The 57,142-nt window shown below is 44.2% G+C and carries 62 protein-coding genes, 1 tRNA gene and 1 riboswitch (1 of these 64 cut by a window edge); of the genes, 51 read left to right on the top strand and 12 right to left on the bottom strand.

Annotated features, from left to right (window positions below):
- The 8 genes from DW251_RS18400 to DW251_RS14100 form a co-directional block, all read left to right on the top strand.
- Nucleotides 1-1,792, top strand: a 1,792-nt coding sequence (locus DW251_RS18400) for a doubled motif LPXTG anchor domain-containing protein (RefSeq protein WP_243034978.1), incomplete at its 5' end; no start/stop codon positions are given.
- A gap of 665 nt (nt 1,793-2,457) precedes the next feature.
- A complete protein-coding gene (gene purE / locus DW251_RS14070; protein WP_118301528.1) occupies nt 2,458-2,970 on the top strand; it encodes a 5-(carboxyamino)imidazole ribonucleotide mutase in 513 nt (170 codons plus the stop codon).
- A gap of 88 nt (nt 2,971-3,058) precedes the next feature.
- Nucleotides 3,059-4,090, top strand: a complete 1,032-nt coding sequence (purM, locus tag DW251_RS14075; protein WP_118301558.1) for a phosphoribosylformylglycinamidine cyclo-ligase — start codon at nt 3,059-3,061, stop codon at nt 4,088-4,090.
- Nucleotides 4,084-4,677, top strand: coding sequence for a phosphoribosylglycinamide formyltransferase (purN, locus tag DW251_RS14080; RefSeq protein WP_118301529.1), 594 nt, complete (start codon nt 4,084-4,086; stop codon nt 4,675-4,677). Before purM ends, purN begins: the two co-directional genes overlap by 7 nt.
- Before the next feature lie 10 nt (nt 4,678-4,687).
- Entirely contained in the window at nt 4,688-5,962 is a 1,275-nt protein-coding gene (gene purD, locus DW251_RS14085; RefSeq protein WP_118301530.1) for a phosphoribosylamine--glycine ligase, read from the top strand.
- 262 nt (nt 5,963-6,224) lie between these two features.
- A complete protein-coding gene (locus tag DW251_RS14090; RefSeq protein WP_118301531.1) occupies nt 6,225-7,001 on the top strand; it encodes an inositol monophosphatase family protein in 777 nt (258 codons plus the stop codon).
- A 34-nt stretch (nt 7,002-7,035) separates the two neighbouring features.
- Nucleotides 7,036-8,733 carry an AAA family ATPase gene (locus DW251_RS14095; protein ID WP_118301532.1) on the top strand — a complete coding sequence of 566 codons (1,698 nt, stop codon included), beginning with the start codon at nt 7,036-7,038 and terminating at the stop codon, nt 8,731-8,733.
- 207 nt (nt 8,734-8,940) lie between these two features.
- A complete protein-coding gene (locus DW251_RS14100) occupies nt 8,941-9,909 on the top strand; it encodes an SIS domain-containing protein (RefSeq protein WP_021869777.1) in 969 nt (322 codons plus the stop codon).
- Between the two features lie 203 nt (nt 9,910-10,112).
- On the opposite strand, the gene DW251_RS14105 is transcribed toward DW251_RS14100, so the two are convergent.
- The 6 genes from DW251_RS14105 to DW251_RS14130 form a co-directional block, all read right to left on the bottom strand.
- The gene (locus DW251_RS14105) at nt 10,113-10,922 is read right to left on the bottom strand and encodes a histidinol-phosphatase HisJ family protein (protein ID WP_243034979.1); all 810 of its coding nucleotides are present in this window, start codon (nt 10,920-10,922) and stop codon (nt 10,113-10,115) included.
- 97 nt (nt 10,923-11,019) lie between these two features.
- A complete protein-coding gene (locus DW251_RS14110) occupies nt 11,020-11,808 on the bottom strand; it encodes a carbohydrate ABC transporter permease (protein ID WP_243034980.1) in 789 nt (262 codons plus the stop codon).
- On the bottom strand, nt 11,798-12,508 hold the full coding sequence (locus DW251_RS14115) for a GntR family transcriptional regulator (protein WP_118301535.1): 711 nt from the start codon (nt 12,506-12,508) through the stop codon (nt 11,798-11,800). The genes DW251_RS14110 and DW251_RS14115 overlap by 11 nt, the downstream gene beginning before the upstream one ends.
- A 102-nt stretch (nt 12,509-12,610) precedes the next feature.
- On the bottom strand, nt 12,611-13,480 hold the full coding sequence (locus tag DW251_RS14120) for a PfkB family carbohydrate kinase (protein ID WP_118301536.1): 870 nt from the start codon (nt 13,478-13,480) through the stop codon (nt 12,611-12,613).
- Nucleotides 13,481-13,654: 174 nt separating this feature from the next.
- Complete coding sequence (locus tag DW251_RS14125) at nt 13,655-14,488, bottom strand: sugar phosphate isomerase/epimerase family protein (protein ID WP_021869783.1); 834 nt, start codon at nt 14,486-14,488, stop codon at nt 13,655-13,657.
- Nucleotides 14,489-14,567: 79 nt separating this feature from the next.
- Nucleotides 14,568-15,494 carry a DMT family transporter gene (locus DW251_RS14130; protein ID WP_118301537.1) on the bottom strand — a complete coding sequence of 309 codons (927 nt, stop codon included), beginning with the start codon at nt 15,492-15,494 and terminating at the stop codon, nt 14,568-14,570.
- A gap of 275 nt (nt 15,495-15,769) precedes the next feature.
- Here DW251_RS14130 and DW251_RS14135 point away from each other — a divergent pair, with 275 nt between their 5' ends.
- The 3 genes from DW251_RS14135 to DW251_RS14145 all read left to right on the top strand — a co-directional run bounded on the left by DW251_RS14135 (nt 15,770) and on the right by DW251_RS14145 (nt 18,270).
- Nucleotides 15,770-16,681, top strand: coding sequence for a LysR family transcriptional regulator (locus tag DW251_RS14135; protein ID WP_118301538.1), 912 nt, complete (start codon nt 15,770-15,772; stop codon nt 16,679-16,681).
- Nucleotides 16,682-16,797: 116 nt separating this feature from the next.
- Nucleotides 16,798-17,418: a DUF4317 family protein gene (locus DW251_RS14140; RefSeq protein WP_118301539.1), complete on the top strand. Its 621-nt coding sequence runs from the start codon at nt 16,798-16,800 to the stop codon at nt 17,416-17,418.
- A 54-nt stretch (nt 17,419-17,472) separates the two neighbouring features.
- A complete protein-coding gene (locus DW251_RS14145) occupies nt 17,473-18,270 on the top strand; it encodes an aspartate dehydrogenase domain-containing protein (protein ID WP_118301540.1) in 798 nt (265 codons plus the stop codon).
- A gap of 73 nt (nt 18,271-18,343) precedes the next feature.
- Here DW251_RS14145 and DW251_RS14150 read toward each other — a convergent pair whose 3' ends face one another.
- On the bottom strand, nt 18,344-19,354 hold the full coding sequence (locus DW251_RS14150; RefSeq protein WP_021869788.1) for a GGGtGRT protein: 1,011 nt from the start codon (nt 19,352-19,354) through the stop codon (nt 18,344-18,346).
- Nucleotides 19,355-19,381: 27 nt separating this feature from the next.
- Nucleotides 19,382-20,074 (bottom strand): hypothetical protein, encoded by a 693-nt coding sequence (locus DW251_RS14155; RefSeq protein ID WP_021869789.1) that lies wholly within the window; start codon nt 20,072-20,074, stop codon nt 19,382-19,384.
- 770 nt (nt 20,075-20,844) lie between these two features.
- Here DW251_RS14155 and DW251_RS14160 point away from each other — a divergent pair.
- The 3 genes from DW251_RS14160 to hslO all read left to right on the top strand — a co-directional run bounded on the left by DW251_RS14160 (nt 20,845) and on the right by hslO (nt 23,188).
- The gene (locus tag DW251_RS14160; protein WP_021869790.1) at nt 20,845-21,354 is read left to right on the top strand and encodes an SEC-C metal-binding domain-containing protein; all 510 of its coding nucleotides are present in this window, start codon (nt 20,845-20,847) and stop codon (nt 21,352-21,354) included.
- Nucleotides 21,355-21,462: 108 nt separating this feature from the next.
- The gene (locus tag DW251_RS14165; protein ID WP_118301541.1) at nt 21,463-22,212 is read left to right on the top strand and encodes a class I SAM-dependent methyltransferase; all 750 of its coding nucleotides are present in this window, start codon (nt 21,463-21,465) and stop codon (nt 22,210-22,212) included.
- Between the two features lie 94 nt (nt 22,213-22,306).
- Nucleotides 22,307-23,188, top strand: coding sequence for an Hsp33 family molecular chaperone HslO (gene hslO / locus DW251_RS14170; RefSeq protein WP_118301542.1), 882 nt, complete (start codon nt 22,307-22,309; stop codon nt 23,186-23,188).
- 126 nt (nt 23,189-23,314) lie between these two features.
- Here the strand turns inward: hslO and DW251_RS14175 are convergent, their stop codons facing one another.
- Nucleotides 23,315-23,512 carry a cold shock domain-containing protein gene (locus tag DW251_RS14175; RefSeq protein ID WP_021869793.1) on the bottom strand — a complete coding sequence of 66 codons (198 nt, stop codon included), beginning with the start codon at nt 23,510-23,512 and terminating at the stop codon, nt 23,315-23,317.
- Between the two features lie 208 nt (nt 23,513-23,720).
- Here DW251_RS14175 and DW251_RS14180 point away from each other — a divergent pair, with 208 nt between their 5' ends.
- Nucleotides 23,721-24,296, top strand: a complete 576-nt coding sequence (locus DW251_RS14180) for a DUF5662 family protein (protein WP_347474669.1) — start codon at nt 23,721-23,723, stop codon at nt 24,294-24,296.
- Between the two features lie 56 nt (nt 24,297-24,352).
- Here the strand turns inward: DW251_RS14180 and DW251_RS14185 are convergent, their stop codons facing one another.
- Together DW251_RS14185 and DW251_RS14190 are read right to left on the bottom strand one after the other, a co-directional pair.
- Nucleotides 24,353-24,781: a C-GCAxxG-C-C family protein gene (locus DW251_RS14185; RefSeq protein WP_021869795.1), complete on the bottom strand. Its 429-nt coding sequence runs from the start codon at nt 24,779-24,781 to the stop codon at nt 24,353-24,355.
- 21 nt (nt 24,782-24,802) lie between these two features.
- Nucleotides 24,803-25,585, bottom strand: coding sequence for a YwaF family protein (locus tag DW251_RS14190; protein ID WP_021869796.1), 783 nt, complete (start codon nt 25,583-25,585; stop codon nt 24,803-24,805).
- Nucleotides 25,586-25,743: 158 nt separating this feature from the next.
- Between DW251_RS14190 and DW251_RS14195 the strand changes: the two genes are divergently transcribed.
- The 35 genes from DW251_RS14195 to smpB all read left to right on the top strand — a co-directional run bounded on the left by DW251_RS14195 (nt 25,744) and on the right by smpB (nt 55,912).
- Nucleotides 25,744-26,172, top strand: coding sequence for a DMT family transporter (locus tag DW251_RS14195; RefSeq protein ID WP_021869797.1), 429 nt, complete (start codon nt 25,744-25,746; stop codon nt 26,170-26,172).
- Between the two features lie 113 nt (nt 26,173-26,285).
- Nucleotides 26,286-26,981, top strand: coding sequence for a helix-hairpin-helix domain-containing protein (locus tag DW251_RS14200; RefSeq protein ID WP_243034981.1), 696 nt, complete (start codon nt 26,286-26,288; stop codon nt 26,979-26,981).
- Nucleotides 26,982-27,059: 78 nt separating this feature from the next.
- Nucleotides 27,060-27,764 carry a response regulator transcription factor gene (locus tag DW251_RS14205; protein ID WP_021869799.1) on the top strand — a complete coding sequence of 235 codons (705 nt, stop codon included), beginning with the start codon at nt 27,060-27,062 and terminating at the stop codon, nt 27,762-27,764.
- Between the two features lie 26 nt (nt 27,765-27,790).
- On the top strand, nt 27,791-28,270 hold the full coding sequence (gene rlmH / locus DW251_RS14210) for a 23S rRNA (pseudouridine(1915)-N(3))-methyltransferase RlmH (RefSeq protein ID WP_021869800.1): 480 nt from the start codon (nt 27,791-27,793) through the stop codon (nt 28,268-28,270).
- A 204-nt stretch (nt 28,271-28,474) separates the two neighbouring features.
- A complete protein-coding gene (gene spoIIIAA, locus DW251_RS14215) occupies nt 28,475-29,497 on the top strand; it encodes a stage III sporulation protein AA (protein ID WP_118301543.1) in 1,023 nt (340 codons plus the stop codon).
- Between the two features lie 17 nt (nt 29,498-29,514).
- Entirely contained in the window at nt 29,515-30,045 is a 531-nt protein-coding gene (locus DW251_RS14220) for a stage III sporulation protein AB (RefSeq protein WP_118301544.1), read from the top strand.
- 15 nt (nt 30,046-30,060) lie between these two features.
- Entirely contained in the window at nt 30,061-30,255 is a 195-nt protein-coding gene (gene spoIIIAC / locus DW251_RS14225; RefSeq protein ID WP_118301545.1) for a stage III sporulation protein AC, read from the top strand.
- Nucleotides 30,256-30,268: 13 nt separating this feature from the next.
- A complete protein-coding gene (locus DW251_RS14230) occupies nt 30,269-30,655 on the top strand; it encodes a SpoIIIAC/SpoIIIAD family protein (protein WP_118301546.1) in 387 nt (128 codons plus the stop codon).
- 12 nt (nt 30,656-30,667) lie between these two features.
- Nucleotides 30,668-31,849 (top strand): stage III sporulation protein AE, encoded by a 1,182-nt coding sequence (locus DW251_RS14235; RefSeq protein WP_021869804.1) that lies wholly within the window; start codon nt 30,668-30,670, stop codon nt 31,847-31,849.
- A 56-nt stretch (nt 31,850-31,905) separates the two neighbouring features.
- The gene (locus DW251_RS14240; protein WP_118301547.1) at nt 31,906-32,631 is read left to right on the top strand and encodes a stage III sporulation protein AF; all 726 of its coding nucleotides are present in this window, start codon (nt 31,906-31,908) and stop codon (nt 32,629-32,631) included.
- Nucleotides 32,594-33,163, top strand: coding sequence for a stage III sporulation protein AG (locus tag DW251_RS14245; protein WP_347474670.1), 570 nt, complete (start codon nt 32,594-32,596; stop codon nt 33,161-33,163). Before DW251_RS14240 ends, DW251_RS14245 begins: the two co-directional genes overlap by 38 nt.
- 15 nt (nt 33,164-33,178) lie before the next feature.
- Nucleotides 33,179-33,982 (top strand): SpoIIIAH-like family protein, encoded by an 804-nt coding sequence (locus tag DW251_RS14250; protein ID WP_021869807.1) that lies wholly within the window; start codon nt 33,179-33,181, stop codon nt 33,980-33,982.
- 82 nt (nt 33,983-34,064) lie between these two features.
- Nucleotides 34,065-34,445 (top strand): Asp23/Gls24 family envelope stress response protein, encoded by a 381-nt coding sequence (locus tag DW251_RS14255; RefSeq protein ID WP_021869808.1) that lies wholly within the window; start codon nt 34,065-34,067, stop codon nt 34,443-34,445.
- Nucleotides 34,446-34,591: 146 nt separating this feature from the next.
- Nucleotides 34,592-35,083: a transcription antitermination factor NusB gene (gene nusB, locus DW251_RS14260; protein ID WP_021869809.1), complete on the top strand. Its 492-nt coding sequence runs from the start codon at nt 34,592-34,594 to the stop codon at nt 35,081-35,083.
- Nucleotides 35,084-36,367 (top strand): exodeoxyribonuclease VII large subunit, encoded by a 1,284-nt coding sequence (gene xseA, locus DW251_RS14265; RefSeq protein ID WP_118301549.1) that lies wholly within the window; start codon nt 35,084-35,086, stop codon nt 36,365-36,367. It begins immediately after the preceding gene.
- A 2-nt stretch (nt 36,368-36,369) separates the two neighbouring features.
- Nucleotides 36,370-36,603, top strand: coding sequence for an exodeoxyribonuclease VII small subunit (gene xseB, locus DW251_RS14270; RefSeq protein ID WP_021869811.1), 234 nt, complete (start codon nt 36,370-36,372; stop codon nt 36,601-36,603).
- The gene (locus DW251_RS14275; RefSeq protein ID WP_021869812.1) at nt 36,596-37,507 is read left to right on the top strand and encodes a polyprenyl synthetase family protein; all 912 of its coding nucleotides are present in this window, start codon (nt 36,596-36,598) and stop codon (nt 37,505-37,507) included. The genes xseB and DW251_RS14275 overlap by 8 nt, the downstream gene beginning before the upstream one ends.
- 13 nt (nt 37,508-37,520) lie before the next feature.
- Nucleotides 37,521-39,383 carry a 1-deoxy-D-xylulose-5-phosphate synthase gene (gene dxs / locus DW251_RS14280; RefSeq protein ID WP_118301550.1) on the top strand — a complete coding sequence of 621 codons (1,863 nt, stop codon included), beginning with the start codon at nt 37,521-37,523 and terminating at the stop codon, nt 39,381-39,383.
- A 39-nt stretch (nt 39,384-39,422) separates the two neighbouring features.
- Nucleotides 39,423-40,247: a TlyA family RNA methyltransferase gene (locus DW251_RS14285; protein ID WP_021869814.1), complete on the top strand. Its 825-nt coding sequence runs from the start codon at nt 39,423-39,425 to the stop codon at nt 40,245-40,247.
- Nucleotides 40,248-40,267: 20 nt separating this feature from the next.
- The gene (locus DW251_RS14290; protein WP_021869815.1) at nt 40,268-41,107 is read left to right on the top strand and encodes an NAD(+)/NADH kinase; all 840 of its coding nucleotides are present in this window, start codon (nt 40,268-40,270) and stop codon (nt 41,105-41,107) included.
- 30 nt (nt 41,108-41,137) lie between these two features.
- Complete coding sequence (gene argR, locus DW251_RS14295) at nt 41,138-41,590, top strand: arginine repressor (RefSeq protein WP_021869816.1); 453 nt, start codon at nt 41,138-41,140, stop codon at nt 41,588-41,590.
- A gap of 52 nt (nt 41,591-41,642) precedes the next feature.
- The gene (gene recN / locus DW251_RS14300) at nt 41,643-43,301 is read left to right on the top strand and encodes a DNA repair protein RecN (protein ID WP_118301551.1); all 1,659 of its coding nucleotides are present in this window, start codon (nt 41,643-41,645) and stop codon (nt 43,299-43,301) included.
- A 178-nt stretch (nt 43,302-43,479) separates the two neighbouring features.
- Nucleotides 43,480-44,757 (top strand): SpoIVB peptidase, encoded by a 1,278-nt coding sequence (spoIVB, locus tag DW251_RS14305; RefSeq protein ID WP_021869818.1) that lies wholly within the window; start codon nt 43,480-43,482, stop codon nt 44,755-44,757.
- 266 nt (nt 44,758-45,023) lie between these two features.
- Nucleotides 45,024-45,854, top strand: a complete 831-nt coding sequence (spo0A, locus tag DW251_RS14310; RefSeq protein ID WP_021869819.1) for a sporulation transcription factor Spo0A — start codon at nt 45,024-45,026, stop codon at nt 45,852-45,854.
- A gap of 142 nt (nt 45,855-45,996) precedes the next feature.
- Nucleotides 45,997-47,439, top strand: coding sequence for a glycogen synthase GlgA (gene glgA, locus DW251_RS14315; protein ID WP_118301552.1), 1,443 nt, complete (start codon nt 45,997-45,999; stop codon nt 47,437-47,439).
- A 31-nt stretch (nt 47,440-47,470) separates the two neighbouring features.
- On the top strand, nt 47,471-48,001 hold the full coding sequence (locus DW251_RS14320) for an HD domain-containing protein (protein WP_243034983.1): 531 nt from the start codon (nt 47,471-47,473) through the stop codon (nt 47,999-48,001).
- A 3-nt stretch (nt 48,002-48,004) separates the two neighbouring features.
- Nucleotides 48,005-48,463 (top strand): divergent PAP2 family protein, encoded by a 459-nt coding sequence (locus DW251_RS14325; RefSeq protein ID WP_347474671.1) that lies wholly within the window; start codon nt 48,005-48,007, stop codon nt 48,461-48,463.
- A 43-nt stretch (nt 48,464-48,506) separates the two neighbouring features.
- Nucleotides 48,507-49,073 carry a putative ABC transporter permease gene (locus DW251_RS14330; protein WP_021869823.1) on the top strand — a complete coding sequence of 189 codons (567 nt, stop codon included), beginning with the start codon at nt 48,507-48,509 and terminating at the stop codon, nt 49,071-49,073.
- Between the two features lies 1 nt (nt 49,074).
- Entirely contained in the window at nt 49,075-49,707 is a 633-nt protein-coding gene (locus DW251_RS14335; RefSeq protein WP_021869824.1) for a Maf family protein, read from the top strand.
- Nucleotides 49,700-50,485 carry an HAD family hydrolase gene (locus tag DW251_RS14340; RefSeq protein WP_118301553.1) on the top strand — a complete coding sequence of 262 codons (786 nt, stop codon included), beginning with the start codon at nt 49,700-49,702 and terminating at the stop codon, nt 50,483-50,485. Before DW251_RS14335 ends, DW251_RS14340 begins: the two co-directional genes overlap by 8 nt.
- Nucleotides 50,486-50,502: 17 nt before the next feature.
- Entirely contained in the window at nt 50,503-51,477 is a 975-nt protein-coding gene (locus DW251_RS14345; protein ID WP_021869826.1) for a hypothetical protein, read from the top strand.
- Between the two features lie 22 nt (nt 51,478-51,499).
- A complete protein-coding gene (locus tag DW251_RS14350; RefSeq protein WP_021869827.1) occupies nt 51,500-52,465 on the top strand; it encodes a hypothetical protein in 966 nt (321 codons plus the stop codon).
- Between the two features lie 179 nt (nt 52,466-52,644).
- Nucleotides 52,645-52,896, top strand: coding sequence for a preprotein translocase subunit SecG (gene secG, locus DW251_RS14355; protein ID WP_021869828.1), 252 nt, complete (start codon nt 52,645-52,647; stop codon nt 52,894-52,896).
- A 276-nt stretch (nt 52,897-53,172) separates the two neighbouring features.
- A complete protein-coding gene (rnr, locus tag DW251_RS14360) occupies nt 53,173-55,356 on the top strand; it encodes a ribonuclease R (protein WP_347474672.1) in 2,184 nt (727 codons plus the stop codon).
- 88 nt (nt 55,357-55,444) lie between these two features.
- Nucleotides 55,445-55,912, top strand: a complete 468-nt coding sequence (gene smpB / locus DW251_RS14365; RefSeq protein ID WP_118301562.1) for an SsrA-binding protein SmpB — start codon at nt 55,445-55,447, stop codon at nt 55,910-55,912.
- Between the two features lie 215 nt (nt 55,913-56,127).
- Here the strand turns inward: smpB and DW251_RS14370 are convergent.
- Nucleotides 56,128-56,199: transfer RNA gene (locus DW251_RS14370), tRNA-Glu, on the bottom strand.
- A 517-nt stretch (nt 56,200-56,716) separates the two neighbouring features.
- A riboswitch (cyclic di-GMP riboswitch) is annotated at nt 56,717-56,792 on the bottom strand.
- A gap of 132 nt (nt 56,793-56,924) precedes the next feature.
- On the opposite strand from DW251_RS14370, the gene DW251_RS14375 reads away from it, so the two are divergent.
- On the top strand, nt 56,925-57,142 hold the 5' end (the start) of the coding sequence (locus DW251_RS14375; protein WP_021869831.1) for an EAL domain-containing protein. 1,348 nt of this gene lie beyond the right edge of the window; only the first 218 of its 1,566 coding nucleotides appear in the window; the start codon lies at nt 56,925-56,927; the stop codon falls past the right edge of the window.

Below are 57,142 nucleotides of genomic sequence, written 5' to 3' on the forward strand. Positions count from 1 at the left end.
TGTAAGAGCTGATGACCTTACAGTAGGAACAGACAATGAACAGAACATTGTAACTGTATATTACAGCAAAGATACTAATCATGATGATATCCCGGATAAGTATCAGATCACATTCACCTATGTATCAGCATCTGCTGATAAGGGAACTGTGACAGGAACAACCAGTGAAGTGGCTACTACTTATGAAATCACCAGAGATAGCGTGACTGGCGAGATTATAGTAGGAAATGGCCCGACAGCACAGCATCCGACCCAGCCATCTACAGTAACAGCAAAAGCTGGTTATAAGTTTGACAAGTGGACAGATGAAGATCAGAAATCTTTCGATGATGATGCAGCACTAAAAGCAGCGTCTTACCTTGAAGATCAGACTTTCACAGCATACTTTAAAGCAACAGAGCAGACTTATAGGGTGAAATACCTGGATGAAGATACAAAGGAAGAAATCCAAGCAATGTCAGATCCAAAGGATGCACACTTTGGGGATGAGATCAAAGGTTATACAGAGAAAATTGAAATCAGTGGATATACCTTTGTAAGAGCTGATGACCTTACAGTAGGAACAGACAATGAACAGAACATTGTAAATGTATATTACAGCGAAGATACTAATGAGGATGATATCCCGGATAAGTATCAGATCACATTCACCTATGTATCAGCAGATGATGATAAAGGAACTGTGACAGGAACAACAAGTGAGATTGCTACTGTTTATGAAATCTTCAGAGACAGTGAAACTGGTGAGATCACAGAACTTGGCCCACAGACACCTCAGCATCCAACCCAGCCATCTACTGTAACACCAAAAGACGGTTACAGATTTGAAAAATGGCAGCAGGATGATCTGACATTCTTCAATAGTGATGATGAGCTGAGAAATTCTGAATACCTGGAAGATCAAACATTCATTGCACACTTTATTGTAAGAAGAGATCTTCATTATGAGATCCATTACTTCTATGAAGATGCCAATGGCGTTGTAACAGAAGATACAGCAGCAGCGATTGTAAGTGATATCGGTGTATTCGGAGAAAAGATCCTTACGACTACAGTGCCAAAAGAATCTGAATTTAACGGAAAGAATTACGTTCTGGAACGCATTGAAGGCGCAGATAAGCAGATCGGTCTTGATCCTAAGGAAAATATGGTAAATGTATATTACAGTATGGACGAGATCGGAGAAATTGATCCAGATGAGCCAGACAACATTCCAGATAAGTATCAGGTTACTTTCCAGTATATTTCTGAAAATCCATCTTATGGAACAGTAAGCGGTAAGGTAAAAGAAGTTGTTACCAGACCTAAGAATGCAGATGGTACCTACAACATGACTGCACCGGTTCATCCGAAGGCAGAAGTAACAGTTGCAGGAATCGGAAATTATAAGTTTAACCGCTGGTCTGATGGAAATACGAACTATAGCGCAGCAAGTGAGATCGCAAAAGCCGGATTTATTGCAGATACCACATTTACCGCATATTTCAGCTACAGTGGCGGAAATAGTGGCGGCGGTTCATCAGGTGGAGGCGGTGGCGGAAGCCACAGATCAACTATCTCTAATACAAGCGGAGGTCCTGGTGTTACTACAACGATCACCCCGGGAGACGTACCAATGGCAGAATTACCAGAGTCACCGGCACCAATCGTCATTGATGATGGTGAGATCCCAATGGCAGCACTTCCAAAGACTGGCCAGACCACTGTAAAAGCAGCACTGACCATGATGTTCTCAGGAATCTTCCTTGCATTAACTGCAATCGGAAGGAAAAAGAAAGAACAGGATGTATAGAAAGAATATCTGAAATAAAGAAAATATTCCCAAACTCATAAACATACCCTGTTAGCGGAAAGCTCCGGTCGGAAACGGCCGGGGCTTTCTGCGTATATAACATACTAAGAAAAAGCGGGAACACAAAGGGAAATAGGCCTGAAGGATAAAATGGGAGGGGCATAAATGTATTGCAATCCACTGTGTCATGTGCTAAAATGAACATGAGCAAGGTATCTGGAATAATTCTAAAATATTATTAATTCAAATCTAAGCTGGTTTCACCAGTATCTGAAAGACTCTTTGCTTAAACCCAAATTAATTTAAGCAGGGAGAGCGGATCATAAGCAGTATCTTCCTGCGACATTACACGAAGGAAGGACAAATACCCTTATGTTCTCCGGTATCTTCCTTGCACTGGCAGCTATGAGCAAGAAGCATAAAGAAGAGGAATCCTAAGTAACAAGGATCATGAGAGTTTCAAGCAACAAAATAAGTCTTAAGTGACTGATAAGAGCCGCACACTGGCAAAAAAAGCAGTGTGCGGCTTTTTTTGATTTGCTTTTTTGCGTTTTTACTATTGACTGCGGGTTTATTTCTTAGTATTATAATTATTAGAAAAGATAAATATACAAAACATATATATTAGTAAATCTAATATATATTATTCAAAAGGAGAATGAAAGATGGCTAAGGTAGGAATTGTAATGGGCAGCGACTCAGATATGCCGGTTATGGCGAAAGCGGCAGAGATCCTGGACAAGTTTGGAATCGATTATGAGATGACAATTATTTCCGCCCACAGAGAACCGGATCTGTTTTTTAAGTGGGCAAAGGCTGCAGAGGAAAAAGGTTTTAAAGTGATCATTGCAGGTGCTGGAAAAGCAGCTCACCTTCCAGGAATGTGTGCAGCTATCTTTCCACTCCCTGTAATCGGTATCCCGATGAAGACTTCTGATCTGGGCGGTGTAGACTCTCTGTATTCCATCGTACAGATGCCAAGCGGTATCCCGGTTGCAACCGTTGCAATTAACGGCGGTGCCAATGCAGGTATCCTTGCAGCAAAGATCCTTGCAACATCTGATGAGGAACTGTTAGGAAAGTTAAAAGCATATTCTGAGAATTTAAAAGAAGACGTAGAGAAAAAGGCTGAGAAGCTGGAAAAGATCGGATACAAAGAGTATATGGCACAGAAATAACATTACAGGAATAATATAAAAAAAATAACATTAGAAAAGTAACATTACAGAAGGTATGGACAGGACAAATTCGGAGGATAAGAAGATGATGGATTACAAGAAAGCCGGAGTTGATATTGAGGCAGGTTATAAATCAGTTGAATTAATGAAAGAGCATGTAAAAAAGACCATGCGCGCAGAAGTATTAGGCGGACTTGGCGGTTTCTCCGGCGCCTTTTCTTTAGCAAAGATCAAGGAAATGGCAGAGCCGGTATTATTATCCGGTACAGACGGCTGCGGAACCAAGGTAAAACTGGCTATTATCATGGACAAGCATGATACCATTGGTATTGACGCAGTGGCTATGTGTGTCAATGATATTGCCTGCGCAGGCGGCGAGCCATTATTCTTCCTGGACTATATTGCCTGCGGAAAGAATTATCCGGAAAAGATCGCTGATATCGTTAAGGGCGTGGCAGAAGGCTGTTTACAGTCTGAGGCAGCTCTCATCGGCGGTGAGACAGCAGAGCATCCGGGACTGATGCCGGAAGAGGATTATGACCTGGCTGGTTTTGCAGTAGGTGTCTGCGACAAGAAAGAAATGATCACAGGTGAGAAACTGGAAGCAGGAGATGTGCTGATCGGTATGGCTTCTACCGGCGTACATTCCAATGGCTTCTCTCTGGTACGTAAGGTATTTGAGAAGGAAATGAATAAAGAAGGTTTAAATACCTATTATGACAGCCTTGGAAAGACCTTAGGCGAAGCACTTCTTGCACCAACCAGAATTTACGTAAAGGCATTAAAGAACATTAAAAAGTCCGGCGTGACCGTAAAGGCATGCAGCCATATTACAGGTGGTGGTTTCTATGAGAATGTTCCGCGTATGTTAAAGGACGGTGTCCGTGCTGTGATCCGCAAGGACAGCTATCCGGTACCTCCGATTTTCAAACTTCTTGCTGAAAAAGGCAAGATCGAAGAGAAAATGATGTATAATACATTTAACATGGGACTTGGCATGGTAGTAGCTGTGGACGAGGCAGATGTGGATAAGACCATGGCAGCTATCAAGGCAGCAGGAGACCAGCCATATGTAGTAGGAACCATTGAAAATGGAGAGAAAGGCGTGACTTTATGTTAAGAGTTGGCGTAATGGTATCCGGCGGCGGAACCAATCTTCAGGCGATCTTAGATGCCATTGACAGTGGAAAGATCACAAATGCAAAGGTGGAAGTAGTCATCAGCAACAATCCAGGGGCTTATGCACTGGAACGTGCCAGAAACCATGGCATCGAAGCTGTTTGCATTTCACCGAAAAGCTTTGAAAACAGAGCAGCCTTTAATGAGGCATTTTTAAAGAAAACAGATGAATATGACCTGGATCTGATCGTGCTGGCAGGATTTTTAGTAACCATCCCGGAGGAGATGATCCGTAAATACAGAAATAAGATCATCAACATCCATCCTTCCCTGATCCCGTCTTTCTGCGGCGTAGGCTATTATGGCTTAAAGGTCCATGAGGCAGCTCTGGCAAGAGGTGTAAAGGTTACAGGCGCTACGGTCCACTATGTGGATGAAGGAGTAGACTCCGGTCCGATCCTGCTTCAGAAGGCAGTGGAGGTGCAGCCTGGTGATACTCCTCAGGTACTGCAGAGACGTGTCATGGAACAGGCTGAGTGGATCATTCTTCCAGAGGCGGTAAACAAGATCGCCAATGGCTTGATTTAGGAGGAAAGATATGAAAGTACTGGTTATCGGAGGCGGCGGCAGAGAGCATGCGATCTGCTGGAAGTTATCTAAAAGCCCGAAAGTAGATGAATTATACTGTGCACCGGGAAATGCAGGTATTGCAGAGGTTGCAAAATGCGTGGATATCGGTGTAATGGATTTTGAAAAAATGGCTGATTTCGCAAAGAAAGAAGCCTTTGACCTGGTAGTAGTGGGACCGGATGATCCACTGGCAGGTGGTATCGTAGATGTACTGGAAGAAAAGGGATTGCGTGTGTTCGGACCAAGAAAGAATGCAGCGATCTTAGAGGGATCCAAGGCATTTTCCAAGGATCTGATGAAGAAATACGGCATTCCGACAGCAGCTTATGAGACTTTTGATACACCGGAAGCTGCCCTTAATTATCTGGAAACAGCACCGGTACCGATCGTTTTAAAGGCTGACGGTCTGGCTTTAGGAAAAGGCGTTCTCATTTGTAATACAAGGGAAGAGGCAAAAGAAGGCGTTAAGACTCTCATGTTAGATAAGCAGTTTGGACATGCTGGCGACCGTATTGTAGTAGAGCAGTTTATGACCGGCCGTGAGGTTTCTGTATTGTCCTTTGTAGATGGAAAGACCATTAAGATCATGACTTCCGCCCAGGACCACAAGCGTGCAAAGGACGGAGATCAGGGCTTAAATACAGGCGGTATGGGAACATTTTCACCAAGCCCATTCTATACTCCAGAGGTAGATGAATTCTGCAAGAAGCATATCTACCAGGCGACAGTAGATGCCATGAAGGCAGAAGGCCGTGAGTTTAAGGGAATTATCTTCTTTGGTTTAATGCTCACAGCGGATGGACCAAAGGTTCTGGAATACAATGCACGTTTCGGCGATCCGGAGACCCAGGTAGTGCTTCCGAGAATGAAAAATGACATTGTAGATGTATTTGAGGCATGTGTAGACGGCACTTTAGATCAGATCGACCTGCAGTTTGAGGATAATGCGGCTGTGTGCGTAGTGCTGGCTTCTGATGGCTATCCGGAGCATTATGAAAAGGGTAAGAAGATCACAGGTCTTGAGAACTTTAAGGATAAAGATGGCTATTATGTATTCCATGCCGGCAGCAAGTTTGATGCAGAGGGAAATATTCTGACAAACGGTGGCCGTGTCCTGGGAGTGACAGCTACAGGAAAAGACTTAAAAGAGGCCAGAGCCAATGCTTATAAGGCAACGGAATGGGTCAATTTTGAGAACAAATACATGAGACATGATATTGGTCATGCTATTGATGAGGCGTGATTTCCAGGGGTGAATGTGGAAATCAAATCGTTTTAATATACTGCAAAGTGTAGGAACACCGGCTAAAAAATAGCCGGTGTTTTTGTAAATATCTGTTTTATGTGGGTGCATTACAGTTCAGTTAATAAAAATGCCATGTACAAAAAAATGAAGGTATTTAAAAGGTATCTGGATGCTGGACTTTTCCCTGAAAACTATTATAATAAAATCATCCATTAATTATTGGAAAAGATATTTGGTCTAAAAGGTGGAGGTACGATAAATGAAGGTGGATGCAGGAAAAATAGTTGAGTTAGTAAGGAAGATGAAGCCGCTGTTTGCAGACAGCAGCCGCGTATCCCAGGTAAAAGAAAAAGGAACCTGTGATTATGTGACTCAGGTGGATATCCAGGTGCAGAAGCTGGTAAAAGAGGGCTTGTATTCTATGTATCCACAGGTACAGTTTATGGGAGAAGAGCAGGATAACAGTGCTATTGACAGGAGCGGGGATTTCTGGATCCTGGATCCGGTAGATGGGACTACTAATCTGATCCATGATTTCCGTCACAGTACCCTTTCACTGGCTTATGCAGAGGCTGGTGAGGTGGTGCTTGGAATTGTGTATCAGCCTTATACAGATGAACTGTTTATTGCCAAAAAAGGAGAAGGGGCATTTTTAAACGGTGATCCCATCCATGTAAGCGGTGCAGAAACATTGTCAGAAAGCCTTGTTACTATTGGAACAAGTCCTTATTATCATGAACTGGCAGACTGGAATTTTAAGGTATTTAAAGAAGTATTTCTGTCCTGTCAGGATATCCGTCGTTTAGGCTCCGCGGCTCTTGACATGGCATATGTAGCCTGTGGGAGAGTGGATGCGTTCTTTGAGGCAATCTTACAGCCCTGGGATTTTTCAGCAGCAAAGCTTCTCATCGAGGAAGCCGGGGGAAAAGTAACGGATTTTGCAGGAAAGGAACTGCCTGTGGGAATGCCGGGGGCTGTTCTGGCTGGTAATGGGAAGATAAATGAGGAATTGCTCAGGATATTAAGTGAGAAGTGAAGAGGGTAATAGAGAAGGAAGGGCAGGTGAACATATGAACTTGAAAATCAGTATCGGAAGTCAGGATTTCGCTTTTTTGCGGGAGCATAACTGCTTTTTGGTGGATAAAACTGATTTTATTAAGAAATGGTGGGAGTCAGGGGATGCAGTTACGCTGATCACCCGTCCGCGCCGGTTTGGAAAAACGTTAAATATGAGTATGTTGAACTGCTTTTTTTCCCGGCAGTATGAACACAGAGGGGATCTGTTTGAAGGACTTAATATCTGGTCTGATCTGAAATACCGGAATATCCAGGGAAGTTATCCTGTTATTTATTTAAGTTTTGCAGATGTAAAACAGGATTGTTATGGAGATACAGTGCAGAAAATCCGACATATTATTGGTGACACTTACCGCCAGCACCGCTATCTTCTGGATGCATTATGTTTTACAGAAGCAGAAAAACATCAGTTTACAAAAGTGATGAATTGCGAGATGGATGATGTGACAGCTCAGGATGCTTTGAAAAATTTATCTTATTATTTGCATCATTACTGGAGAAAGCGTACTATCCTTCTGCTTGACGAGTATGATACGCCCATGCAGGAGGCGTATGTGCATGGATATTGGAATGAATTTATTAATTTTATCCGCGGCTTATTTAATTCTGCTTTAAAAACGAATCCATATCTGGAACGTGCTGTTATGACGGGAATTACCCGGGTATCCAAGGAATCTGTATTTTCAGATCTGAATAATCTGAAAGTCATAACGATCACTTCAGAAGAGTATGCGGATTGTTTTGGTTTTACGGAAGAGGAGGTATTTGCAGCTCTGAAACAGACTGGGCTGGAGGATAAAAAGACAGATGTAAAAGAATGGTATGATGGCTTTATCTTTGGAAGCCTGCATGATATTTACAATCCATGGTCTATCACCAATTATCTGGACACCAGAAAGCTGCAGCCGTTCTGGGCATCAACAAGTTCTAACAGTCTGGTAAGCCGTCTGATCCAGACTGCTTCCGGGGAGATTAAGGAAAGGATGGAAGAACTTTTACAAGGACGACAGATCGTGGTCACATTTGATGAACAGATTGTATTTGATCAGCTTGGAAGGAATGAGAATGCAATCTGGAGTCTGCTTTTAGCCAGTGGGTATTTAAAGGCGGAACAGGTAGAATATCGTGGCCTGATCCGGGAACCATGGTATCATTTGAGTATCACAAATCTGGAAACGGCCAGTATGTTTTCAGGCATGTTTAAGGGCTGGTTTGGCATGACACAGACCAGCTATAATCGATTTGTAAAAGCGTTGTTCCAGGGCGATGTGGATGCTATGAATTACTATATGAATGAGGTGTCCGTTGCAACATTCAGTTTTTTTGATACAGGAAAAGAAGGGGGTAAAGATAGCGAGCCAGAACGTTTTTATCATGGTTTTGTTCTGGGACTTCTTGCAGACCAGGCAGAACAGTATGAAATCCGGTCCAACCGGGAAAGTGGGTTTGGACGATACGATGTAATGATGATCCCAAAGAATCAGAAGAATACAGATGGTTTGGCTTTTATTCTGGAGTTTAAAGTGAGAAATCCAGGAAAAGAGAAATCTCTGGAGGAAACTGTGCAGACGGCATTAGAGCAGATAGAAACAAAGCAGTATGATGCGGAATTACTTGCAAGAGGAATAGAAAAAGAGCGGATCCGGCATTATGGATTTGCATTTGATGGAAAGCAGGTACTGATCGGATGATGGTCAGTATCTGTTTTTGTATTTTTGGGATGGGTTCTGATATCTGTACAGAGCATGGTTCTTTTTGAGAGTTAAGGTAGAGATCATTATAGTTCAACTGCAACTTAAGATTTTAAAGAATTTCAATTATGTATTGACTATTGTCATATGTTGTTATATAATGTATTCAGATATTATAAAAGAACAAAATTCAGGAGGATACCAATTATGACAATCAAAGAGATCGTTGCTTCCATCAAGGCAAAACAGCCAGAAATCAAGACCGTATACTTTGTAGGCTGCGGCGCTTCACAGTCTGATCTGTTCCCTGCAAAATATTTCCTGGAGAACAACGCTAAGAAGCTTCGTACAAGTATCTATACTGCAAATAACTTTAATTACTCTACTCCAGCTGGTGTAGATGATACCGCTATCGTTATCACCTGCTCCTTAAGCGGAAATACACCTGAGACTGTAGCAGCTACCAAGCTGGCTGTTGAAAAGGGTGCTCATGTAGTAGCTGTAACTCATAAGGCAGATTCAGCTCTGGCTCAGAATGGTCAGTACCAGATCATCCATGGCTTCTATGAGAGCTATGGTGCAAAGATGGAAAAGCCTGCAAGAGTTCTGGAACTGGCTTGCGAGATCTTAAATGAGTACGAAGGCTATGAACACTATGATGATATGCAGGATGGTTTAAGCAAGATCTTTGATCTGATCAATGATTCCTGCAAGCTGTTCCGTTCTACTGCTAAGAAGTTCGCTGAGGATCATTACAATGCACCTATCCTGTATGTAATGAGTTCCGGTGCAACCCAGTACACCGCTTATTCCTTCTCTATGTTCTTAATGATGGAAATGCAGTGGCTGCCATCCAGCACCTTCCATACCGGCGAATTCTTCCATGGCCCATTCGAGATGGCTGATGAGAACGCTCACTACCTGTTAATGATGAACGATGGTCCTACCCGTCATCTGGATGCAAGAGCACTGACCTTCTTACAGCGTATGAACGCTAAGTATACTGTAGTTGATGCTAAGGACTTCGGTTTAAGCTCCCATATCAAGAGCACAGTTGTTGAGTACTTCAACCCACTGATGATCGGCGGCGTTACCAGACTGTTAGGTGAGGAAATGGCTATCAAGCGTGATCATCCTCTGACAATGAGAAGATATATGTGGAAGCTGGAATATTAATTTCTGGTGTACTCTCTAAAAGAATATGATAAATGTGAAAATGCCTCGGAAGCGATGCTTCCGGGGCATTTTTGTGGGGAGAAAGTGTGTATTCCCCTCCCTCTGGGCGGGGAAAGAAACGATGCTGTTTTGGTGGATTTTGTGGGAAGAAGCTTACTGGAACGTCCAGAAGCCACAGCAAGACATTTGGGGATAATACATGATTACTTTATTAGATTGCATCCCGGAACCGGTCTGCGGCGCTCGTAGGCAGTTACATGGTCAAATCCGGCCTGGACCAGAAGCTTTGCGGCTTCTTCAAAGTCAGCAGCTACATCGGCGGGCTTATGGGAGTCAGAACCTACAGTGACGATCTCGCCTCCAAGCTCTTTATATCGTTTTAATGTACGAAGTCCCGGCATTGGTTCACCGGCGCCCTGGCGGATGCCGGATGTATTGACTTCGATGCCTTTTCCGCGGGAGATCACATTTTTAAGGATCTGGTCAATATAGCTTTCGTATCTTTCATATTCTACCGGGAAGCCGCAGCGTACCAGATGGCGTTTGATCAGATCAATATGGCCCAGACAGTCATATTCGCCGTAGGCGGAGAGTTCAATAAGGTGGCGGTAGTAGCTTTCTGTGATCTGTGGAACGGTGACATCGGTATAGTCCATTTTGCTCACATCTACATTTTCAATCTTATGGACAGAGCCGATGAGATAATCGAAAGGATAGTTCCTGATGATGTTAAATGCCTCTTCACGGGCTAAATGGAGCTGTCCGAACTCCATACCGCTTTTGATGGTCAGCTGGCCTGCAAAACGCTCTCTGCAGCGTTCTAAGCTGTCCCAGTACATCTTCAGGTATTCTTCGTGGAAAAACTTTCTGTGTATGCCATGGGCATAAAATTCATAGTGATCTGTAAGAGCTACTTCTGTAAGGCCTTTGTCTATTGCTGCCTGACACATATCCTCCATAGGGACTCTGGCGTCAGGTGAAACGCTGTGCATGTGATAATCGGCTGTAAGCATATGAATTCCTCCTGATATTATGTATTTTTTAGAATTGCGCGAGTGCGCATCGTTGGCACGAAGTGCCTTTTTGATATCATAATGAAAATTGAAGAGATCAGCCTTTTACTGCTCCGGATGTAAGTCCGCGTACAAACTGTTTGGACATGCAAAGGAACAGGAGTACCATTGGTAAAGAGGCGATCAGGATACCGGCTAACATTACAACGTAGTCGGATTTTAAGTCACCCTGGAAGGTCATCAGGCCTAACGGGATGGTCATTAATTTTTTATTCTCAAGGAATACGTTTGCAAATAAGAATTCATTCCATACATTGTTTAAGTTTACAATGGCACAGGAAGCCATAACCGGCTTACTGATAGGAAGGATGATCTGTGTGAAGCGCTGGAAGCTGTTGCATCCGTCTACGATCGCTGCTTCCTCTAATTCCTTTGGAATGGAGATGAAGTAAGCTCTCATTAAAAACATGGTAAATGGGATACGGAATGCTATGTACGGAAGGATCAGCGCTGCACGGGTATTGTAAAGCTTTAATGCCTGTAAGATCTTGTACAGAGGTACTAAAGCAACCTGTTCGGAAAGGGCCATACCGCCTAAAATAAGGAAGAATACGAAACCGCTTCCGGGAAGGGAAAAACGGGTCAGTCCATATGCCAGCATGGAGCTTAAAAGCAGGATGCATAGAATGGAAATGGCACTGACGATAATGGAGTTCTTAAAGTAGAAGAGAAGTCCTTTGCCCCATGCAGTTGCGTAGTTGACAAACATCCATTTTTTGGGAAGAGCCAGGGAGTTTAAGAACATTTCCTGGTTTGTCTTTAAGGAGTTTAACACCAGCCAGCACACAGGAAGCAGGATGATAGCTACCATGAACCTACGTAACAATCGTAAGACGGTATCTTTGGGGGTTGGTAAGCAGCTTGCTGTAATGTAGCACCTCATCATCCTGGTCAAAGACCTCATCCTTTTGCAGCAGGAGAGCATGTTTTTCCGGAACTCCCAGACGCTGGGCTTCTTCCGGTGTGGCATAGCAGATCTCCACTGTTTTAACAGAATGAGTTGGGATCAGTCCGTGGTTATGGAAAAACTCATAGGTAGAACCTAAAAGATTTTCCTTTAACAGAAATTCCATCCGCTTTGGATAGTAGCTGTCCTCGATCATCACCGGCACATCGTCATTTTTACGCAGACGGACGATGCGCAGCACTTTTTCGTTTTCATCTACACGAAGCTTTCTGGCAATGGAGCCGTCAGGGGTTATCCATTCTACAGTGATCAGTTCTGCAGATGGCACATGCCCGTCCATTTTGCTCATTTCCGTAAAGCTTATGATCTGGTTGTCTACAACACGGTGCAGCTTCTTTTCTGCCACAAAGGTTCCAATTCCCTGCTTGCGTACTACGAAACCGTCATCTGCCAGCAGTTCAATGGCCTTGCGCACAGTAATGCGGCTTACTTCAAAATGCTGGCTGAATTCTGCCTCTGTCATCAGTTTGTCCCCGGCTTTTAATTTGCCGTCTGCAATCTGTTGTTTGATCTTTTCGGATAGCTGCTGGTAAAGAGGCACCATAGAATTTTTTATCATGAATATTTATTTCACTCCTAATACATTCATTTATATTGTTTTGCTTAAATGCGGCACGGTTATAAAAACAGGTGCGTGAAAAATTCCGAAACTGGGAGAATGTTAATCGATAATAGCAGTTCCGTAGCCGAAAGCCCCTTCTAAGCTGCAGACCTTCGCTGCAAATTTTGCCCCACAGTCCATTGCATGCTTCAGCTGGGCGATCATATGGTCATGGTCACCGGCAAAAAGAGCTCCATTTTCCTGAAGCAGGGTAGTGAGCAGAGTGGAGAAATAGGAGTCTCCGGCGCCCATGGTATCTAATACAGTTTCTGCTTTATAAGCAGGTGCATAGACGATCTCATCGTCATAAAGTGCATAGGAGCCGTCTTCGCCTACAGTACCTACTACTAAGGTTACTCCGTAGGAAGCTGCTTTTTTCATTTCACGTTCTCTTTCCTCTGGAGTTAAATGTGCGCAGGAAAGAAGGGCTACTTTGATATGAGGACACACTTGTTCAAGCAGGGCATCGTCCCATACAGTAGAAAAATCAAAGGCAATAGGTACACCTGTCTCTTCTAATAAAGACAGGTCATCATAGATGTAGCTGTTTGTATTTGAGTAGATCACCTGGAAGGACTTGATATAGTCCAGATCTTCTTTTGTAAAGTCAAATGGATGTTCTTTGGCAACACCGCCGCGGTTGGAGCCTAAGAATACACGATCCCCGTCCTTTAAGGTAACGCGGGCTGCACCGTTTTCACCGTGGAAATGTCTGGAATGGCTGAAGTCTACGCCTAACTGGATTAAGATTTTGCAGTTGTATTCAGCAACGCCGTCATCACCAAATTTACCAAGATATGCTGGCTTTCCGCCGTTCATAATGGAATAGACACATGTGTTTACACACTGTCCTCCTGGATACATTTTTCCTCTGGATAAGTATTTATCCACTACATTATCACCAATGGCAATGATTTTTGCTTCACTCATATTAAAAACCTCCGGTTTTTTGCTCATATTTCCTGACGGATGTCCGTAGGACAACAACAATCTGTTAGATACAATATATAACAATATATAACATCTTGTCAATGAGTTTGTATATTACCGGAGGTTTTTCTTGCAAGCTTACGTCGGATTTACGATTTTTTGACCCTGGTATCATTACATATAAGGTTCAAACATTTTGAAGTTTCGGCAGTCAGCCTCAAATGGCTTCTGATAATAGTCGGAAGCAGTGATCTCCTGGCTTAAAAGTCCGGTGTAGCCGTTTTTATTTACAGTTTCAAGCCAGTTTTTCAGGTTGTGATTTCCGTCACCCCAGATCAGATGTCCGTAGGGAGTTCCGTCTATGAAGTGCATGTGTACAATGTTCTCGGCTCCTAAGGTATCAAACCACTGCTGTAAAGTCTCGCCTGCCACGCCCATTGGACAGGTGTCGATCATGGCTTTAAAATTAGGATGGTTTATTTCCGTAAGCATCCGCTTTACATCATCAACAGTGGTTGCCAGATTGGTCTCATCCGGGCGAAGGGATTCCATAGCAAGGGTAATGCCCTTTGTGCCGGCATAATCAGCCAGCCGTGCCAACATGTCGCGGCCCCGTTTCCAGCCTTCTTCCCGGTCTTCGTTTAAATATCCCCGTCCGGAGTGTACAGCCATGACCTTACAGCCAAGTTCTTCACCGGCATCCAGGCCTTTTTTGAAATATTCAAAACTTTTGGCATACAGATCCGGGTCTCCGGCTGCAAACTGATAGGGGACAGAACAGTTTTCCGGGGTGATGACCTGGATGGTAAGACCACGTTCTCTTGCCATTTTGCTTACTTTTTTACAGTCATCATATTCCAGATTGCTTAAGAAAAAATGAGGAGAACCAGCCCATAATTCGATGGTCTTAAAACCGGCCCGCATCTGGGATTCCAGAAAATATTCCAGAGAATAGAATTTATAATGGATGTTCATGCCGGATACCTGGTCAGGTCGTAATAGTTTCATTTTGTATACACTCCTTTAACTGTAAATTTTTTAAATTGAGTATAACACAGGAAAGCCGGGGCGTACAGATAGGAAAAAATTAAGGTATGTTTCTTTTTGTAACATGCCATATGCCGTATATGATCAGAACCGAACCAATAAAGGAGGACAGACCAAAGGGCTCCCGAAGAAATAATACTCCTGCAAACATGGACCACATAGTCTGCAGATTGGAGAAAGCAGCAAGCCTGCCGACGGACATTTTTCCAGCTGCATAATTTACCAAAATATTGCAGGTAACAGAGCAGAAGATACTAAGGATCAGTACCGGGATGATAAAGCCGGGGATGGTGGCGTAGTAAAGCAGTTTCATGGCATCACCGCCCAGTTGGTGGACTGCATTGGCGGTGAAAAAGAGACAGGAGCTGCAAATAGTGAAATAAGTGCGTTCAAATGCAGAAAAATTTACAGCTGCTTTCCTGTTGATCACACGCTGGATTGCAGATAAAAAGCAGGCAGAAAGAACAAAAAGGATGCCCACCGGCTGGATTGCGCCTGAGGAGCTGCCGGCCAATATGATGATGACTACACCGGCTACTGGGAGAAAGCTGAAAAGGATCTGGCGCAGAGTTGGAAATTCTTTTAAGAAGAGAGCAGAAAGTCCCATTGCCAGGATCGGGATCAGGGATAATACTACACCTGTGAACATGCTGTTGGTAAGGGCGATGCCATAGCTTTCGCAATAAAAGTAGGCTACATCATTCAATGCCAGAAGGAGTATAGGAAGGATATTTTTGCCTTTTAGCGAGATGCGTTCTATTTTAAAAAGAAGGATTAAATTCATTAGTAAAAATGCGATGATAAAGCGCATAGACAGCAGAATACTGGTGGGGGCATAGTTTAAAGCTGTCTTGGACAGAAGAAAACTGAAGCCCCAGAGAGTGTTGCCGGTAATGGCAGCAATATCAGGGATGTTTTCTTTCAGACGGGATGTTGGAATGGAAATAGTATCAGCGGGTGTAAACATGGAAACCTCCAAAAGTTTTTGATGTCCTATCAGGGTCTTACATTTGGTTAACGTATTTTAAATACAAGTTGAGTGTATCATTGCAGGTATATCTTGTAAAATACGGAAAAATCATATATTATATTGAATGGATTGAATATATTTGACTGGTACAGTTATTTTGAAAACGATGTACTAGTACACCGTTTCGAAAATGATGTACTGGTATTGGATGAAACATCAGGTCTGTTTTATTGATAGAAAATCGTTAAAAGAGAAATGGGGAAAGAAAGGATATGGATCAGGAGATACTGGCATTTTTAGAGATCTGCCGGTGTAAGAGCATTTCAAAAGCAGCGGAAAAATTATTCATCAGTCAGTCATCCTTAAGCACCAAGATCCGTATTTTGGAGCGGAAATTAGGTTATTCTCTTTTTATAAGGGGAAAGGGAAGCCGCAGTGTAATGCTCACAGATAAGGGAGAAAAATTTCTGGAACTGGCAGTGAAATATCAGGAGATACTGGAAAAAATGTTGGCTTTAGGCCGGGATGGAGGAAGCGAGAAGCTTCGGATATCTTCGATGAACAGTTTAGGAACTCATCTGCTGACACCTGTGTATGAGAGGTTCATGGCGGAAAATCCGGATATTATACTGGAGATAAAGGATGCGGATCAGGCTCATCTGGGAGTGGAAGAAGGGATAACAGACCTTGCTTTTACAGTGGTAAAAGTTGAGTCTGCTACTGTGCAGGTGCGTCCTGTTTTTGCGGAGCCTATGGTGTTTTTGTGTGCAGAGGACAGCCGGTATATGAACAGCCAGAATGAGAGAAACGCAGAGAAAGTGGAAAAGGATCAGTTGGATCTGAACCATGAGGTATATGTGGACTGGTCGTATGAATTTGTCCACTGGCATAATCAGTTGTTTCAGGGGCGGCAGCCGAAGTTGGCGTTATCTATTATGAACCAGCTTCAGTTTTTTCTGCGTAAAAGGGATAGCTGGGCTTTTGTTCCGGCCAGTGTGGCTGTGGGGCTTCTGGCAGAAGGCGGGATAAAGAGGTTGCCGGTGGATTTTAAAGTGCCGCCAAGGGTGGTCAATTATATGTGCATGGAAAAGGCAGCGGGAAGCAGAAAAATCCAGCTTTTTTTACAGTGCCTGCGCCAGGTGCTTTTAGAAATGGAACAGGTGGAGTTTGAGATTTACATATAGAAGAATATATTAAAGATATTCGTGATCCGCTTATTTTTCTTTGAAAATCGGCCGCAAAGGCAAGTACAGGAAAGAATCCGAGAGTATATGATATAAAACAGGAGGGTGTAAAGAGCATGATAAACAGAGATGACATGCTGGAGCTGACCAGGCGTATGACACCGGCCAGAGCTTCCGTAGGCCGGATCGCAGGGGCCTATTTTGATGAAGAAGGCTATGTGGATGGCACATTTAATACGAATTTTCTGAAGCTGTCAGCCAGTGAGCGCACAAGAAATTTAAATATGGCGAAAACGGTGCTGATCTCTAAGACAAATGAGCAGTTGAAGGAATACAGAATTACAAAAGAGATGGGAAAGCCGGGAAGTGTATGGCAGCTGCTTGATGGTGTAAAAGAGTCAGAAATGAAGAATGACGGGTATATGGATCTGTTTTACGAGGTTCTGGGAGAGAAATATCATCCGGGATATCCATTTTCCTGCTTTATGTATTATGGTCAGTATGATGTGCCGGTAAAGGGAACGGATAAGGAGTGGATGGAAGGCTCTGAGGAGGTTTATTCATATCTGTTGTGCGTTATCAGTCCGTTGACAGGTGAATATGAGCCTGGGGCACCGGAGTTTGGATTTTTGTATCCGGCTTTTAAGGACCGGAGTACAGGCTGGGAGTTTGTAAATGTGTATGAGAAGCTGCCGGAACGGGCGCACCGGGAATGGATGGAATGGTTATTTCAGTAAGAGTTGATGCTGGATAATAAGAGATGAATTTTATGTTAAAAGGAGAAGGGGAAAATGACAAAGGTTACAACAAAGAAAAAACTGGCTGTTTTAGGAAATGGATTTCTGGCGGGGATCATTGTAGAGACTTATAATAAGGGACTTTTAGAGGAATATGAGCTGACCGGTATATTGGGACGGACAAAGGAAAAGACAGAAGCACTGGCAGAAAAAGGCGGCTGCCGTCCATGCAGCACTTTAGAAGAACTGCTGGAAGACAAGCCGGATTATGTGGCAGAGGCAGCTTCTGTTAAGGCTGTCCAGGATTATGGTATGAAAATATTGTCCGGCGGGGCAGATATGATCCTGTTATCTATTGGTGCGCTGGCAGATGAAACATTTTACAGAGAGATCAGTGAATGTGCAAAAGAAAATGGAAGAAAGATCCACATTGCTTCCGGTGCCATCGGCGGTTTTGATGTACTGCGGACCATCTCTCTTATGGGACAGGCACAGACTTCTTTCCGTACAAAAAAGGGCCCGAAATCCCTTTCCGGAACCCCGCTGTTTGAAGAAAGCCTTATGACAGATAAAGAAGAAAAGCAGGTATTTCACGGAAGCGCAAAGGAAGCCATTTCTATTTTGCCTACTAAGGTAAATGTAGCAATTGCAGCATCTTTAGCATCCTCTGGCCCGGAAAATGTAGATATGAGCATTTTCAGTGTCCCGGAAATGGTAGGAGATGACCACAAGATTACAGCCCAGATACCGGGAGTAAAGGCAGAGCTGGATATTTATTCCAGTACCAGTGCTATTGCGGGATGGAGCGTTGTGGCAGTGCTGCGAAATCTGGTTTCACCGATCGTATTCTAAATAACAGGAATAGAAATAGGGAAGCTGACATTGCATCAGCTTCCCTTTTAAAAACCTTATTTTAAGCCATTTCTTAGAACTTGCCAGCCTTTGCAGCTTCCTCGATGGAAACAGCAACTGCAACAGTAGCGCCTACCATAGGGTTGTTACCCATACCGATCAGACCCATCATTTCTACGTGAGCAGGAACGGAAGAGGAACCAGCGAACTGTGCGTCAGAGTGCATACGTCCCATGGTATCGGTCATACCGTAGGAAGCAGGACCTGCAGCCATGTTGTCTGGGTGAAGAGTACGTCCTGTACCGCCGCCGGAAGCTACGGAGAAGTACTTTTTGCCTTTTTCGATGCATTCTTTCTTGTAGGTACCAGCTACAGGATGCTGGAATCTGGTTGGGTTGGTGGAGTTACCGGTGATGGAAACGTCAACGCCTTCCTTCCACATGATAGCAACACCTTCTGTTACGTCGTTAGCGCCGTAGCAGTTTACTTTTGCTCTTAAGCCGTCAGAGTAGGACTTTCTCCACAGTTCTTTTACTTCGCCTGTGTAGTAATCCATCTCAGTTTCAACATATGTAAATCCGTTGATACGGGAGATGATCTGAGCAGCGTCTTTTCCTAAACCGTTTAAGATAACGCGCAGAGGTTTCTGACGAACTTTGTTAGCCTTCTCAGCGATACCGATCGCACCTTCAGCAGCTGCGAAAGACTCATGTCCTGCTAAGAAGCAGAAGCAGTCAGTATCTTCTTCCAGAAGCATCTTGCCCAGATTACCATGTCCTAAACCAACCTTACGCTGGTCAGCAACAGAACCTGGAATACAGAATGCCTGAAGACCTTCGCCGATTGCTGCAGCAGCGTCAGCAGCTCTCTTGCAGCCCTTCTTGATAGCGATAGCAGCACCTACAGTGTAAGCCCAGCAAGCGTTCTCGAAGCAAATAGGCTGGATCTTCTTAACCTGAGCATAAACGTCCAGGCCTGCATCTTTTGTGATCTTCTCAGCTTCTTCGATAGAAGCAATGCCATAGCTGTTTAATACAGAATTGATCTTATCAATTCTTCTCTCATATGATTCAAATAATGCCATCTTCTTAATCCTCCTAATTGGTCCTCATCATTCTTTACGTGGGTCAACGATCTTAACAGCGTCAGCAACACGGCCGTACTGTCCTTTAGCCTTTTCCCATGCAGTAGTAGGATCATCACCCTTCTTGATGAAATCGGTCATCTTGCCAAGGTTTACGAACTGGTATCCGATGATCTGATCATCAGCGTCTAATGCAATACCGGTTACATAGCCTTCTGCCATTTCCAGATAACGTGGACCTTTCTTAAGAGTTCCGTACATAGTACCAACCTGAGAACGCAGTCCCTTTCCAAGGTCTTCCAGACCAGCACCTACAGGAAGTCCGTCTTCAGAGAATGCACTCTGAGTTCTTCCGTAAACGATCTGTAAGAACAGCTCTCTCATAGCGGTATTGATCGCATCACATACAAGGTCAGTATTTAATGCTTCCAGAACAGTTAAACCTGGAAGGATCTCAGCTGCCATAGCTGCGGAGTGAGTCATACCTGAACATCCGATGGTCTCTACCAGAGCCTCCTGGATGATACCTTCTTTTACGTTCAGGGTCAGCTTACAGGCACCCTGCTGTGGAGCACACCAGCCTACACCGTGTGTCAGACCGGAAATGTCTTTGATCTCCTTTGATTTTACCCATTTTGCTTCTTCTGGGATTGGAGCAGCGCCATGATGAACGCCCTGTGCAACTTTGCACATTTCTTCTACTTCCTGTGAATAAATCATGTGTTAAAACTCCTTTCAAAGATACTTGTATGATTGGTTGTGTCTGTAGGAACAGACATGTCCGTTTGTTTAAACCGGATGCCTTTGTTAAAATTATCACGGCACACCTATGTTCATTTTCTCACATAATATGACATTTTACAAGCAAAATTTTCTCATGTGAGAAACAAGTTTTTCATGTAAATGTACTAAAAAAAATACAGGATAACAGGAAAATGGGTATAAAAAAGACTGCTATAAAGTGAAAAATTCATTTTACAGCAGTTCTTTATCTCCAGCCGGAGCGTGTTCCCGGGATAATCAGTGTGAGACCGGACACCTCCGATACGGGCGAAACCGCACTCCTCCCAGAACTGGCGACTTCCTTATTATAAAACTCTAAATAAAAAAATACAAGGGTGGAATAACCTGGGAAAGGGAACGTAAGAGAAGTAGAAGTAGTGGAAATAAGATCGTGGAAAATGAAGAAATGTGTAAAAATGTCTGTAAAAAGGGGGATGGCCCGGAGTACTCTGCGTAGCAGGTACTTCCGGGCCCGCGTCATCTCTGACTGGTTTAAAATATACCATGACCCGGTTTAAAATGCAATGGAAGTCATAGAAACGTAATGAATTGTAATATTTCTTACAAAAAACGATAGAAAGAGTTATAAAAGATAGATGAAAAATATTTGAAAAATCTGAGGTTTTGTTATATACTACATATTACGATAGCGGCAGTATGTCTTTAGCGATGTATCCGCTAAATATACAAATAAGGATGGTTTTACTATGGCATTATTAGAAACATGGAGAAATCTGGCATATGGTGACGGCCTGGATGATAAAAAAAGAGAAGAGCTGTGGTCCGGATATTTCCAGATCGAGAAGGGAATTTATGAGCAGATCCTTTCCCAGCCTGAGCAGGTAATCACAGGTACTGTAAAGGAACTGGCTGAGAAGTATAACACTGAGATCCTGATCATGACCGGATTTTTAGATGGTATCAATGAAAGCTTAAAGGGATATGAGAACCCAATCGATACTATGGAAGAAGATACCGAAGTTAAGATCGAGATCGATCCTGAGAAGCTGTACTACAACATGGTAGAAGCTAAGGCTACCTGGCTGTATGAACTTCCACAGTGGGATGCGATCCTGACTCCAGAAAAGCGTAAAGAACTGTACAAGAGCCAGAAGGCTTCCGGTACTGTTCGCAAGGCAAAGAAGATCTTCCCAAATGATCCGTGTCCATGTGGAAGCGGCAAGAAGTACAAAAAATGCTGCGGTAAGAACGCTTAAGCAATCTGAAATGTGCGCCTGTCCGGACTCTTCCGGGCAGGTATTTTAATGTTACAGTCCAGATCCTGCTGGTTCGGAGAAAATGTAATATTTTAATGGGAGAAGAAAATGGAAGCATATACAAGCTTTGCGCAGGTCTATGATCTGTTTCAGGATAATATTCCTTATGGAGAATGGGCAGATTATTTAAAAAGCCTGTTAAATGAATATGGAGTAAAAGACGGACTGGTTCTGGATCTGGGCTGCGGCACTGGAAGCATCACTGAGCTTTTAGCAAAGGCCGGATATGACATGATCGGCGTGGACAATTCCGAGGACATGCTGGAGATCGCCATGGATAAGCGGAGCAGATCGGGACTGGATATCCTGTATCTTTTACAGGATATGCGGGAATTTGAGCTTTACGGTACAGTAAAAGCGGCAGTGAGTATCTGCGATTCCATGAACTATATCCTGGAAAAAGAGGACCTGGTACAGGTATTTAAACTGGTAAATAATTATCTGGATCCGTCAGGTATCTTTATTTTTGACATGAATACAGAATATAAGTACACCCATCTTTTAGCAGATGGTACTTTTGCGGAAAACAGAGAAGAAAGCAGCTTTATCTGGGAGAATTTCTATGATGAAGAGGAGCGGATCAATGAATATGACCTGACTTTATTTATTAAAGAAGGGGAGCTGTTCCGCAAGTTTGAGGAGACTCATTATCAGAGATGCTATTCTTTGGATGAGGTGAAAGAGGCAGCAAAAGAGGCGGGAATGGATTTTGTGGCCGCCTATGATGCGTTTACCAGGGAATCTGTAAAGGATGACAGTGAAAGAATTTATCTTGTTTTCCGCGAGTGTGGGAAATAAGAAGGACCATTAACGAGCAGTCAGCCTGCGTAAGCAGACAGTAAACTGCGATAGCACGGGACTGCGGGTATAAAAATAACAAGGAGAGAACAATATGGCAGATTATGTGATCAGAGCCACTGCGGCAGAAGGTCAGATCCGTGCCTTTGCGGCAACTACCAGAGATCTGACTGAGACTGCAAGACAGGCTCACAATACAAGTCCGGTAGCAACAGCAGCGCTGGGAAGATTAATGACAGCAGCTGTGATGATGGGCTATGACATGAAGGGAGCAGATGACCTTCTTACCATAAAGATCCAGGGCGATGGCCCTATTGGTGGTCTGGTTGTTACCGCTGACTCTCATGGAGAAGTAAAAGGTTATGCTTTTAATCCGGGGGTCATGCTTCCGCCAAATGATAAAGGCAAACTGGATGTAGGCGGTGCCTTAGGCGTAGGCGTTTTAAGCGTGATCAAGGATATCGGCTTAAAAGAGCCTTATGTGGGACAGACCATTCTGGTATCAGGAGAGATCGCAGAGGATTTAACATATTATTATGCAACCTCTGAACAGACCCCTTCTTCTGTGGCACTGGGCGTTCTGATGAATAAGGATAATACGGTCCGTCAGGCAGGCGGATTTATCATCCAGCTGATGCCAGGTGCTTCTGAGGCAGTTATCTCTGCTCTGGAAGAGAAAATCAAAGAGATCCACTCTATTACTACATTATTAGATGTGGGAAATACACCGGAGACAATCTTACAGTACATTTTAGGAGACTTAGGACTGGAGATCAATGAAAAACTTCCTGCTAAGTTTACATGTAACTGCGACAAAAGCCGTATTGAGAGAGCTCTGATCAGCGTTGGAAAGAAAGACATCCAGGAAATGATCGATGACGGTAAGCCGATCGAGGTAAACTGCCATTTCTGCAACAAAAATTATACCTTTGATGTAGAGGAATTAAAAGAGATCCTGGAAAAGGCAAGAAGATAAAATACACACAAAAGGAGCCAGTCATGCGACTGGCTCCTTTGTAATCATTTGAAATTCACGTATAACTTACTTCAACTATCTATCAATTTGATATATGTTTGAAAAAGGTACACTGTTGTTCATTGATTATAATTTGGTTACGTTAGTAGCCTGAGGTCCCTTAGCACCATTTACTACGTCGAACTCAACTTCTGCGCCTTCGTCTAAAGACTTGAAGCCTTCCATGTTCAGACCTGAGTAGTGTACGAATACATCGTTGCCCTGCTCGTCAGAAATGAATCCGTAACCCTTCTGGTTGTTGAACCACTTAACTGTACCTTTCATTACGATACCTCCAAAAAATATAAAAAAATGTTGAGTTGCAAGTAATTTCGCAACTGTGACTAGAATATCACAAATTAAGGGCGGTGTCAAACCTTTTGTGCCTAAGAAAATAAGTATTGAGAGGAAGAAAAAGTTCTGGTACAATAGGCAAAGAAAAAATTTAACAATGTTTAATTGAGAGTTTTTTTGAGTTAGAGAGGATTTAGAAATGCCTGAAAATGAAATGAAAATGCCGAAAATAAAGCTGGTCAATATTGTAAAACATTTCTGTACCATTACCAGACACCGTCTGTTAGTGTGTAAGCACTGCTTTAAGATCGGATTATACTGGCAGGGACTGACACATGACCTGTCAAAGTACAGTCCGGAAGAGTTCTGGACAGGAGTCCGTTATTACCAGGGGGACCGGAGCCCTAATGCGGCAGAACGTGAGGCGATTGGTTTTTCCAAAGCCTGGCTTCATCACAAGGGACGGAACAAGCATCATTTTGAATATTGGATCGATGTTTCTTTAAATAAAGAAGAAGGTCTGGTGGGGAATAAGATGCCGGTGAACTATGTGGCAGAGATGCTCTGCGACCGGATCGCAGCCTGCGAGGTGTACCGTGGGAAGAATTACACCAGCGCAGCACCTATGGAATACTATGAATTTACAAAGAAATACATTACCATTCACCCGGAGACCAGGGCGCTTTTGGAAAAGCTCCTTACTATCTTAAAGGATGAAGGGGAAGAGAGTGCTTATGCCTATATCCGTAAGCTGTTAAAAAAGGGAAGCTATTAAAACAGGCTTCCCTTTTTCGTGCTTATTTTGTTGTGTTTTAAGCTGTTTTGGACTGCTTACTCTTCCGGAAACAGGTTCTCTTCGATAATGGCAACCGCATCACGGATGCAGTCCGGACATGCGCGGAGGACTTTTCCGGTGTCTACGCCCTTTAATTCACGGCATACGATGGTGGAGTTTTTCTCCTTGAAAGCTGCGATGCAGGCTTTGGATGCCTTATAGGAAGTTCCCTTGGAGTTTGGCTTTTCCAGGTCTGCAGTGCTGATCTTTAAACCGGCTAAAACGGCTGCTGCGGAGATAGCGCCACAGGTTCCTTCCATACCGCCCATTCCAAGGCCAAGGCCCTCAGTTACTTTAAACAGGGTCTCCGGGTCAATATCTACCTTATCTAAAAATGCGAAAGCTACAGACTGTGCGCAGTTGTAACCTTTGTTGTGACAGGCAATGGCTCTGTCGGCTCTTGACTCTTTTGTGATCTCTGACATAATCAAATTCTCCTTTTAAAATTAAAATTTGGAAATTTTTGTAAAATAATGTTGTCCTATTTCCAGGCAGCTTATATGAATGATAAAACCGCCAAGAAGAACACTGGCAAGGTAAAGACAGTTTCCTGCAAATGTTCCGATCACCAGGGAGATCTGGTGAAAGACGATCTGCCCGTTTGGATAATAGGGACTGATGTAAAACATATCCGCATTGCCGTAAGGATGGGATAATACATTTACAGCTGTGGCAATGGCAGTACAGAAAAGAAACAACGGGATCGTATGCAGATAGCTTTTTGGCGTTTCTGTTTTCAGGTTATAAAATGCACAGATAAGCCCCATAAAAATAAGGTTGAAATGCCATAAAAAGCCGTGGACGGTCATGGTCCAGTAAGGATGCATCAGTCCGCTGGGTTCAGCCAGTGCCATGATCCCGCCAAGAAGACCGAAATCCTGGATAAAAAGGTAAAAGACATTTCTTATTCGGGCAGGAACCATGGGAATGAAAAGTCCAAGGTACATGGGAACACTGCACAGCTGGAATGGAAAATACCACCAGTCATAGGTTCTGCCATTTTCTATATAATAGATAAATCCCTGTTTATATAATTCTGTCAGCCCTAAAAATAAGCCGCATAAAAAAAGAATGGTATCCGGTCCGGCTTTTCTTTCCGGAAAAGAGAACTTCCGGGCAAGAAAAATGCTTAAGGATACACCAAGGACGGTCAGGACCAGATGAAAAGCCCCATAGGGCTTAGGAGTATCCATGGTCCAGGCGGTTGCCTGAAAAAAAGCTTCAGCCATATAAAAACCACCTTCTGAAATTGTATATCTCGTTAAAGATTATACAACATTCAGGTGAGATTGTCCATGAAGGGAGAATAAAAAGAGGGAAGCCTGCGCAGTCTAAGAAAGAGAAAAAAGATTGGATACAGTATGGGAAAATTCCAGGAGGGCAAAAAATGGCAGGGATAGTAACAGCGCTTTTATCCGGTGCATTGATGAGCGTACAGGGCGTATTTAATACAGGTGTGACAAAACAGACCAGCGTGTGGGTGGCTTCCGGCTGGGTCCAGGCAACAGCCTTGATTGCCTGTGTTGTTATATGGTTTTTTACTGGGAGACCGCCGGTGCGGGGACTCTTTTCGGTTTCTCCCATCTACCTTCTTTCCGGCGGTATCATAGGGGCGGTGATCACCTATACAGTGATCCGCAGCATGCAGTCTTTAGGACCGGCACAGACTGCCCTTCTCATCGTAGTGGCACAGATCATCACAGCATATGTGATCCAGCTGTTTGGATGGTTTGGCACAGAAAAAATGCCTTTTGAATGGCATAAACTTTTAGGAGCAGCTGTTGCTGTGGCAGGGATCATTATTTTTCAGAGATAAAGCGAAAAGTCAAAAAAAGACGGGAAAATGTTAGAATTACCGCTTGTATTTAAATTGCCTTTCCGATAGAATAGTAATAGCAGGCTGAGATGGTATTCCATGGAGGAATATCGTTGAAGAGAACATTATCTTTGAAGAAGAAAAAGCAGATAGCTGCGGCCCTGGCTGCAGCTGTGTTTGTCTGTGGCGGTTGCACAGGAAATCTGAAAGAAGAACAGGATGAGATCCTGCTTGAAACCGTGGCTGAAAGCAGTGAAAACCTGGAACATGCAGATGATGCAGAACAGTCAGAAGCAGGAGAAACATTACCGGAAACAGCTGAACCCCAGGAAACAGCAGAAACAAGATTGGGATCTACAATCTACGTTCATGTATGCGGTCACGTAAAATATCCAGGCGTTTACCAGATGCAGGAAGGCAGCAGAGTCTATGAAGCCATTGATAAGGCAGGTGGAATGTTGGAAGAAGGTGCCGGTGATGCCATGAATATGGCGGCTGTGCTGGAAGATGGTATGAGGATCATGGTACCGGATCTGGCCCAGGCAGCCCAGATGATAGAACAGGGCGCTGTTTTTGATCCTGGTTCATCTGCAAGTGTTTCTGACCGGAAAAGTTCCGGAAAGGTGAATTTAAACAGGGCCGATGTGAAAGAACTGATGACATTAACTGGGATCGGCCAGTCACGGGCAGAGGCGATCATACGTTACAGGGAAGAAATTGGCAGCTTTGAGAGAATCGAAGATGTGATGAAAGTGTCCGGGATTAAGGAAAGCGCTTTTAATAAGATCAAAGATGATATTACTGTATAGTTGATAGAGCGGTTGCTGGCTTGCGGTGCATGGACAGTGACGATAAAGAGATAGATATAGATAAAGGGGAGCTGAAAAATGGCACGGGTATTAGTAGTAGATGATGAAAAACTGATCGTAAAAGGGATCCGGTTCAGTCTGGAACAGGATGGCTATGAGGTAGACTGCGCCTATGACGGAGAAGAAGCCATTGAAATGGCAAAAAAGACAGAATATGATATTGTACTGTTAGATGTAATGCTTCCCAAGCACGATGGATTTGAAGTGTGTCAGGCGATCCGTGAATTTTCAGATATGCCGGTGATCATGCTGACTGCAAAGGGCAGTGATATGGATAAGATCCTGGGACTGGAATACGGGGCAGATGATTATATCAGCAAGCCCTTTAATATCCTGGAAGTAAAGGCAAGGATCCGTGCCATTATCCGTCGCAGCATGAAGGCAAAACGCCAGAAAAAGGAAGAACAGGCCAATACTTACATTGGTTCCGGCGACCTGAAGATGGACACAGAAGGAAGAAGAGTGTTTATCGGTGAAAAAGAGATCAATCTTACAGCAAAAGAATTTGATCTGTTGGAACTTTTAGTGCGCAATCCAAATAAAGTATACAGCCGTGAAGCCCTCCTTAATTATGTATGGGGAAATAAGGCTATGGACAGCGGAGATGTAAGAACTGTGGATGTTCATGTAAGACGGCTTCGTGAAAAGATCGAACCAAGTCCAAGTGACCCTAAGTTTGTACATACAAAATGGGGCGTTGGTTATTATTTCCAGGCGAAATAAGGAAAAACAGAAGGAAAAGAAAGTCAGTGAAGATTACATTAGTTACAGTAGGAAAAATAAAAGAACGTTTTTTTGAGGATGCCATTGCTGAATACAGTAAGCGTTTGGGAAGATATTGCAAGCTGGAGATCATTCAGGTGGCAGATGAAAAGACGCCGGATGGGGCCAGTGAAAATGTGGAGCGGCAGATCCGGGAAAAAGAGGGGCAGAGGATCCTGGCCCAGATCAAAGACGGTGCTTATGTGCTGGCACTGGCAATAGAAGGAAAAATGCTTTCCAGTGAGGAACTGGCAGGAAAGATACAAAAACTGGGAGTAGAAGGCAAAGGCCATCTGGTATTTGTCATCGGTGGATCCCTGGGACTTTCCAAAGAGGTGATGGACCGGGCAGATTATGCCCTCAGTTTCTCAAAAATGACATTTCCGCACCAGCTGATGCGGGTGATACTTTTGGAGCAGATCTACAGAGGATTTAAGATCATAGCAGGAGAACCCTATCACAAGTAAAAGAATATGTTACCTAAAGGTGACAGCACCATAAAAAGGCAGTTGCTACAGTGAAATAGTAAAATTCACTTTGGCAGCTGCCTTTTTGTGCAATGATGAGGCAGTTTGGCGCGATCCAATGCAAGCGATTTATTTACCTTTGTTCCAGACAGCATGTCATAAAATCATGTTGTCCTCATATACTGGAGTTAGAGGTACAGAAAAATGGCAGCAAAAACAGAAAAGGGATTAAAGCAGGAGATCGTAAATTTGTTTCCTGTAAGGCTCAGACAGATATTAGAAGCACTTCCCCTGGATTTTGCCCGGTTAGAAGAGATCCGCATGCGCTGCGGTCAGCCCATTCTCTTTCGCATAGCAGGAAAGGAAATGGGAATTACGGGTTCTGGAGATCTGACAGAACTGGGATCCTCAGGAAAACTGGATAACTGGGAAAAACTGGAAAAAATAAGGGAAAAAGAATTAAAAGATACCCTGGAAATCATGGGAGGTTTCTCCCTGTATGCAGCAGAAGAAGAGCTGCGCCAGGGCTTTTTTACAGTCCGGGGCGGTCACCGGATCGGGGTTGCAGGGAGAGTGATATTAAAAGACAGGCAGATCACGGGACTTAAAGCAGCATCATTTTTAAATGTGAGAGTGGCCCATGAGATAAAAGGATGTGCAGATCAGGTTCTTCCATTTTTATATGTAAATGGAAAATTTGTGAGTACATTGATTGTTTCTCCACCTGGATGTGGAAAAACAACATTGCTCAGGGATCTGATCCGTCAGGTTTCTGATGGAAGCAGCCAGAAAGCAGGAAAATGCAGCTTTGCCGGTGTAAACGTAGGGGTGGCAGATGAGCGGTCAGAACTGGGAGCCTGTTATCAGGGCGTTCCACAGAATGATCTGGGGATGCGTACCGATGTGCTGGACGGATGCCCGAAAAGCGAGGGAATGCTGATGCTGATCCGGTCCATGGCGCCGGCTGTTGTGGCAGTAGATGAGATCGGCGGAAAAGAAGATATCAAAGCAGTAGAATATGTAAGAAACTGCGGCTGCGCCCTGGCAGCAACGGCTCATGGAAGTTCCCTGGAAGAGTTAAAAGAAAGAGCCGGTTTTCGGGAACTTTTAGAGGAAAAAACTTTTGAGCGTCTGGTGTTTTTAAGCAGAAAGCGGGAATGCCGGGGAAAAGTGGAAGTGGTTTATGACAGTGGTTTTAACCGGTTGTATTCCGGGAGAACATTTTAACAGAAAGGAGGATTTCTATGTTTCTTAAATGGACAGGCGGGCTGCTGATCCTTTTTGCAGGTTCGGGAATGGGCGTATGGCTGGCATGGGGATATAAAAAGCGGTTGAGCACTTTAGAGAACCTGAGAAGGATGATCTATTGCCTGAAAGGGGAGATCGTTTACAGTCATGCACCTTTAGAGGAAGCCTTTGAGCGCATCGGCAAACGGGAAAAAGGTGTTTTGGGAGAACTTTTTACACAGACTGCAGAAAAGATCGGCTGTCATAACGGAGAGACATTTTCCAAAATCTGGGAACAGACAATAGAAGAAATGGAAAAAAATGGAAAACCACTGTTTCTGGAAAAAGAGGACAGGGAAAAACTCCTTTCTTTAGGGGGACAGCTGGGCTATCTGGATACCCAGATGCAGGAGAGGACGTTACTTTTGTATTTGGAACAGCTGGAACTTTCTGTTTCAAGACTCCGCGGAGAGATCCGGGAAAAATGCCGGCTCAGTACAGTCTTAGGGGTGATGGGAAGCCTGTTTTTAGTGATTGTAATGCTTTAGGGGTAGAACGTAATTATGGATGTAAATCTCATTTTCAGGATAGCAGCAGTGGGGATCCTGGTTTCTGTGATCTGCCAGGTACTAAAACACAGCGGAAGAGATGAACAGGCATTTCTTACCAGTCTGGCGGGGCTGGTCATGGTGCTGTTCTGGATGATCCCGTACATATATGATCTGTTTGAAACCATGAAGCAGCTGTTTTTGCTGTAAGGGAGGAATGGCTATGAATATGCTGACTTTGGGGGCAGCCGGGATCGCGGCGGTCCTTCTGGCTGTGTGGATGAAGGGAGTAAAGGCAGAGTATGGTATTTTTGTGGTGATCGCAGCCCAGCTTTTCTTCCTTTTTTATGGTACAGGGCGGCTGGGAGAGATCCTGGATACAGTCAGGCAGTTGGAGCAGTACATAAAGATCCGGCCGGTGTATCTCATAACACTTTTAAAAATGACCGGTATTACCTACAGTGCAGAATTTGCCTCCGGGATCTGTAAAGACGCCGGATATTCCTCTTTGGGAAAGCAGATCGAAATATTTGGGAAACTGACGATCCTGGCAGTGAGTATGCCGGTCCTTCTGGCATTATTTGGCACACTGGACCAGATACTTACATAGGGGATCTGAAAAATGAGAAAACAGGCAAACAGGTGGCTGGTGGCAGTATTTCTGCTTTTTTTTATTTTTTCAGGCATTCATATGACGGCTTTTGGGGAAGAACCTGCAAAGGATCCCCTGGCGCAGTTGGAAGAAGAAATGGGGATCGGGGAAGAGATCCAGAGGATCCAGGAATATCTGGATGGGCTGCGGCCAGAGGGAAGAACGGTCTCCCTTACAGATCTGATGCAGGTCATTATTCAGGGAAACATGAAAGAAATCGTAAATACAGCAGGGAAACTGCTGGAAGATGCCCTGTTTTCCCAGGCAAAGGAGGGACAGGCCCTTTTAGTACAGGTAGCGGTTTTAGGGCTGACCGGGGCGGTATTTTCCCATGCAGCTTCCGCTTTTAAAGGCAGCCAGATTCCGGAAACTGCTTTTTACATGATCTATCTGCTGATTTTTACCTGTCTGGCAGGAAGTTTTCTGTCCAGTATCCAGATCACAGCCCAGGTATTAGACCAGATCCTGGAGTTTGTCCGTCTGCTTATGCCGGCCTATTTTATCAGCGTGGCCTTTGCAGGGGGAAGTACCAGTGCTGCGGCTTTTTATGAGATCGCCCTGGGAGCTGCCTGGGCGGTGCAGTGGCTGTGCCGTCAGGTATTTCTGTCCATTGTGCGTGTGTATGGCCTGCTGGTACTGGGAGATCACATGATGGAAGAGCCATTTTTCAGCAAAATGACGGAGTTAATGGAAAAAATCGTATCCTGGGGATTAAGAAGTATCCTGGGACTGACACTGGGACTTCAGATCCTTCAGTCACTGGTACTTCCCTATGCGGACAGTGCAGGCAGATCTGCGATCATGAAATTTGCGGAAATGATACCGGGGTTAGGACAGGCAACCGGTGCAGCGGCAAGACTGGTGTTTGGAAGCAGTGTACTGATCAAAAACAGTCTGGGAGCAGCGGCGGTCCTGATCCTGGCAGTGATCACGTTGGTACCGGTTGTGAAGCTGGCTGTTTTAATGGTCATGTATCAGGGTGCAGCGGCTCTTTTGCAGCCTGTTTGTGACAAAAGGATCATTTCCTGTATCCAGGGGATGGCGGCAGGCCATGGACTGCTTTTAAGGATCACCCTTTATTCCCTTTTCCTGTTTATCCTGGTCATAGCCATAACCTGCGCAGGCACCAATGTCACTTATCTGGCTGCGTAACAAACAGTAAGCCTGAAATAGTAAGCCTGAAACATAAAAACAGGCAGAGGAAAGGTATGGGAGAGATTTTATTAGAATGGGCAAGGAATATTATATTTTTTATGGTATTCCTGTCTGTGATCAGTCATTTGCTGGCAGATGCGTCTTATGAAAAATATATCCGTTTTTTTGCAGGGATCGTGCTGATCCTGATCACAGTCAGCCCCTTAAAAGGCGGTCTGGACTTTCAGGAGAAAGCAGGAAGGTTTTTTGAAGAATTTTCTTTTTTTCAGGAAAAGGAACAGGCGGGAAAAGCACTTTCAAAGGCAGACCAGGAAAGAATGGGTGCATTTCTTGCGGAATATAAAAAAGAAGCGGAAGCGCGGATCCAGGAAACCATGCAGGCGGAAGGCGTTATCTGTAGCCAGGCAGAGGTGGAAATAGAAAAAGATGAAAAAAGCGGGGAATACGGAAAGATCAGGAAGATCATTTTACATTTAAAAGAGGAAAAAATGACATCACCACAGGACGAAGAAACGAAAATGGTAAAAGAAAAAGCAGGGGAAGAAGTATCTGTAAAAGTGGAAATTCCCCCTGTTATAACCAAAGAAAAGCAGGAAAGACCAGGCACTGAGTCCAAACAGGAGCAGCAGTTAAAAAGAAAGGTGGCGCAGTATTATGGACTGGAAGAAGCTTGTATCGAAATTTGGTGGGAAGATGACCAGGGAGAAATGGCTGTTTCTGCTTCTGTTGGGAGTGATCCTGATGATCCTGTCTATGCCATTTCCGGGAAGCAGCAGTAAAAAGACAGGTCAGACGAAAGGGGAAAATGTTTCACTCTGGGAGAAAAACAGTTCCGGTGACGGACAGCAGACAGAGGAAAACATAGTTCAGGAACCTGTACAGGCAGCATCGGCAAAACCGGCCCGGGATTATGAAAAGGAGCTGGAAGATCGGATCAGCCAGCTTTTAAAGTCAGTGGAAGGAGTGGGAAAAGTAGACGTAATGGTAGTTTTAAGTTCTTCCGGTGAAAAGGTTTTCCGCACAGACCGGTCTGAAAATACCAGTACCACCAAAGAAAAAGACGCTTCCGGCGGAGAACGGGATGCAGTGAGCAGCCAGTTAGAAGAAAATACCGTTTTTTCCCAGTCTGCAGGCCAGAATACAGGAAACGGACCTTTGATCGAAAAAGAACTGTATCCGCAGATCTCCGGTATCGTGATCAGTGCCCAGGGAGGTGATCTGCCGTCGGTCCAGGCTGAAATTTCCCAGGCTATGGAAGCATTATTTGGACTGGAACCGCATAAAATAAAAGTGTTAAAGCGGGTGGAATAAAAAGGAGTGCGGCATATGAAGATCAGAAATATGAAGCAGGTTGGCGAGCGGGTAAAAGAGATAAAGATGAAGCGTCTGTTTCGGCGAAACCAGATCATTATCACTACATTGGCTGTGATGATCGCTGCTGCCGGGTATCTGAATTATGCAGGAAAAAGAGATCTGGAAGCAGGGGGACAGGTTGCGGATATGGGAAGCCTGGAGCTTTCAGATGAAGATCTGATGGCAGAAAATCTGGCAGCACAGTCAGAGACAGTCCAGGACATTTTAAGTCTGGACAATGATCCAAATGATACAGAGGTAGCTGAGGCACAGACAGAAGGAACGGATCTGGCCCAGGCCGGCAGTGAGAACGGTGAACAGTCAGGTATGGCGGATACAGAGGAGCAGACCACGGGAAATGATGCGCCTGCAGGCTATGAAAATCCGGGGGAAGCAGTCCTTACCAGCGGTATGAGCGTAGCAGATTACATAGCAGGAGTGCAGCTTAGCAGGGAACAGATCCGGGCTAAAAACAAGGAAACCTTAATGAGCCTGATCAACAGCACCAGCATTGATGAAGCAGCCAAGCAGCAGGCGATCCAGGATATGATCCGCCTTACGGAAATATCGGAAAAGGAAAACGCCGCAGAAACGCTGCTTATGGCAAAAGGATTTTCAGATCCTGTAGTCAGTATCACAGATGATAAAGTGGATGTGGTGATCCATGCTTCCTCTATTACAGACCCTGAAAGAGCCCAGATTGAGGACATTGTAAAACGTAAAGCAGAAGTAGGAGCCGATCAGATCATCATTACCCTGTTAAATATGGCAGACTAAAAAGAACTATACATATCCTGCGCGATTTGGTATAATAATGAGTAACAGTTTTATGATCACACAGAGCAGGAGGTAAAGGATTTTGGCAGAAGAAAGTCGCAGTACACATAAATTATATGAAAAAGACAAGATCGGTGAAGTACAGATCGCAGATGAAGTGGTAGCGATCATTGCAGGTCTTGCTGCTACCGAAGTAGAAGGCGTAGATTCCATGGCAGGAAATATCACCAACGAACTGGTTGGAAAGCTTGGCATGAAGAATTTAAGCAAGGGTGTAAAAGTGGATGTGACAGAAGAACACGTATCTGTGGATCTGTCTTTAAACATCCGTTATGGTTATAATATCCCTGCAGTCAGCGAGCAGGTTCAGGAAAAAGTAAGTTCCGCCATTGAAAATATGACCGGTCTTACTGTTCTTGATGTAAACATTAAGATCGCTGGCGTGAATATGGAAGAAAGCTAAAAGCATTTACGAAAGTGCGCCCTGCAGGTATGGAAGGAGGCTTCTTTACTTGCAGGGCCTTTTGTACATTTTTTGTTGTTTTTATGCACCGCCTTTGGTATAATCACAGGTAGTGGAAAAGAATTAAGAGAAAGAGGAAAAATGAAATGACCAGAAGAGAATTGAGAGAACATTGTTTTAAAATGCTGTTCTCTGTGGATTTTTATACAACCGGTGAAGAAGCCAAAGCACAGATGCAGCAGTATTTTCAGTCTCCAGAGGAGGATGATACAGCAGAAGACGGCAGCCTTCAGGTAGTGCATAAAGTAGCAGCCGGAGAAAAAGACAGAGAATATCTCAGTACAAGAACTGCTGATGTAGTGGATAAAATAGAAGAGATCGATGCCAAGATCGACGAAGTAGCAGCTGGCTGGAAGACAAAGCGTATGGGAAAGGTAGAACTTACCATCCTGCGCCTTGCTGTATATGAGATGCTTTATGACGATACCATTCCTGAGAAGGTGTCTGTCAATGAGGCAGTAGAGCTGGCAAAGAAGTTTGGCGGAAATGAGTCCCCTGCGTTTGTAAACGGCGTTCTTGCAAAATTCATTCCAAAAGAAGAAAAGAAAGAAGAAAGCAAGGAAGATCAGGAAGCATAAATGGGAAGCGTGTATACCGTATCTCAGGTGACATCTTATATTAAAAATATGTTCACCCAGGATTTTGCGCTGAACAGAGTCTCTATAAAAGGAGAAGTGTCCAACTGCAAATATCATACATCCGGCCATATTTATTTTACATTAAAAGACGGCGGCGCACAGATTGCCGCCGTCATGTTTGCAGGACAGAGAAAGGGCCTGGATTTCACCCTGGCAGAAGGCCAGGAAGTGATCGTATCAGGCACTGTGGATGTATATGAGAAAGACGGGCGTTACCAGCTCTATGCAAAGGAGATCAAAAGGGAAGGCAGAGGAGATCTGTTCCTTCGTTTTGAAAAACTGAGGGACGAGCTGGAAGAAATGGGTATGTTTGATGGCTGCTATAAGCAGCCCATCCCTAAATATGCCACCCGGATCGGGATCGTTACAGCGTCCACAGGCGCGGCCATCCGGGATATCATGAATATTACATCCAGAAGAAATCCCTATGTACAGCTGATCCTTTATCCTGCTCTTGTTCAGGGGGAGAAGGCAAAATACAGCATTGTCCAGGGAATAAAAACACTGGATCAGATGGGACTGGATGTTCTGATCGTAGGACGGGGCGGCGGTTCCATAGAAGACCTGTGGGCATTTAATGAAGAAATGGTTGCAAGGGCCATATTTGAATGTCATACTCCGGTGATCTCCGCTGTAGGACATGAGACAGATGTGACCATTGCAGATTATGTGGCAGACCTGCGGGCTCCTACGCCATCGGCGGCGGCAGAGCTGGCAGTTTTTGATTATAAACAGTTTGAAGAAACGGTAGCTGCCTATAAATTGCTTTTGGATAAGGCTGCAAAACGAAAACTGGAACGGGCCCGTTTCCGCCTGGAACAGTGCCGGATGCAGCTGAAATTAAAGGATCCGGGCCGTATGGTCAATGACAGACGGCAGCGTCTGGCAGATTATGAGGAGATATTAGACCGGAAGATCAAAGAGGCGTTAAAAGAAAGCAAAAGACTGTTAGAAAAGCAGGAAGAACGTCTGAACAATTCCATGAGGGAAAAGCTGAATTTACAGAAGCACCGTCTGGCGTTAGATGCCAGCCAGTTAGAAGGTTTATCTCCGTTAAAGAAGTTAAGCGCCGGATACGGTTTCGTACAAAAAGAGTCAGGAGAAGCCATAAGATCTGTAAAGCAGGTAACAGCCGGTGATCCGGTCCGTATTTATGTAGCAGATGGTTATGCAAAGGCGCTTGTGACGGATACGAAAAACAGCAGACCGGGGAGAAAGGGATAAATATGGCAGGAAGAAAGAAAGCAGAAGAAGCAGCTCCGGAAAAAACAGCCGGGATCGAGGAAAATTTCGCCCGACTGGAAGAGATCATAAAAAAACTGGAAACAGGGGAAAATTCACTGGAAGAGACCTTTGCAGGGTATGAAGCAGGAATGAAACTTGTAAAGTCTTTAAGCAGCCAGATCGATAAAGTAGAAAAACAGATCCAAATATTGAGTGAGGGTGAAGACAATGAGTGATAATACAGAATTCAGAAAAGAACTGGAAGAGAGAACAAAACAGATCAATGAGCAGATCGAAAGCTATCTGCCGGAAGAAAAGGGCCATCAGAAAACCATTTTTGAGGCTATGAACTACAGTGTAAAAGCTGGTGGCAAGCGTCTGCGTCCTCTGTTTATGCAGGAGATCTGCAGATTATTTACAGGAGAAGTACAGCCTGTAGTTGTACCATTTATGGCAGCCATTGAGATGATCCATACTTCTTCCCTGGTACATGATGATCTTCCATGTATGGATGATGATATGATGCGCAGGGGACAGGCAAGTACCTGGGCTGAATACGGCGAAGATATGGGCGTTCTGGCAGGAGATGCGCTGATGATCTATGCTTTTGAGGTAGCAGCGAAGGCATTTAAAGAGGTTTCAGATGCAGATGACCTTAAAAGAGTGGGACGTGCCATTGAGATCCTGGCTTCCAAGACCGGTATTTACGGCATGATCGGCGGACAGACAGTAGACGTAGAACTGGCTGGCGGACCGATCCCGAAGAATAAACTGGACTTTATCTACCGCTTAAAGACAGGTGCCCTTATTGAGGCATCCATGCTCATCGGTGCTGTTTTAGGCGGCGCTGCAGAAGAAGACTGTAAGATCGTAGAAAGCCTTGCAGGCAAGGTTGGTCTGGCATTCCAGATCCAGGATGATATTCTGGATGTGACCGGAGACCAGGAAGTTTTAGGCAAAGAGGCAGGAAGCGACGAAAAGAACCAGAAGACTACCTATGTGACTCTGGAAGGTTTAGAAAAGGCAAAGAAAGATGTAGAAGCTCTTTCTGTCCAGGCGATTGAAGATTTAAACAAACTGCCTGGAAATAATGAATTCCTGGAGAATTTGATCCGTATTCTTATTAAACGTCAGAAATAAAAAGGAAGAACCTATGATATTGGAACAGATAAAGGGGCCGGAAGATCTGAAAAAATTGACCTCTGAAGAACTTTCCCAACTGGCAGAAGAGATACGGGCCTTTCTGATCGAAAAGATCAGCCATACAGGGGGACATTTAGCTTCCAACCTGGGAGTTGTGGAGCTGACCATTGCTCTGTTTCGTACCTTTGACCTGCCAGAAGATAAGATCATCTGGGATGTAGGCCATCAGTCCTACACCCACAAGATCTTAAGCGGCCGCAGGATGGAATTTGATGAACTCCGTCAGTACGGCGGCTTAAGCGGCTTTCCAAAACGGAAGGAAAGCCCCTATGATTCCTTTGACACAGGCCATAGTTCCACTTCTATTTCAGCAGGTCTTGGCATTGCCCAGGGCCGTGATATTTTAGGAGAGGACTATAAGGTAGTCTCTGTCATTGGTGATGGTGCTCTTACAGGAGGAATGGCTTACGAGGCTTTAAATAATGCGGCCCGTATGAAGAAAAACTTTATTATCATACTAAATGACAATAAAATGTCCATTTCTGAAAATGTAGGTGGCATGTCAAGGTATCTGGGAGGACTTCGCACAGGAGCCGGTTACAATGATCTGAAGAAAAATGTGGCAGATACCTTAGAACGGATCCCGGTAGTTGGCGGCCGTATGATCGACAAGATCAAACGGACGAAAAACAGTATCAAACAGCTGTTTATCCCGGGAATGCTCTTTGAAAATATGGGGATCACCTATTTGGGACCAGTGGACGGACACAATATACCTGCACTGTGCAAGGTATTAAAAGAAGCCCAGAAACTGGATCATGCAGTACTGGTCCATGTCCTTACAAAAAAAGGAAAAGGCTATGAACCGGCAGAGAAGAACCCGGCTCATTTTCACGGTGTAAGTCCTTTTGATATAAAAACAGGAAAACCTTTGGCAGAAAAGAAATACCCTACTTATACAGATGTATTTTCCAAGAAACTGTGCCAGTTAGGAGAAACACATCCGGAGCTGGTAGCTGTGACTGCGGCCATGCCTGACGGTACCGGAGTGGCAGCTTTTGGAAAGAAATTCCCGGACCGTTTCTTTGATGTAGGTATTGCGGAAGCTCATGCAGTGACCAGCGCAGCCGGTATGGCGGCAGCAGGACTGCGGCCTGTAGTTGCGGTGTACTCCTCCTTTTTACAGAGAGGTTATGACCAGATCTTACATGATGTCTGTATCCAGAACCTGCCGGTGCTCTTTGCAGTGGACCGTGCGGGACTGGTAGGAAGCGATGGGGAGACCCACCAGGGAATTTTCGATTATTCTTATCTTACTTCTATTCCAAACATGAGCGTGGCAGCACCGAAAAATCTCTGGGAACTGCGGGCTATGCTGGATTTTGCCATGGATTATAAGGCACCTTTTGCTATCCGCTATCCAAGAGGTACCGCTTACAGAGGCTTAAAAGAATTTATGCAGCCTATTGCTTATGGAAAAGGGGAAATAATCTATGAGGAAGAAAATATTGCCCTTTTAGCAGTGGGAAGTATGGTAAGTACCGGAGAACATGTACGGGCAAAGTTAAAAGAAGAGGGAGTTTCCTGTACACTGGCAAATGCCCGTTTTGTAAAACCTTTTGATAAAGAACTGGTAGACCGTCTGGCAAAGAACCACAGACTGATCGTGACTATGGAAGAAAATGTGCTCCAGGGAGGTTTTGGACTTCCTGTAACTGCCTATATCCATGAACATTATCCGCAGGTAAAAGTGATGAATATCGCACTTCCTGATGCCTATGTTGAGCACGGAAACGTGTCTGTTTTAAGAAAAGGACTGGGAATCGACAGCGACTCTATCATCCAGAGGTTAAAAGCAGAAGGATGGCTCTAAAACAGAAAGATCGATAAGATAGATACAAGGAGAAAATAAATGAAGGAACGGTTAGATGTACTGCTTGTAAAGCGCAATCTGGCAGACTCCAGAGAAAAGGCAAAGGCTCTGATCATGTCCGGTATCGTTTATGTAAACGGACAGAAAGAGGATAAAGCAGGTACCACCTTTGATGAAACAGCACCTATTGAGGTGAGAGGAAATACATTAAAATATGTAAGCCGCGGCGGCCTGAAATTAGAGAAGGCAATGACCCATTTCGGCGTAGAGTTAAAAGATAAGATCTGTATGGACGTAGGCGCTTCTACCGGCGGATTTACAGACTGTATGCTGCAAAATGGCGCTACCAAGGTTTATTCTGTCGATGTAGGCCATGGACAGCTTGCGTGGAAGCTGCGCAATGATGAGCGTGTAGTCTGCATGGAAAAGACTAATATCCGCTATGTGACCCATGAAAATATCCCGGATGAGATCGGATTTTCCAGCATTGACGTATCTTTTATCTCTCTGACCAAGGTGCTTGGACCTGTAAAGGCTCTTTTAAAGGATGACGGTCAGGTAGTATGTCTGATCAAGCCACAGTTTGAGGCAGGAAGAGAAAAAGTTGGCAAAAAAGGCGTTGTAAGGGATAAGGCTGTTCATTTAGAGGTTATTGAAATGGTCATTGCCTTTGCAAAATCCATTGGTTTTGAGATCTTAAACCTGGAATTTTCACCGATCAAGGGACCGGAAGGAAATATTGAGTATCTGCTGCATCTGCAGAACCACCCGGAGGGCGAAGACGGACCGGTCATTTATGAGGAAATGCCTGTTGATCCGAAAAAGATCGTAGAGGAAGCACACGCAGCGCTGGATAAAGAATAAGGTTTTAGCATAGGGGACTTATGAAATATTTTTATGTAATATCCAATTTAAGTAAAGACTATGTACTGGATGTTCAGGATGAGGTTCAGTCCTGCCTGGAAAAAAGAGGGGCTGTATGCCGTTATATGACAGATTATGAGCGTATGAAAAACGGCAGACATACGCCCGGTGAATATGTGCCGGAAGATACCCAGTGCATCATCACCATTGGCGGCGACGGTACCTTGATCCAGGCAGCAAGAGATCTGGCAGGCCGGAATATCCCCATGCTTGGGATCAACAGGGGACATTTGGGCTTTTTAAACCAGGTGGACCGCACAGAGGATATTGATGCTGCGATGGATGCCCTTGTAAATGAACGTTTCCGTTTAGAACATCGTATGATGCTTCGGGGAACTGTATTTCATGAGGGAAAGCCGGTATTTCAGGATATTGCTTTAAATGAGATCATAGCCACCAGTGCAGAGCATCTGCGGGTACTACGCTATGATCTGGCTGTAAATGATGAATATTTAAATGAGTATGCAGCGGATGGAGTGATGGTGGCAACCCCTACCGGTTCTACTGCCTATAATCTTTCCGCAGGAGGGCCGGTTATGGCTCCTGCAGGCCGGATGATGGCAGTAACACCTGTATGTTCCCATACTTTAAATGCCAGAAGTATCGTCATTTCCGAAGAGGACCGTGTAAAGATCGGGCTTTTGGGAAAAGGACTGGTTACTTTTGACGGAGATACTTCCCAGAAGACAGGTCCCGGGGATTATCTGATCGTAGAGCGCTCACATATGGAAACGGTAATGGTAAAATTAAAGCAGATCTCTTTTATGCAAAATCTGAGTAATTATCTGGGAAATGTCTGAAGATGTGGAAACAGATGGGAGGAAAAGCAGATGAAATTGGAACGTCACAGCAAGATCGTAGAACTGATCGGAAAATATGAAATAGAGACCCAGGAGGAGCTGGCTGAAAAGCTGACCCAGGCGGGTTTTAATGTAACCCAGGCAACTGTATCCAGGGATATCCGGGAATTAAAACTGACGAAAGTGCCGGGAGAAAATGGACGTCAGCGCTATATGGTCCTTGAAAGTCCAAGAGGAACTTCTGCTTCCAAATATATCCGCATTTTAAAAGACGGTTTTGTATCCATGGATATGGCACAGAATATCCTTGTGATCAAAACAGTTTCCGGTATGGCAATGGCAGTTGCAGCTGCTCTTGATGCTATTAAATTCCATGAAGTAGTAGGCTGTATTGCCGGAGATGATACCATTATGTGCGCAGTCCGCAGTGTGGATGATACCATTATCGTAATGGAAAAGATCAAAAAAATGGTGGAAGATTAAACTGGATTTAGAACAAAAGATCCGGGAAAAAAGATAGAAAGAGAGGAATAGCATGCTTCTTGAGCTCCATGTGAAAAATCTGGCTCTCATTGAGAAGGCAGATGTAGAATTTGGAGAAGGACTGAATATACTTACCGGCGAGACCGGTGCAGGTAAATCGATCATTATTGGTTCCGTGACCATGGCGTTAGGGGGAAAAGCGTCAAAGGATGTGATACGCCGTGGAGCGGACCATGCATATATTGAGCTGATCTTTTTCGTTGACAGTAAGGAAAAGAAAAAGGCGTTAATGCAGCTTGGGACAGAGCCAACAGAAGAAGGAATGGTGATCATTTCCAGAAAGATCATGCCTTCCAGAAGTGTCAGCCGTATTAATGATGAGACTGTGACAATGGCAAGACTTCGTCAGATCACAGGTCTTTTATTAGATATCCATGGTCAGCATGAGCATCAGTCTCTGCTGTATAAGTCAAAACATCTTGAGATCCTGGATGCCTATGTCAAGGCACAGACCCAGCCGGTGAAAAGGAAAATCGAAGAGGAGTACAAAAACTACTGCAAGTTAAAGGAACGTCTTTTATCTTTTAAGACAGATGAGGACGCAAGACTGCGGGAGATGGATTTTCTGCGCTTTGAGATCCAGGAGATCGAAAACGGAGAGGTAAAAGAGGGAGAAGAGGAAGAACTTACCTTAAAATACCGCCGTTTCGCCCATGCAAGAAGGATCGCAGAGGAACTGGAAAATGCCAGAGGACTGCTGCAGCGTGACTTTGCAGCTCAGGCCCTGCGCTCCGTAGAACAGGCAGCTGAGTACGATAAGGCATTAGAGGGGATAAGAGACCAGCTTTATGATGCGGAAGCTATTTTAAATGATGCTTCCAGGGAGATCTCTTCTTATATGGGTTCCATGGAATTTGATGAAGAGGTATTCCGCACCACAGAAAGCCGCCTTGATCAGATCCATGATCTTCAGAGAAAGTATGGAAATACCACGCAGCTGATGCTTGAAAATCTGGAAAAGAAGAAAAACAGGCTGGAAGAACTGGAAAATTTTGACGCTTACAGGGAAAAAACGGAAAAAGAGTTAAAAGAAGCCCAGGATCGTTTAGAAAGATGCTGCGCAGAATTATCCAAGATACGAAAAACTGCGTCCAGACAGCTGGTGGAAAAGATCAAAAAAGGACTGCTGGATCTGAATTTTTTAGATGTTCAGTTTGATATGGAATTTGATCGGCTGCCTCATTTTACAGCCTCCGGCTATGACGAAGCCCAGTTTTTGATCTCCACCAATCCGGGACAGCCGGTGCGCCCTCTTATGGAAGTGGCATCCGGCGGTGAATTGTCACGTATCATGCTGGCGATCAAAACCGTTCTTGCAGACTCCGATGATATCCCAACCCTTATTTTTGATGAGATCGATACAGGTATCAGCGGAAGGACAGCCCAGAAGGTTTCCGAGAAACTTTCCTATATTGCAAAGAGCCATCAGGTGATCTGTATCACCCATCTGCCTCAGATCGCGGCGATGGCAGATACCCATTTTGAGATCCATAAAGCAGCCAGTGAAGGAAGTACAGCGACTTCCATCCGGCGCCTTAACAGGGAGCAGACAGTGGAAGAACTGGCAAGACTTCTTGGGGGAGCAAAGATCACAGATACAGTGATCCAGAATGCCCGTGAAATGAAGGAACTGGCAGATAAGACAAAATAAGCAACTGTCCGTGCAAGGCATAAGCAATAACCAAAATAAAACAGATTGGAACGACCGTTCACAGAACATACTAACAGGGAGCGCAAGAGTATCAGGACTTGCGGCTCCCTGTTTTTGTACAGAGAAAATGCACCGATGGCGCATGTTACAGGCTGCAAATGGAGAAGGAGGTCGTTCTATGAGGGGAAAATCAAATTTTTATAAGCATCTGGTCAGGATATTCTGGCTGTCCCTGATCGTGGGTACAGTTGGGATCTGGTACTATGTGGACCGGAGCATACCGGACCGGGTCAGCGTAACAGAACATGATCAGGAAGAATTTACATTTTCCCTTCCCTGGCGGGCTACTGTATACAGTGAAAGCGAAGAAGTGGCACTGGGAAATAAGAGCAATATCCCGGCCGAGCAGATCACCATAAACAGCAGAGAGCCATTTTCCATGTATGCAGGAAAGAAAGGCAGTTATCAGCTGGACCTGAAATTATTTGGTGTGATCCAGTTTAAGAACATACAGGTAGATGTGGTAGATACTACCAGGTTGATCCCCTGCGGCAGTCCTGTGGGAATTTATTTAAAGTCTAAGGGAATTATGGTCATCGGTACCGGCCGTATTACCGGGGAAAATGGGATGGAAATGGAACCGGCTGTGGGAAAATTAAAATCCGGGGACTATATTGAAGCCTTTAATGGGCAAAAGCTTGGGACAAAGGAAGAGCTGGCAGAGGCAGTCAGCCATTTTCAGGGAGAAAATGTTACATTGACAGTGCGCAGAAATGGGGCAGAAACACAAGTTAAGATAAAGCCTGTAAAAGGAACAGACGGTTCCTCCAAATTAGGTGTGTGGGTGCGGGATGATACCCAGGGGATCGGAACTGTGACTTATATGGATCTAAATGGAAAATTTGGTGCATTGGGCCATGGGATCAGTGACAGCGATACAGGGGAACTGGTGGAGACTTCCGGAGGAAATCTTTATGATACCCAGATTTTGGGAATTGAAAAAGGAAAAATAGGAACGCCTGGAATGCTTTCCGGGGTGATCTACTATGGTCCAAAGTCGGAGATCGGGACAGTGACAGAAAATACAGATTATGGGATATTTGGAACTGTAAGCCAGACTTTCTTAAAAGAACACAGAACCGCCTCCATGGAAGCAGCCAGGCGCCAGGAAGTAAAAACAGGACCTGCCCTGGTGCGTACCAGCATCTCAGGGCAGGTGAAAGATTATTCTGTTGAGATACAGCGGATCGATATGACAGGAAACAAGAAAAACAAAAGCCTGGTGATCAAAATCACAGATCCGGAGCTGTTAAATCTCACCGGTGGCATTATCCAGGGAACCAGCGGTTCCCCCGTAATACAAAACGGAAAGATCATCGGGGCCATCACCCACGTATTTGTCCAGGATCCTACAAGAGGATATGGGATATTGATCGAGGATATGCTGGGGCACTGATAAGGATCCATAATTTTATGCAAAACAGTGAATAAAGTCACAAACTAATAAAAATTGACAAAATTCAACAATATTAGATAATAAAAGATAACTGTTAATAAAATGTTAAAATGTCTAATAATGCGGTGGCTTTTTCTTGAAATATGACGATATTTGCATTTATAATATCTACCATAAAAGACTTAACGCATCAAAGCGTTAAATAATGAGGAAGCACTCTATAAGTAAAGAATGAAATTGCGTTAAGGGATGCAGGAGGTAGAAACATGGAAAATGTAAATGTTGTAATTGTAGATGATAATCCTATGATCTTAAACACGTTAGATGAAGTGATCAGTTCTGAAGCAGGACTTTCTGTAATTGGCAGAGCTGATAATGGAAAAGACGCCATTGACATGATAAAAGATACCCAACCTGATGTTGTTTTGCTGGACCTGGTAATGCCGCAGATGGATGGTATTACAGTTGTGGAAAATATTAAAAAGAAAACATCTATGTTAAAGAACCCGGCGTTTATCATCTTAAGTGCAGTAGGCGGAGAGCAGATGACAGAAGAGGCATTTCAGGCGGGTGCCAACTATTTTCTTATGAAGCCGTTTGATAAGGATATTCTTGTAAATAAGATCCGCCGTATTGGCAAACGTCCGGTCCGTCCTGTTCCGGGAAAGGTCTTAGAAGCACCGTTAAAGGCAGCAACACCGGAAGAAGCTGCTATGAACAGGGAAGAATATATGAAGGAGCATCTGGAAACGGATATTACAAAAATGCTCCATGAACTTGGGATTCCCGCCCATATCAAGGGCTATCAGTATCTTCGGGATGCCATCAGCATGGTGGTAAGGGACAGGGAGATGATGGAGGCAGTAACAAAGATCCTGTATCCGGAGATCGCAAAGAAAAATTATACCAGTTCCAGCCGTGTAGAACGTGCCATCCGCCATGCCATTGAGGTTGCATGGGGAAGAGGCAGCCTGGAAGTGATCGATGAACTGTTTGGATATACCATCAGTACAGGAAAGGGAAAACCAACCAATTCAGAGTTCATTGCCCTGATTGCAGATAAGATCTGCCTGGATTATAAAAAAATTGGGATATAGTAAATTGCCGGATACCCCAGAGTGCAGTGTAAAGATTTTGTTATAAAAAATTTACTAATAACTTCTTTCTTATTTATCAAAAGTAAGGTATACTATTGATTAAGGCAAAACGCCACCTGGAACTCAGGAGAGGGAGGTTTGGATGAAAAAGATTTTATTTGCGGCATCTGAGGCAGTACCATTTATAAAAACAGGGGGATTGGCAGACGTAGTTGGTTCACTTCCAAAGTGTTTTGACAAGAGATACTTTGATGTAAGAGTCATTATCCCAAAATATCTGTGCATCAAGCAGGAATGGCGGGACAAGATGCAGTATGTTGACCACTTCTATATGGACTATCTGGGACAGAGTCGTTATGTGGGCATCCTTCAGTATGTACATGAGGGAATTACATTTTACTTTATTGACAATGAAAGCTATTTTAACGGACCAAAGCCATATGGGGACTGGTATTGGGATCTGGAGAAATTCTGTTTCTTCTGCCGTGCAGCTCTTTCCGCATTACCTGTGATCGGCTTCCAGCCGGATGCAGTACACTGTCATGACTGGCAGACAGGTCTGATCCCGGTTCTGTTAAAAGACAGTTTCCATGGCGGAGATTTCTACCGCAATATGAAGTCTGTGATCACCATCCACAACCTGAAATTCCAGGGCGTATGGGATGTAAAGACGATTCAGAGATTTACAGAACTGCCGGATTATTACTTCACACCGGATAAGTTAGAAGCATACAAAGACGGCAACCTGTTAAAGGGCGGTATCGTTTATGCAGACGCGATCACTACTGTAAGTAATACCTATGCAGAAGAGATCAAGATGCCATTTTACGGCGAAGGCTTAGATGGCCTGATGCGTGCAAGGGCAAACAGCCTGCGTGGTATTGTAAACGGTATTGATTATGATGATTTTAACCCGGAAACAGACAAATATATCGTACAGCAGTATACAGCTAAGAATTTCCGCAAGGAAAAAGTGAAAAACAAGAAAGCCCTTCAGCAGCAGTTAGGACTTCCTGTAGATGAAAAGAAATTTATGGTAGGTATCGTTTCCCGTCTGACAGACCAGAAGGGACTTGACCTGGTACAGGGTGTGATGGATGAGCTTTGCAGCGACGATATGCAGCTTGTTGTATTAGGTACCGGTGATGAGCGGTATGAAAACATGTTCCGTCATTATGACTGGAAGTATCATGACCGCGTATCTGCACAGATCTATTACTCTGAGGAAATGTCCCACCGCATCTACGCAGGATGTGACGCATTCCTGATGCCGTCCTTATTTGAGCCATGTGGCTTAAGCCAGCTGATGGCCCTGCGCTATGGTACTGTGCCGATCGTCAGAGAGACCGGCGGTTTAAGAGATACCGTACAGCCTTACAATGAATTTGAAAATACCGGAACCGGCTTCTCCTTTGCAAACTACAATGCACATGAGATGCTTGGAAGCGTCCGCTACGCAAAATACATTTATTATAACAAACGCCGTGAGTGGAATAAGATCATAGACCGTGATATGGCAGCTGATTTCTCCTGGGGAACATCTGCAGCCAAGTATCAGGAACTTTATGACTGGCTCATTGGCTAAAATGGCAAGTTTAGAAAGAGGTGTGACACTCATGGATATGCCGGAAGCAAATGAATATTTAATGGATCCGGGGTATATGGAGTGTGTGGCAGATATATTAGACCATCCTGTATTCCAGTCCATGGACCAGTATATACAGCATGGAACAACGACCTGTAAATGTCATTGTATACAGGTATCTTATCTGGCTTATAAATTGTGTAAAAGATTTGGGGGAAACTGGAGGAGCGCTGCGAGAGCAGGGCTTCTCCATGATCTTTTTTTATACGACTGGCACACGCACGCCAGGGAAACAGGAGATCATTTCCATGGCTTTACCCACCCGAGGACAGCCATGGAAAATGCAAAACAGTATTTTGAACTGACAGATGAGGAAAAAGACACGATCCTGCGTCACATGTGGCCGCTGACACCGGTCCCGCCGTCAACAAGAGCGGGCTATGCGGTCACTTTTGCCGATAAGATGTGTTGCCTGGAAGAAACAAAAGCTACCGTGAAACGGTACGCGGCTGTACCGGGACATCTTCTGTTTGCGCAGACGGCAGAAAGGGGAAAATTTTAAAATATGGATACATGGAAAGCAATGCTGGGAAATCAGGTTCTTGTCAGTGCTGTAGTGGGCTGGACAGTAGCCCAGGTATTAAAGACCCTGATCGACTTTGCTTTGAATAAAAGCTTTAACGCAGAGCGTCTGGTAGGTTCCGGAGGTATGCCAAGTTCCCATTCAGCTACTGTGTGCGGACTGACGACAGCGGCGGCTTTAAAATATGGTGCCGGATCCTTTGAATTTGCCATATCCTTTATACTGGCTATGGTAGTTATGTATGATGCGGTAGGCGTAAGGCAGGAGACTGGCAAACAGGCCAGACTGTTAAATTCCATTTTACTTGAAAATCCGCTGAAATTAAGCAGTGAGGTACTTCAGCAGAAGTTAAAGGAATATGTGGGACATACCCCGATCCAGGTAGTGGCAGGTGCTATTTTAGGTATCGTTCTGGCACTGGTCATCAATAACTGTTATTAATGTAACTATTTATTTGTAATGTACTTTCCTTATGGAGGAATTGATGAGTATTTGTAATTATATAAACTGGTTTTTTCTCTACAGCTTTCTGGGATATCTTCTGGAATGTATTGTGCTCACCGTTGAATATAAGAGGCCGGTAGTGGACCGTGGCTTTGGCCATGGCCCCTTTTGCGTCATATACGGTTTCGGGGCAGTGGGCGCCTGCCTGCTTTTAAGCCCTTTGTCAGATCATCCCATAGAATTGTATACAGCATCCATGACTATGGCTACGACCATGGAACTGATAACAGCCAATGTGATGATCCGGCTGTTTGGAAGTTTCTGGTGGGATTACAGCCATAAACCATTTAACTACAGAGGGATCATCTGCCTGGAGAGCAGTCTGGCGTGGGGACTTTTAGGCCTGTTCTTCTTCAATTATTTAGACGGCTGGGTGCGCACAGCAGTAGGCTATATCCCGGGAAGGATAGGAAAGGTCCTGGCAGTCCTTCTTACCCTATTTTATGTTTTTGACTTTATCAGATGTATCCGCATGCGTCTGGGAATTCCGGAAGAAGGGGAAGAGGGAGAAACAGAAGAGACCATAGGAAGATTGAAGGTATATTAAAATGGAATTAAAAGAAGATTTAAAGGGTTGGCAGGTAGTGTTAGCATCTGCCTCCCCAAGACGGAAAGAACTGTTGGAACAGATCGGTATCTGCCCACAGATCTGTCCAAGCAATGCAGAAGAAAAGAAAGACGAGACAGACCCACAGAAACTGGTGGAAAAACTGTCCAGTGTAAAAGCAGAAGATGTAGCCGGTTGTTTTCCGGCGGGAACCCTGGTGATCGGAGCGGATACCGTAGTTTCTATTGTAAAAGACGGGGAAAGTGATCCGGTGATCTTAGGAAAGCCTGGAACCGTAGAAAAAGCAGAAGAGATGATCTCGCTGATCCAGGGACGCACCCACCAGGTATATACCGGTGTGACGGTGATCTTATGTCTGGGAGCGGACCGGTTTGCAGAAACTACTTTTGCAGAAAAGACGGATGTGGAAGTCTATGAGATGGCAGAAGATGAGATCCGGGCATATGCCGCAAGCGGGGAACCTCTTGACAAGGCAGGTGCCTATGGGATCCAGGGATCCTTTGCAGCTTATATCAAGGGGATCAAAGGAGATTACAGCAATGTAGTAGGCCTTCCTTTAGGACGTCTCTGCCATGAGATAAAAAGGCTTTTGGAGGAACGGGAAAATGATTAAGCTGATCGTCACAGATGTAGACGGAACTTTGGTGGAAGATGGTTTTACCAATGTAGATCCACGGCTTTTTGATACGATCCTGAAACTGAGGGAAAAAGGAATCCAGTTTGCAGTTGCCAGCGGAAGACCCTGGGCCAGTGTGGAACGTACCTTTGATCCTGTAAAGAAAAAGGTGTTCTATATTTCAAATAATGGTTCTTATATTGGCTGCTATGGCAGAAGCCTGTATGTATATGCCATGGACCGGGAGATCGTAAAGCGGCTGATCCATGCAGTGCGGAAAAATCCGGAATTTTCCATGGTATATGCAGCGGAAGACGGAGATTATACGGAGTCCAAGGACGATGCTCTCTGCAACTGGCTGGTGGAAAGCTATAAGTTTAATCTTCACCGTGTGGATGATCTGCTGACTGTGCCGGTTCCATGTACCAAACTCTCTATATACAGAGCCGGCGGCGTGGAAGAAGCGGTAAAACCTCTGGTAGAAGAATTTAAGGACATCCTTCAGATCGCCTGTGCAGGAGACGTATGGCTTGACTGTATGGCTAAAAATGTAAATAAGGGTCATGCGGTAAAAGTGATCCAGGACAGTCTGGGGATAAAGCCGGAAGAGACCATGGCGTTTGGGGATCAGTTAAATGATATAGAAATGCTGCAGCAGGCTTATTACAGTTTCGCAGTGGCAAATGCCAGGGATGAAGTGAAAAAAGCAGCCAGGTTTCAGGCAGACAGCAATGTAAACCAGGGTGTTTTAAAGATCATGCAGAACCTGCTGTAAAAAGGAGTAAGTAACAATTGCAGATCACAGAATACTTAAATAAGAGGGTATTTTTGATTTTCCTGACGGTCATGCTTTTCTTTGTTTCAGGCTGCAGCAAAATGCCGGAAGGAATGTTAAAACAGGACGCAGAGCAGTATACCCAGGAACAGATACGCCTGATCGCGATAACGGAAAGAAACCGCTATCAGAATATTTATACAGGGCAGCTGTGGGGAGTAACGGCAGATTCCAATGGAAATACCTTTGAAACTCTTTTAAAGAACCAGGTACAGCAGTTTTTGGAAGAACTGGCAGTAGTAGATAGGATGGCCCAGGAAGAGAATATTTCCCTTACAGGGCAGGAAGAAGACGATATTAAAAATCTTTCCAGTGAATTTTTTCAGAGTCTTTCTAACGAGGACCTGAACTATCTGCAGATAACGGAAAATGATGTTTTGGATCTTTACAGAAAATATTATCTGGCAGATAAGACGGTGGGACAGCTGACCGATACGAAAAATCTGGAAGTCAGTGATGCAGAGGCAAAAGTGATCCAGGTAGAACGGATCGAAACAGACTCAAAAGACAAGGCAGAAGCTCTTTTAAGTATGGTAAGCGAAGAAAAAGCCGATTTTTTGGCGATTGCTGAAAAAAATTCCATAAACAGCCAGATCCAGTATCAGATCGGCTGGGATACAGGATTAAAAGAGCCGGACCGGTCTGCTTTTGATCTGGAGGAAAATGAGATCAGCCCCATCATAGAGGCAGGAGGCCATTTCTTTATCCAGAAGTGTACCAATGCTTATGACCAGACAGCTACCGCCGAAAGAAAGAGCAAACTGGCGCAACAGAAGAAAACGGAAGCGTTCCGGCAGATCTATGAGCCGTATCAGCAGAAATACCAGATCCGCCTGCCGGCAGATCTCTGGAAAAATATTGATTTTTCCGCTGGGGAAGGCTGCAGTACCGATAACTTTTTTACTTTATATCACAGTTATTTCAGTAATTAAGATCATAAGGGGGTACAGAAAAATGACAAAAGATAAGAAAACCAATCTGTTAAAAGGAGCCATGTTTGCAGCTCTTTTATCAGTTGCAGCTTCTTTTCCTGCATCAGCAAAGGAAGAGCGCACTCCTGTTGGCCATATTACACTGAATTTTAACGCAGATGTGCAGGCAGGTGATACAGATGCTACGATCTCTGTTTCTGTAGAAGATGGAAACTGCTCTGTAGAAAGTGCCGATTTTATCAATGAGCAGGAATACTGGGCCGGCGGGGAAAAGCCAAAGGTAGAAGTATGGCTTTCAGCAGACAGTGACTGTTATTTTTCAAAATCAGCAAAAAGTGCTTTCACTTTTAATGGAGATAAGGTAAAATATGTTTCCTGTGCAAGCAAGTATGATAAAGAAATGCTGAAACTGGTGGTAACACTGGAAAAGCTGGATAAAGATGATGAGGACCTGGATATAGACGGACTTAGCTGGGATGCAGACAACGGAATCGCAAACTGGGATCATCAGAGTCTTGCAAAGAATTACAAAGTACGTCTGTGCAGAGGAAAGGGAAGTACTTCCAATGACAATGGCATTGGATCTATTTATACTGTAAAGGAGAACAGCTTTAACTTTTCAGAGAAGATCCCGAAAGAGGGCACTTATTACTTTAAGGTCCGTGCGGTAGACTCCAGGGGTAATCAGGGAGACTGGGAAGAGTCAGCCTGGTTTGAAGTGACAAAAGAGCAGATGAAAGACTGGAAAGGCCACTGGGAGAATAATGAAAAAGGCTGGTGGTATGTAAACAGAGATGGCTCTTATCCTGTAAACAACTGGCAGCAGATCGACTCTTTATGGTATTTCTTTGATGAAGAAGGTTATATGAAAACAGGATGGATCCACTGGAATGAAAAGGATTATTTCTGTGATGAGTCCGGTGCCATGCTGGTAAATACAGTAACACCAGACGGCGCATCTGTTGGGGCAGATGGAGCAAAGCTGTAAATAGAAAGGCAGATGAGAGTGCTCTTTGCTGTATTCACCTGTATCTGCTATGCAACAGGGATCGTTGAGTTTGCTTTTGACGCAGAAAACGGTGACAAAAAGCCTTGTAATTTCAAATGGGTTATGATATAGTATAAAATAGTTTTGTTTAACTATTAGAAACGGAGAGGTGTAGACAAATGGCAGTAGTTAAGGTTCTTTTATCCATTATATATGTTGTTCTGGGTATAGCTATTTCCGTAGTCATCCTGATGCAGGAAGGCAAGTCCAACGGACTGGGAAGTGCCATCGGTGGTATGGCAGACAGCTACTGGAGCAAGAATAAAGGACGTTCTATGGAAGGAGCTCTGGAGCATTTTACCAGATACGGTGCGATCGTATTTATGATCCTTACACTGGTCCTGAATATTCTTATGAAGACTCAGGGATAATAGAAAGAGACAGTCAAAACACCCTTCGTGTAACAGACAGAAGGGTGTTTTTTTATGTACTAGGAAATTCCGTTGGAACTCCCTAGTACACAAAAAGGCACGACCTGCCAACGATGCGCACTCGCGCGATGAGGAAGTTTGTCGCAAGCGACCGCGCTCGGCGCGAGAATGTGCCAAGGCACATTCTTATTTAATACAAAGGCAAATATAAGGGCACAGATCGCCTGCCTGGATGGTAGGTGAGACATAGATAAAGTAATAAAGAAAAGAGGTTATATGGACAGAGAGTTATTAGAACAGAGAAAACAGATGCTGACAGAACTGGTACATGACAAGGCTTATGTGCCTATGAAAGCAAAAGAGATCGCCATGCTTTTAAATATCCCCAAGGCAATGCGGGGAGAATTACAGGAAGTGCTGGACGAACTGGTTTCAGAAGGAAAGCTTGGGATCTCAAAAAAGGGAAAATATGGAAAACCGGAGACATTTGCTGTAGTTGGTACTTTTACAGGACATGCAAGAGGCTTTGGCTTTGTTACAGTAGAAGGAATGGAGCAGGACGTATTTATCCCTGAGGATAAGACAGGAAGTGCTTTAAATGGTGATAAGGTACAGATCGTCATTGAGTCTGAGGGCCGTAACGGACGCAGGGCAGAAGGTACGGTTTTAAAGGTATTGGAACATGCCAACAGCCAGCTGGTAGGCTATTATCAGAAGAATAAGAATTTTGGCTTTGTGATCCCTGATGACCAGAAGATCGCCAAGGATATTTTTATCCCACAGGGCTGTGATATGGGAGCTGTGACCGGTCACAAGGTAGTAGTAAAGGTAACAGATTTCGGTGATGAGCGTAAGAAGCCGGAAGGACGGATCAAGGAGATCTTGGGACATGTAAATGATCCTGGTACGGATATTTTATCCCTGGTACGTGCTTACAATCTTCCAGAAGCCTTTCCTGAGGAAGTAATGAAGGAACTGGAACATGTGCCGGACAGCCTGCCTACAGAGGGCTTAAAGGACCTTCCGGAAGGTTTTGAGGGAAGAAAGGATTTAAGGGATCTGCAGACTGTGACCATTGACGGGGAAGATGCCAAGGATCTGGATGATGCGGTGACATTGGAGCTGCTGGAAAACGGAAATTACCGTCTGGGCGTTCACATTGCAGATGTAAGTCATTATGTAAAAGAGGGCAGTGAACTGGATAAAGAGGCGTTAAAGCGAAGCACCAGCGTGTATCTGGTGGACCGTGTGATCCCTATGCTGCCTCACAAGCTTTCTAACGGGATCTGTTCTTTAAATCAGGGAACAGACCGTCTGGCAATGAGCTGCCTTATGGAAGTGGATCCTCATGGAACGGTAGTGGATCATGAGATCTGCGAAAGTGTGATCCGGTCTGACAGGCGGATGACTTATACGGCTGTGAATGCTATTTTGTCGGAGGCAGATACAAAGGAGAAAGAGGAGCAAAAGGCTGGTTTACTGGAAGAGTATAAGGATTTTGTGGCTATGTTTGAGCGCATGAAGGAACTGTCTGCTATTTTAAGGGAGAAGCGCAGCAAACGAGGGGCCATCGATTTTGATTTTCCGGAAAGTAAGATCATTCTGGATGAGAAGGGGAAACCGGTGGATATCCATCCTTATGAACGGAATGTAGCTACAAAGATCATTGAAGATTTTATGCTCCTTGCCAATGAGACCGTGGCAGAGGATTATTTCTGGCAGTCTGTTCCTTTCCTTTACAGGACCCATGATGATCCGGATCCGGAGAAGATGAAGCAGTTAGGTGTGTTTATTAATAATTTTGGATATTCGCTGAGATTGACTAATGGGGAAGTGCATCCAAAGGAGCTGCAGAAGCTATTGGACAAGATCGAAGGCAAGCCGGAGGAACCTCTTCTTGCAAGACTGGTCCTGCGGTCTATGAAACAGGCAAAGTATACTACCCAGTGTACAGGACATTTTGGATTGGCTGCAAGGTATTATACCCATTTTACATCACCTATACGTAGATATCCGGATCTGCAGATCCATAGGATCATCAAAGAGTGTCTGCATGGGGGATTGAAGGAGAAGAGAGTTGCCCATTATGAGAAACTGCTGCCGCAGGTGGCTGTACAGACTTCTGCATTAGAGCGCCGGGCTGATGAGGCGGAGCGCGAGACTGAGAAGATGAAGAAGTGCGAATATATGTCCAGGTTTGTTGGACAGACCTTTGAGGGAGTGATCTCTGGAGTTACTAACTGGGGCTTTTATGTGGAGCTGCCTAATACAGTGGAAGGTCTGGTGCGCATCAGTGAGCTGCGGGATGATTATTATATTTTTGATGAGAGCAGATATGAGCTGGTGGGCGAGATGAGCAGAAAAGTGTATAAGCTGGGCCAGACAGTACGGGTAGTTGTAGCCGGTACGGACAAGCTTTTGCGGACTGTGGATTTTGTTCTGGAAAATCAGGCAGTATAATGGTATGATAGTGGGAGCAAATGAGATAGAAAAACAGAGATCAGTTCTGTTTGCAGGGCAAAGAAACTGAAAATGGGAGGTGTTTATCATTTCTAAGGAAAGTATTAAGCTGATCGCCAATAATAAGAAAGCGTATCATGATTATTTTATTGATGATAAATGGGAAGCTGGTATTGAGCTGTTTGGTACGGAAGTTAAGTCCATCCGTATGGGAAAGTGCAGTATTAAAGAGGCTTTTGTGAAGATCGATAAGGGGGAAGTGTATGTGTATGGTATGCACATCAGTCCTTATGAGAAGGGAAATATTTTTAATAAGGATCCTTTGAGAGTGAGAAAGCTGCTTCTTCATAAATACGAGATCATGAAGTTAAATGGAAAGATCGCGGAAAAGGGATATACGCTGATGCCGCTGCAGGTTTATTTTAAGGGAAGCCTGGTGAAGGTGCAGGTGGGACTTGCAAGAGGTAAGAAGTTGTATGATAAGAGAGCGGATATTGCTAAGAAGGACCAGAGGAGAGAGCTGGAGAAGGATTTTAAGGTGAAGAATTTATATTAAGGTAAAAAGTCGCTAAAGGTCCGCAGGGGCCGCTGAAAGCCTGACCTCCTTTCAGCGGCCCCTGCTATTTTTATATCTATATTTATAAAATGGGGATATTAGATATTGCAAAGACCATATTCGCAATAGCTCCATGGGGGATATTTAAACACATTTAATCACTAATGTCAATTTTAAATATAAAGAAAGCAAGTGGATTTCCACTTGCTTTTTAATGACCTGACCGGGAATCGAACCCGGGTTTACGCCGTGAGAGGGCGTCGTCTTGACCGCTTGACCATCAGGCCTTATTCTGTTTTGTCTTGGCTGTTCGCCGCTGACTCGTATATAATAGCACAGCGGTATGGGTTTGTCAAACATTTTTTTGAAAAAATTTAAAATTTTTTTGGGGGATAGTTTGGAGGGAAAAAACAGGAAAAAAGGTAAGTAAAAAGACCCGTCGGGGAACGGGTCTTTTTAAGGAGAAGGTATTTCGTTTCTTATGGGGGTGTAGCAAAAACTATATAATGTATTGGGGGGTTACGTCTATTATAATAGCATAGGAGTTTGAAAAAGTGTGCACAAAGATTGAAAAATATGAAAAGCTGTTTTGTGCAAAACACACATTTCCGGTATACCGGTGGACAAAGCTTCCAAGAGTACATCCCTAAAAAGGAGGAGGCGGACTGAAAACTTTCCAGTCCGCCGAGTATTATGAAAAAAAGTTGTTTGCATTAACTCTTTACGCTCTTTAGTATAGAAAACAATCGTGAAGAAAGTTTGTTCAAATTGTAAGTAAATTGTGAACGGAATGTAAAGAAATAAAATAGCAACTGGCTGCCATTTGAAAGGCCCTATAGCTTTGCGTCACAGTCTTTCGACTGCTTTGCCTAAAATATATTGTTTTCTTTATTATATTATAATACCTTAAAGATTTTTGTGTCAAAAAAAATACAGGGTAAAAGACTTGAAATATGCGGTAAAATTCAGTAGAATAGGCAAAAATCATTAAAAACAAAAGAGGGGGCACAGTATGAAGAGATTGATGCCAATATTTATTGTTATATTGCTGTCAGGCTGTGGCATTTTGACAGCTTATGCGCCTAACATGCTTTCTATGATCGTAGTTGCGGTTATGGGCGTTGTAGTGCTTTTAGGAATTATATATGGACTGATACCGGTACTTACATTTACACAGGGACTGTTAACAGGCCAGAAGAGTATACAGAGAGCCTCGGAAGCAGAGGAAAA

The sequence above is a fragment of the Clostridium sp. AM22-11AC genome, assembly GCF_003473545.1.
GTDB lineage: Bacteria > Bacillota > Clostridia > Lachnospirales > Lachnospiraceae > Enterocloster.

Excerpts from the sequence above, each read along its gene's own strand:
- argR (WP_021869816.1), top strand. The coding sequence starts at position 41,138 with ATGAAATTGGAACGTCACAGCAAGATCGTAGAACTGATCGGAAAATAT.
- DW251_RS14350 (WP_021869827.1), top strand. The coding sequence starts at position 51,500 with ATGACAAAAGATAAGAAAACCAATCTGTTAAAAGGAGCCATGTTTGCA.
- DW251_RS14105 (WP_243034979.1), bottom strand. The coding sequence starts at position 10,922 with ATGCTTACAGCCGATTATCACATGCACAGCGTTTCACCTGACGCCAGA.
- DW251_RS14140 (WP_118301539.1), top strand. The coding sequence starts at position 16,798 with ATGATAAACAGAGATGACATGCTGGAGCTGACCAGGCGTATGACACCG.
- DW251_RS14175 (WP_021869793.1), bottom strand. The coding sequence starts at position 23,512 with ATGAAAGGTACAGTTAAGTGGTTCAACAACCAGAAGGGTTACGGATTC.
- spo0A (WP_021869819.1), top strand. The coding sequence starts at position 45,024 with ATGGAAAATGTAAATGTTGTAATTGTAGATGATAATCCTATGATCTTA.
- DW251_RS14220 (WP_118301544.1), top strand. The coding sequence starts at position 29,515 with ATGTTTCTTAAATGGACAGGCGGGCTGCTGATCCTTTTTGCAGGTTCG.
- DW251_RS14115 (WP_118301535.1), bottom strand. The coding sequence starts at position 12,508 with ATGATAAAAAATTCTATGGTGCCTCTTTACCAGCAGCTATCCGAAAAG.
- DW251_RS14135 (WP_118301538.1), top strand. The coding sequence starts at position 15,770 with ATGGATCAGGAGATACTGGCATTTTTAGAGATCTGCCGGTGTAAGAGC.
- DW251_RS14185 (WP_021869795.1), bottom strand. The coding sequence starts at position 24,781 with ATGTCAGAGATCACAAAAGAGTCAAGAGCCGACAGAGCCATTGCCTGT.
- spoIVB (WP_021869818.1), top strand. The coding sequence starts at position 43,480 with ATGAGGGGAAAATCAAATTTTTATAAGCATCTGGTCAGGATATTCTGG.
- DW251_RS14325 (WP_347474671.1), top strand. The coding sequence starts at position 48,005 with ATGGATACATGGAAAGCAATGCTGGGAAATCAGGTTCTTGTCAGTGCT.
- DW251_RS14150 (WP_021869788.1), bottom strand. The coding sequence starts at position 19,354 with ATGGCATTATTTGAATCATATGAGAGAAGAATTGATAAGATCAATTCT.
- DW251_RS14145 (WP_118301540.1), top strand. The coding sequence starts at position 17,473 with ATGACAAAGGTTACAACAAAGAAAAAACTGGCTGTTTTAGGAAATGGA.
- DW251_RS14230 (WP_118301546.1), top strand. The coding sequence starts at position 30,269 with ATGAATATGCTGACTTTGGGGGCAGCCGGGATCGCGGCGGTCCTTCTG.
- DW251_RS14285 (WP_021869814.1), top strand. The coding sequence starts at position 39,423 with ATGAAGGAACGGTTAGATGTACTGCTTGTAAAGCGCAATCTGGCAGAC.
- nusB (WP_021869809.1), top strand. The coding sequence starts at position 34,592 with ATGACCAGAAGAGAATTGAGAGAACATTGTTTTAAAATGCTGTTCTCT.
- DW251_RS14330 (WP_021869823.1), top strand. The coding sequence starts at position 48,507 with ATGAGTATTTGTAATTATATAAACTGGTTTTTTCTCTACAGCTTTCTG.
- DW251_RS14125 (WP_021869783.1), bottom strand. The coding sequence starts at position 14,488 with ATGAAACTATTACGACCTGACCAGGTATCCGGCATGAACATCCATTAT.
- DW251_RS14250 (WP_021869807.1), top strand. The coding sequence starts at position 33,179 with ATGAAGATCAGAAATATGAAGCAGGTTGGCGAGCGGGTAAAAGAGATA.
- hslO (WP_118301542.1), top strand. The coding sequence starts at position 22,307 with ATGGCAGATTATGTGATCAGAGCCACTGCGGCAGAAGGTCAGATCCGT.
- recN (WP_118301551.1), top strand. The coding sequence starts at position 41,643 with ATGCTTCTTGAGCTCCATGTGAAAAATCTGGCTCTCATTGAGAAGGCA.
- DW251_RS14095 (WP_118301532.1), top strand. The coding sequence starts at position 7,036 with ATGAACTTGAAAATCAGTATCGGAAGTCAGGATTTCGCTTTTTTGCGG.
- DW251_RS14320 (WP_243034983.1), top strand. The coding sequence starts at position 47,471 with ATGGATATGCCGGAAGCAAATGAATATTTAATGGATCCGGGGTATATG.
- purE (WP_118301528.1), top strand. The coding sequence starts at position 2,458 with ATGGCTAAGGTAGGAATTGTAATGGGCAGCGACTCAGATATGCCGGTT.
- DW251_RS14130 (WP_118301537.1), bottom strand. The coding sequence starts at position 15,494 with ATGTTTACACCCGCTGATACTATTTCCATTCCAACATCCCGTCTGAAA.
- DW251_RS14160 (WP_021869790.1), top strand. The coding sequence starts at position 20,845 with ATGGCATTATTAGAAACATGGAGAAATCTGGCATATGGTGACGGCCTG.
- glgA (WP_118301552.1), top strand. The coding sequence starts at position 45,997 with ATGAAAAAGATTTTATTTGCGGCATCTGAGGCAGTACCATTTATAAAA.
- spoIIIAC (WP_118301545.1), top strand. The coding sequence starts at position 30,061 with ATGGATGTAAATCTCATTTTCAGGATAGCAGCAGTGGGGATCCTGGTT.
- DW251_RS14120 (WP_118301536.1), bottom strand. The coding sequence starts at position 13,480 with ATGAGTGAAGCAAAAATCATTGCCATTGGTGATAATGTAGTGGATAAA.
- DW251_RS14335 (WP_021869824.1), top strand. The coding sequence starts at position 49,075 with ATGGAATTAAAAGAAGATTTAAAGGGTTGGCAGGTAGTGTTAGCATCT.
- DW251_RS14165 (WP_118301541.1), top strand. The coding sequence starts at position 21,463 with ATGGAAGCATATACAAGCTTTGCGCAGGTCTATGATCTGTTTCAGGAT.
- DW251_RS14205 (WP_021869799.1), top strand. The coding sequence starts at position 27,060 with ATGGCACGGGTATTAGTAGTAGATGATGAAAAACTGATCGTAAAAGGG.
- DW251_RS14275 (WP_021869812.1), top strand. The coding sequence starts at position 36,596 with ATGAGTGATAATACAGAATTCAGAAAAGAACTGGAAGAGAGAACAAAA.
- DW251_RS14180 (WP_347474669.1), top strand. The coding sequence starts at position 23,721 with ATGCCTGAAAATGAAATGAAAATGCCGAAAATAAAGCTGGTCAATATT.
- DW251_RS14195 (WP_021869797.1), top strand. The coding sequence starts at position 25,744 with ATGGCAGGGATAGTAACAGCGCTTTTATCCGGTGCATTGATGAGCGTA.
- DW251_RS14245 (WP_347474670.1), top strand. The coding sequence starts at position 32,594 with ATGATCCTGTCTATGCCATTTCCGGGAAGCAGCAGTAAAAAGACAGGT.
- purN (WP_118301529.1), top strand. The coding sequence starts at position 4,084 with ATGTTAAGAGTTGGCGTAATGGTATCCGGCGGCGGAACCAATCTTCAG.
- dxs (WP_118301550.1), top strand. The coding sequence starts at position 37,521 with ATGATATTGGAACAGATAAAGGGGCCGGAAGATCTGAAAAAATTGACC.
- DW251_RS14190 (WP_021869796.1), bottom strand. The coding sequence starts at position 25,585 with ATGGCTGAAGCTTTTTTTCAGGCAACCGCCTGGACCATGGATACTCCT.
- secG (WP_021869828.1), top strand. The coding sequence starts at position 52,645 with ATGGCAGTAGTTAAGGTTCTTTTATCCATTATATATGTTGTTCTGGGT.
- xseB (WP_021869811.1), top strand. The coding sequence starts at position 36,370 with ATGGCAGGAAGAAAGAAAGCAGAAGAAGCAGCTCCGGAAAAAACAGCC.
- DW251_RS14090 (WP_118301531.1), top strand. The coding sequence starts at position 6,225 with ATGAAGGTGGATGCAGGAAAAATAGTTGAGTTAGTAAGGAAGATGAAG.
- xseA (WP_118301549.1), top strand. The coding sequence starts at position 35,084 with ATGGGAAGCGTGTATACCGTATCTCAGGTGACATCTTATATTAAAAAT.
- DW251_RS14235 (WP_021869804.1), top strand. The coding sequence starts at position 30,668 with ATGAGAAAACAGGCAAACAGGTGGCTGGTGGCAGTATTTCTGCTTTTT.
- DW251_RS14240 (WP_118301547.1), top strand. The coding sequence starts at position 31,906 with ATGGGAGAGATTTTATTAGAATGGGCAAGGAATATTATATTTTTTATG.
- purM (WP_118301558.1), top strand. The coding sequence starts at position 3,059 with ATGGATTACAAGAAAGCCGGAGTTGATATTGAGGCAGGTTATAAATCA.
- DW251_RS14100 (WP_021869777.1), top strand. The coding sequence starts at position 8,941 with ATGACAATCAAAGAGATCGTTGCTTCCATCAAGGCAAAACAGCCAGAA.
- rnr (WP_347474672.1), top strand. The coding sequence starts at position 53,173 with ATGGACAGAGAGTTATTAGAACAGAGAAAACAGATGCTGACAGAACTG.
- spoIIIAA (WP_118301543.1), top strand. The coding sequence starts at position 28,475 with ATGGCAGCAAAAACAGAAAAGGGATTAAAGCAGGAGATCGTAAATTTG.
- DW251_RS14290 (WP_021869815.1), top strand. The coding sequence starts at position 40,268 with ATGAAATATTTTTATGTAATATCCAATTTAAGTAAAGACTATGTACTG.
- DW251_RS14340 (WP_118301553.1), top strand. The coding sequence starts at position 49,700 with ATGATTAAGCTGATCGTCACAGATGTAGACGGAACTTTGGTGGAAGAT.
- DW251_RS14155 (WP_021869789.1), bottom strand. The coding sequence starts at position 20,074 with ATGATTTATTCACAGGAAGTAGAAGAAATGTGCAAAGTTGCACAGGGC.
- purD (WP_118301530.1), top strand. The coding sequence starts at position 4,688 with ATGAAAGTACTGGTTATCGGAGGCGGCGGCAGAGAGCATGCGATCTGC.